Origin of the sequence: Sphingobium lactosutens (assembly GCF_013393185.1) — a bacterium.
Classification (GTDB): domain Bacteria; phylum Pseudomonadota; class Alphaproteobacteria; order Sphingomonadales; family Sphingomonadaceae; genus Sphingobium; species Sphingobium lactosutens_A.
In genome coordinates this window covers 115,999-172,732 of sequence record NZ_QJQX01000080.1, presented here as the reverse complement: position 1 = coordinate 172,732, position 56,734 = coordinate 115,999, and the positions used below count along the sequence as shown (strand labels likewise).

Genomic DNA, 56,734 nt, shown 5'->3' with positions numbered 1-56,734 from the left:
AAAAGACCCTATCGCTCTCCTACGCGACGCGGGTTTCAACGCCATCCGCCTGCGCATCTTCGTCGATCCGGCGAAAGGCTATTCGAAACGCGAACCCGACAAGGCTTGGGCGGGTCTCGACCAGACCATCAAACTCGGCCGCCGCATCCGCGAGGCGGGCCTCTATCTCGTCCTCAGCTTCCATTACAGCGACACCTGGGCCGACCCGGAGCATCAGGGCGTGCCCGCCGCCTGGGCCGGTTACGACCTGCCCCAACTGGCAAAAGCGGTCGAGGCCCACACCCATGACACGCTGGTCGCGATGCGCGCGGGCGGCGCGCCGGTCGACATGGCGGTGATCGGCAACGAAACCACCTTCGGCATCCTCTGGCCCCATGGCCGGGTGAAGCTTTCCACCTCGACCGGCAATCCTGTCACCGACGCCAACCATGCCAAGGTCGGCGAAGTCGGCGGCTTCGACAATTTCGCCAGCCTGCTGCGCGCGGGGATAGCGGGCGCGCGCCGCGCCGAACCCGCCATCGCCATCCAGCTGCACAATCATCTCGGCCGCCACTGGCCGATCGTGCGCGAATGGACCGACGCGCTCGTCGCCCGCAAGGTCGATTTCGACGTGATCGGCTTCTCCTGCTACCAGCAGCGCGCGCAGGGCGACTGGGAAACGACGTTCCGCGAGTTCGTGAAACGCTATCCCGACAAGGGGCTGCTGGTCGCCGAATATTCCAGCCGCAAACGCTATATCAACGACCTCGTCCACGCGCTGCCCGGCAAGCATGGCTGGGGCAGCTTCATCTGGGAACCCTTCCGCCACCAGGAGGCGATCTTCGACCTCGACGGGAAAAATGCGGGCGAAGGAGCTAAACCCGACCTGATTTCCCAGGGTCTCAACAGCGCCGAAGCCCCCGGCGGCCTCGCCACCGCACGGCCCGTACCCAAGCCCGAACCGACCGGCCCCATGGGTCATGGCGGCGACTATGTCGCCAACCCGCTGCTCGACCTCTACGGCCACATGGCGAAGGACTATAAATGAGACGCCGAGATTTCACCTTGGGCTTAGGCGCGCTGACCCTCGCCGCCTGCGCCACCGCCCGCACCCCGCGGCGCGACGATCCGCTGATCTTCGCCTATTTCACCACCGGCAAGAAAGGCGAGGCGGACGGCCTGAAACTCGCCGTCAGCGACGACGGTTTCGCCTTCCGCACGTTGGCGGGCGGACGCAGCCTGCTGATCCCGGAGGTCGGCGAGAAGAAGCTGCTGCGCGATCCCTTCCTCTTCCATGACGGGAAGCGCTATCATCTGCTCTGGACCACCGCCTGGGAAGGCGTGACCATCGGCCATGCCACCAGCGCCGACCTGATCCACTGGTCCGCGCAAAAGGCGATCCCGGTCATGCAGGACGTGCCCGGCACCCGCAATTGCTGGGCGCCCGAAGCGATCCGCGATCCGCGCACCGGCCGCACCGAGATTTTCTGGTCCAGCACCGTCACCGGCCGCTTCACCGAAACGGCGGGGACTTCGGAATCCGCCTATAATCACCGCCTCTGGCGATGCAGCACCGCCGATTTCGAGACTTTCTCGAAGCCAGAACCGCTCTACGACCCCGGCTTCAGCGTCATCGACGGCACCTTCGCCCACGGCCCGGACAAACAGCTCTACCTGATCGTCAAGGACGAAACAGTCGAACCGCCGCGCAAATGGCTTCAGGTTGCCAAGGCCGACAGCCCCACCGGTCCCTTCGGCCCGCTATCCAAACCCTTCTCCCCCGCCTGGGTCGAAGGGCCGATGACCGCTCAAGTGGGCGACGCGCTGATCTGCTATTATGACGTCTATAAGGAAGGCCGCTGGGGCGCGGCGATGACCCGCGACATGGTGACTTGGGAAGATGTCAGCGCGCGCCTCACTCTACCGACGGGCGCGCGCCACGGATCGTTATTGCGCGTTCCCCGCGCCCTGGTCAGCGCCATCGCCTGAAGACCAGCCCCCGCCCAGCGCGAGGAAGATCGCGATCTGGTCCTGCACCAGTTGCGCCCGCGCGGCAGCCGCAGAGGCCTCCGCACTCGCCAGACTGCGCTGCGCATCGAGCAGCGAGAGGAAGTCGCCCCGGCCAAAGCGGAACAGCTTGCCCGCCTGTCCGGCCGACACGCCCGCACTGTCGCGCGCCCGGTCGAGCGCGGCCGCCTGCTCGGCATTGCGGCGATAGGTTTCCAGCGCCGTTTCGGTCTGGCGCAGCGCCTCCAGCACCGATGCGTCGAAGCCGGCAAGGTCCGCCTTCACCTGCGCATCGGCCTGGGCGATCCGTGCACGCACCACCGGCCGGTTGGGGAAGCTCCAGCTGAGCAGCGGACCCAGGCTGAAGCCGAAGGCCGATCCCGATCCGAAATCCTTGAGCGGTCCGGCCAGGCCCACCGACCCGCCGATGCTGACCTGCGGATAGAGGTCGGCGGTCGCCACGCCCAGCCGCGCCGTATCGCCCGCGATTGTGCGTTCGGCCTGACGGATATCGGGCCGCCGCCGGATCAGCGCCGCGCCATCGCCGACCGGCAAGGGCTGGCCCAGCGTCGGTAGCGCGGCGCAACTTTCGATCTCGCGCGGATAATCGGCGGGCGCGCGGCCCAGCAGCGTCGCCAGCAGATAGAGCGCATTCTGCCGCTGCGCCGCAAAGCCGGGCAGCGCCGCCTCGCTCGAATCCACCGCCGCCTGCGCGCGGCTGACGTCGAAGGCAGTGCCGCGCCCACCCTTGGCCAGCCGCCGCGTCGCATCCAGCGTGTCGCGCTGCAACGCCACCACCTTGCGGTTGATGGTGAGGTTGTAATTGGCCGCGCACACCTGCGCATAGGCCTGCGCCGTCGCCGCGGCCACGCCGACGCGCACATAGTCGCGCGCCGCCGTCACCGCCTCGACATCGGCGCCGCTCGCTTCGATCGCGCGCCTGATCCGGCCGTTCAGGTCGAGCGAATAGGATGCCGCGAGCCCCAGATCATAGGATACCGAACCGGGCAGATGCTGCGACACGCCCGACGCGCGGGCGATCGTCTCGCCGCCGCTCACCGATGTCGTGATCTCCCGCCCCGCCTGTGCTTCCCGCAGCACCGCCTGCGCCTTTTCCAGATTGGCGTCGGCCGCGCGCAGGTCGGCATTGGCGGCCAGAGCCTGTTCCACCAGCGCATCGAGCTGCGGGTCGACATAGAGCCGCCACCAATGGTCGGGCAGCGCGCCTAACGAAAATTGCCCGCCCTGCGCCGAATGGAAGGCCCCGGTCGCCCCCGGCGTGGTCGCCGCCGACTGTTCTGGCGGGCGATAATCCGGCCCGGCGGTCGCGCAGGCGGCAAGGCTCAGCGCCAGCAGCGGCGCGCAGACGCGCTTAGCCATGACGGCAGTCCCCCGGCTTGGCGTCCTTCGCCGCCGGCTGCACCGTCACCGTCGCGGTCCGGCCGCTGATCAGGCGCAGTCCCGCCGGCACCTTTTCCAGCTTCACCCGAACCGGAATACGCTGGGCCAGCCGCACCCAGGAAAAGGTCGGCTCGACCGAAGGCAGCAGGTTGCCCGAATTGCTGCGGCTGTCGTCATTGATGCCATAAGCGATGCTTTCGACCCGGCCATGCACATCCTGCGCCTCGCCCATCAGCCGCACCGTCACCGGCGCGCCGATGCAGATCAGCGGCAGCTTGGTTTCCTCGAAATAGCCCTCGACCCGCAGGGAATCGCTGTCGATCAGCGCCATCGCCTGGCTGCCCGCGCCAACATAGTCGCCCGGATGCAGGTCGAGATTGGTGACGACGCCATTGACGGACGCCAGGATCTTCGTGCGCTTGAGGTTCAGCGCCGCCGCATCGCGCCCGCTATAGGCTTCGGCCAGCGCCGCCTGCGCGGTTTCGACCTTGGCCAGATTCTGCTCATGCGTTTCGGCCGCGACCAGATCGCCCAGCGCCGTGTCGCGCCGCGCCTCGCGCCGCGCCTGTCCCAGCGTCGCCTGCGCGCTGGCGATCCGGGCGTTCGCCTCCTCCAGCGCCATGGAGTAGCGCGGCGTATCGATGACGAAGAGCAGATCGCCCGCCTTCACCAGCTGATTGTCGCGCACCGCGACCGAGGTGACGAGGCCGCTGATGTCCGGCGTCACCCGCACCACATCGGCGCGCACGCGCCCGTCGCGGGTCCAGGGGCTGCCCTCATAATGATTCCACATCCAGATCGCGACGGCGGTTGCGGCGACGACAAGGGCGATGGTGGCGGCGCTGCGGATCAGCACAGTAGTGAGGCGGTTCATAGACGGATTCCAAGGGTGGGGACGAGGATGGCGAGCCCGCCGAGGATCAGCACGAAGATGCTGAGGTCGACGGCCGCGCGATAGGCGAGGAAGCGGTAGAGGCCGGCAGCGCCGATCAGCCGGGTCACGACCCAGGCGAGGATCAGCGCGACGAGCGCCAGCAGCAAAAGAGTGGGGATGAAAATACCGCCAAAGGCAATTTCTCCGGTCATGCGATGGCCCTCCGATAGCCTTCAGCGTCCGGGAACAGGTTGCGGCGCAGGCTGACGAGGCCCAGCACCGCCTCGCGGCGGATCGACAGGCGCGGATTGGCCGCCAGATCGTCGATCGCCGCATCGATGTCATTGAGCAGCGCAGGTTCGGCGGGCTGCGGCGCGTCGGGATCGAGCCGGCGATAATGGGCGCTGACCCCCTGCAACACAGTGGCGAGGCGCCCGCCCTCCTGCACCGGCAAGTCAAGCCGCAATTGCCGCAGCTCGCCGATCGCCACGCCCGTGCGCAGGTCGCGCAACGCGTCGTAGAGCGGCTTGCCGCTGTCCCGCCGCGTGGCGGCGAGGCGCGGGGCCAGCAGGGCGATGCGATCGAGCATCCGGTTGATCCAGCCGCGCACGTCCGGCGGCGACATCAATGTCGCACGATTGGCGATATCGGCCCAGCCCGCGCGGATCGTCCGGCGGATCGCCCGCTCGACCCCGGCCGACTGGAACAGTCCGGCCATGACGATCGCGAACCAGATGCCGACGATCTGCGCCACCGCGCCGTTGATGTAGGAGCCAAAGGCGCTGACATAATGATCCGACAGCAGCACCGGGCTGCCCAGGCCGAGCAGGGTCGGCAGCGCGATCCCCATCCAGCGGGGCGACGCCATCATCGCGCCCAGCAGCAGCAGCATCGGCGCATAGGCCAGCGCCAGCATCCCGAAACCGTCCAGCCGGGGCATGATGGCATAGCCATAGACGGCCCCCAGCGCCGATGCAGCGACGGTGCCGATCATGAAGCCCTTGAGCGGCGCCAGCGGATTATCGACGGCGGCGAACAGCGCCAGGAAGACGCCGGCCAGCATCACCGCGCTGCCGCCATCCTTCCACCCGCTGCCGATCCAAAGGGCGCAACCGATGGCGATCGTCATGAAGGCGGCGAAGGCGCCGCGCGCCGCGCCGGCATAGTCGCGGTGCAGTTCGCGGTTGCGGCGTCCCTCCAGCAGTTCGGCGACGCGTGGCGTCACGGCGGCACGACTGTGCGTCGCCATCTGGTCGGCCAGGTCGCGGCAATCGCGATGCGCCGCGACCAGCGCGGCAAGCCGGGCGTAAAGGCTGAGCCGCATCATGTCGCCCCAGCCCATGTCGGCGCGCGCCTCCGGCTCCAGCGCATGGCAGCGGTCGATCAGTTGTTGGGTCAGCACGGCGCGGGTCGCATTGTCGGGCGCAGGCGTGTCCAGCCACAGGCGGATATCGGCGATCAGCGCCTCGACCTGTGGCGGCGCCATGCCGTCATTGGCGGCCTTCAGTTCGGCCAACCTGTCCTCCACCGCCGCACCCAGCGGCAGCAGCATCGACAGTTGGTCCTGCAAGGCGCGCACGGTGCGCACGCGCGGCGCGAGACGGCTGATGTCGAAGGGCAGATGCGCCGACATCTGGTGCAGTTCGGTCACGTCCTGCGCCAGTCGGCGGCGTTCGGCGTCGAGGCCCGCCACCGGCTCTACCGCAATGGCGTCGCGCGACCAGCGCTCCGCATCGCGCAGGATCGCATCGACCCGGCCCAGCAGCACGCTGGTAATCGATCCGGGCAGGATGACGCCATGAACCAGGCTGCCCGACACTATGCCGATCAATATCTCCTGCACGCGCAGGGAGGCCACGGTGAAGATGGTCTGGGGCGTGTCGACGTCGGGAAAGACGATCAGGCAGGCGGTATAGCCCGCCAGCACGAACATGTAGGAGCGCGGCGTGCGGTCGAGCAGCGACACGAAGCAGCACAGGCCCAGCCATGACGCCATGGCGAGCGAGAGCAGTTCAGGCGAATTGACCAGCGGCGGCACGATCGCGACCGCGAACATGGCGCCGGCGAAAGTGCCGATGATGCGGAACAGCGCCTTGGAAATCACCGCCCCGGCCATGGGCTGGGCGACGATATAGCTGGTCAGGAACGCCCAATAGGGACGTTCCAGCCCGATGCTGAACGCCACGAACAGAGCCAGCATGGAAGCTGCCAGGCATTTCAGGGAAAAGAGCGCAGCGGGGACGCCGAACCGCTCGCTGGTGGCGCGCAATGTCACATCTGGCTCCGCCGTTCGGCGATGCGCCGCGCGAGTAGGTCAAGCAGTTCGGCCATGATCTCGATCGCCTCGTCCGGCACATCGCGCAACAGATCCACGCGCAGGATATCGAGCCGCTCTTCGATCTGTCCGACCAGCTCCTGTCCAGCCGGGGTCAGGGCGATGATGTTGGAGCGCTTGTCCTCGGGATGGGGCGTGCGTGCGATCAGCCCTGCCGCCTGCAACTGGTCGAGCGTGCGGACCAGCGAAGGCTGGCTGATGTCGAGCGATTCGGCCAGCTCCGCCTGGCGCACGTCGGCGCCGATGCGATCGATGTGGATCAGGCACCAGCCCGCGCTGTTGGACACGCCGAACTCCGCCAGCGCACTGTCGGCCAGTTGCCGCCAGCTCCGGGCGACCGGGGCCATTTTGTGCGCGAGGAGGCGCTTCGACTCTGTGATGGGCATATCCATTAGATAGCTAACTAATGGAAATTATCAATATTGCTGCTGATTGTCTATTTCGCTGTCTCGTTTGCAAAGAATGCAATCGGACCCGTTGCAAGGCCCGTCCGCTTCGAGCGGGTCGGGAAGCGGGCAAGCCACGCTCCCTTCCTTCTCGAAGCGAAGGATCGGGATCAGGCCCGCCGCGTGCCGGTAAAGGCCGACGCGCCGAACGCGCCCAGCTGCATCGTGCCGGTGATGGCGTCGCCCGCCACGTCGGCCTCGCATTCCAGCGTCATCGGCATGGGCATGGTCATTTCCATCTTCCACGTCAGCTTCGCGCCGTCGACCTTGCCGTCGACCACGTCCAGCGATCCCATCATGCCGGCAAAGGTGCCGTTGAAGCGATCGCCGCTGCTGATGACGGTGAACACGCCCTTCTGGTCGCCCATCGGGGTCTTCGCCACGCAATCATAGGCGCCATCCACTGCTGCCATGTCCATTCTCCTTTACGTTGGCGTCAATCAGCCAATGTGCCCATTTCCACCGGCAGACCCACCGCGTCAAGCTGCGGCCGCACCAGTTTCGCATCGCCCACCACGACCCAGATCAGCCGGTCGGGGTTGATCGCCTCGCGCGCGGCCTTGTCGAAGTCCGCCGCGGTCATGGCGCGGTAGACCTTGGGCAGCGTCTCATAATAATCGTCGGGCCGGCCGATCAGGGCGTTGCGCATCATTGCACTCAGCAGATCGGACGACGTCTCGAAACTGCCGGGCAGCGACAGGATCTGGCTATTGATGGTCTGGTTGCGCTCCGCCTCGGTCGTGCCCTTGGTGGTCAGATAGTCCTTAATGTCCTGCCGCGCGGCAACGATCGATTCCCCGGTCTTGTCGGTCTGGACCGGCGCATAGACCAACAGCGGGATGGTTTCCCGAACGCCGGGCAGCGCCGTGCCCGCGCCATAGGCCCAGCCCTTTGTCTCGCGCAGGTCCATGGTCAGGCGCGACGTGGTGCTGCCGCCCAGCACTTCATTGGCGGTCAGCAACGTCACCGGATTGTCGGTCCCCGCCTTGTTGGTCAGCAGGCCGCCCAGGATCAGCGATTGCGGGCTTTGCGGCTTGTCGATCAGGATGATCCGCGACGGGCGCATCATCCGGTCCATGCGGAACAGCTTGCCGCCCTTCGCCACGGTCGGCGCCTTCCAGTCGCCGAAACGCTTTTCCAGCAGTGGCAGCAGCTCGGCCAGCGTCGTGTCGCCCGCGACGAAGATGGTCGCATTGTCGGGTCGCAGCCATTTGTCGTGGAAGGCGGTCAGGTCCGCCCGCGTCACCGCCTTGACGCCACTTTCCGTGCCGGAACCGGTGAAGGGGATGCCATAGGGATGCGCCTGCCCATAGAGCAGCGGCGGCAGCATCCGCTGGGCGATCGCCATCGGCTCGGTCTTCTCGGCCTTGATCCGGGTCAGTACCTGCCCGCGCAGGCGCTCCACCTCGGCCGGTGCGAAGGCGGGGTTGCGGATTACGTCGGCCAGCAGGCCCAGCGACGCGTCGAGATTGGGCTTGAGCGCAAACAGGCCGACATTAGTGCGGTCCATGCTGTTGCTTGCGCTGATCGACGCGCCCAGCCGCTCCTGCTCCTCGGCGATCTGCACCGACGACCGCGTCGTCGTGCCTTCGTCCAGCAATGCGGTGGTGAGGCCCGCCGTACCCAGCTTCGCCCGGTCGTCGGCCGCGTTACCCGCGTCGAACGCGACCGAGACGCGCACGGTCGGCACCGCGGTACGCTGCGCGAACACGACCTTGATACCGTTCTTCAGCGTCGCATGCTCGACATCGGGGAAGTCCAGATCCTTGACCGGCTCGATCGGCGGCTCGGCGATCTTCGTCGGCGCCGGCGGCGTGGCCGCAGCAGGTGCAGCCGCTTGCGGATCACGGAAGAAGGCGGGCTTGTGACCCGCTCCGCCTGCCGTCGCGTTACCGGCCAGCGCATTGTCCGCCGCGCTCCGCTCGCCCGGCGCGACCGTCAGGCGCAGCACCGGCCGGCCCAGCCATTTGCGCGCCGTCGCCGCCACGCTCTGCGGCGTCGCGCTCGCATAGACGGCGAGATCCTTCTTATATTTGCCCGGATCGTCGGAATAGACTGCGCCCTCGGCCAGCGTCACTGCCTTGCCCGAAAAGCCGCCGACCTTCTCCAGGCCCGAAATCGTGCCCGACGCCTGCTGGGTCGCGGCGCGCAGCACTTCATCGGCGGTCGGTCCTTTGGCGAGATAATCGGCGAGCAGCTGGTCCAGCCGCTTGCCCACCGCCACCGGGTCAGCGCCCGGCTTCACGTCGACCGTGATCTCGGCCAGGCTCAGCTTCTCGAACGGCTGGATGCTGGCCTTGACGCTGACCGCCACCTTCTCGTCGCGCACCAGCGCATTGTCGAGCCGCGACGAGCCGAGACCGCCGAACACCGTCATGGCAAGGTCGAGCTGTTGCAGGTCAGCCGAATTGACCCCCGGCACCACCCAGTTGCGGTAGAGGCGGGTCGCGGCGACATTGTCGTGCATCGTGACCTCGGCATCCTTGGCCAGGGTCGGGACGGTCGCGTCCACATCCTTGGGCGCGGGACCGGCGGGAATGTTGCCGAACCATTTGCCGACCTTCGCCTTGGCGGTCGCGACGTCGATGTCGCCCGCCAGCACCAGCACGGCGTTGTTCGGGCCATAATGGGTCTTGAACCAGTTCTGGACGTCGGCCAGGCTCGCGCCATTGAGGTCCGCCATCGATCCGATGGTCGAGTGGCGATAGGGATGGCCTTCGGGCATCAGCGCGGCGAGCTGAGCATATTCGACCAGGCCATAAGGCTCATTCTCGCCCATGCGCTTTTCATTCTGCACGACGCCGCGCTGGGTATCGAGCTTGGTCTGCGTCACCGCGCCCAGCAGATGGCCCATGCGGTCGGATTCCAGGAACAGCGCCCGGTCGAGTGCGCCGGTCGGCACCGTCTCGAAATAATTGGTGCGGTCGAACCAGGTCGTGCCGTTCCAGTCGGTCGCGCCGATATCCTCCAGCCGCCCGAAGAAGGGACCATCGGCATTTTCGGAGCCGTAGAACATCAGATGTTCGAACAGATGGGCGAAACCGGTCTTGCCCGCAGGCTCGAAGCGCGAGCCGACATGATACCAGATCGACACCGCCACCACCGGCGCCTTGCGGTCGGTATGGACGATCACCCGCAGCCCGTTGGGCAGGCGAAATTCCTCATAGGGAATGTCGACCTTCGACACGAGGCTGGACAGCGGCGCGGGCGCCACCGCCGCCACGGCGCTCTGGGCCATGGCCTGGGTCGCCGGCATCAGGGCGAGCGCGGAGAGGCCGATCAGCAGGGGCAGCCGGCGGGACAGGGAGGAAAGGGTCATGAAAGGCCTCTGGCAGGAGCTACGGACCAAGCGGCGACGAACGCGCCACGATGGTCCGCACCATAGCGAGGCGTGATAGGCGTGCAATACGCAAAGGGTGGACAGACGTTTCGCGGGACGGCAATCCTGTCGCCATAATATCTGACCAGAAAGTCCCTTCCGCCATGAAACGCCTGGCCCTGCTGGCTGCCGCCTCCGCCCTCGTGATCCCTGCCGCCCTGTCGGCCCAGTCTTCCGCCGATCCCGTCTTCACGCCCGCCGCCATGCGCGCCCATGTCGAATTTCTCGCCGACGATCTGCTCAAGGGCCGCGATACCGGCAGCGAGGGGCATGAGATCGCCGCCCGTTATGTCGCCAGCCAGTTTGACGGCCTCGGCCTCAAGCCGGCCGGCGATCAGAATGGCTGGCTCCAGCGCATCACCTTCCAGAAGACCGAATTCGGCAAGACGCCCGCCACCCTGACCGTCACCGGCGCGGGCGGTGCAAAGAGCTTCGCCCATGCTGGTGACGTCATCGTCGGCATCAATGCCGCCGAGCCGCATCTGGACGTGACCGCGCCGCTGGTCTTCGTAGGCTATGGCCTCGAAAACAAGCGCCTCGGCCTCGACGATTATGCCGGCCTGGACGTGAAGGGGAAAATGGTCGTCACCCTGCGCGGCTATCCCAAGGGACTGCCGAGCGAGGAAGGCGCGCATCTGTCCGCGACCAAGGGCAAGGTCGCCGAAGCGCATGGCGCGATCGGCATGCTGTCGCTTGGCACCATCCAGTCGATGAAGGCCCGCCCCTGGGCGCGCATGGCGCAGTTCGCCGACGAACCCGATTTCACCTGGGTCTCGCCCGAAGGCGTCCCCTTCAACGCCGCACCGGGGCTGCGCGCTTCCGCCGCGCTCAACGATCCGGCGGCAGAAGCCGTGTTCGCCGGCGCGCCCACGACCATCACCGCGATCCGCAAGACCGCCGACAAGGCGGGCGGCAAGCCCAAGGGCTTCGCGCTCAAGACGAGCGTGACGATCAAGGCGGACACCGTCAGCGAGCGCGTCACCAGCCCCAATGTCGTCGCCATCCTGCCCGGCAGCGACCCGAAGCTGAAGGATGAGTATGTCGTCCTGTCCGCCCATCTCGACCATATCGGCATCAGCCCGGCGAAACCCGACGATCCGGCAGATAAGGACCGGATCAACAATGGCGCGCTGGACAATGGCGCGGGCATCGCGACCATGCTGGAAGTCGCGCGCGCCATGGCGCAATCCCCGGACAAGCCGCGCCGCTCGATCATCTTCCTCGCCTCCACGGCTGAGGAAAAGGGGCTGCTGGGCGCGGATTATTTCGCCCGTCACCCATCCGTTCCCGTCAAGCAGATCGTCGGCAATGTCGACCTCGACATGCCGCTGCTGCTCTATCCCTTCACCGACGTCGTCGCCTTCGGCGCGGACCATTCGACGCTGGGACCGATCGTCGCCAAGGCGGTCGCGCCGATGGGCGTGAAGCTGTCGCCCGACCCGATGCCGCAGGAAACGATTTTCGTCCGTTCCGACCATTATATGTTCGTCAAGCAGGGCGTGCCCGCCGTCTTCCTCGCCACCGGTTTCGCCAATGGCGGTGAGAAGGCGTGGGACGCGTTTCTGGGCGGCGCCTATCATCATCCCGGCGACGACATGATGCAGAAGATCGACTGGAGAGCGGGCGCGCGCTTTGCCGAGGCCAATTACCGCATTACCCGCGCCATGGCTGATGGCGACACCCCGCCTTTATGGTTCGCCAAGGATTTCTTCGGCGACCTGTTCGCGCCGGATGCCGCCAAGGCGCCCAAATAAGGAAATTGCGCATCGCCTCTTGTGTGGTTTTTGAGCAACACTACATCGCCGCTATCAATTTGAGTGGATGCACATGAACCTCGAAAAATTCACCGATCGCGCCAAGGGCTTCCTCCAGTCGGCGCAAACCGTGGCGATCCGCATGAGCCATCAGCGGATCAGCCCGGAACATCTGTTGAAGGCGCTGCTGGAAGATCAGCAGGGCATGGCGTCCGGCCTGATCAAGGCGGCGGGCGGCGACGCCGCCGTGGCGTTGCGCGAAACCGATGCGGCACTGGCAAAGGTGCCATCCGTATCGGGCAGCGGCGCGCAGCAGACGCCGGGCCTCGATAATGACGTCGTGCGCGTACTGGACAGCGCCGAGCAAGTCGCGGCCAAGGCGGGCGACAGCTTCGTCACGGTCGAGCGGCTTCTGCTGGCCCTCACCCTCGCCACCACCACGGCGGCGGGCAAGGCGTTGGCGGCGGCGGGCGTGAAGGCCGAGGCGCTCAACGCCGCGATCAACACTTTGCGCGGCGGCCGCACCGCCGACACCGCGGGCGCGGAGGATCGCTATGATGCGCTCAAGAAATTCGCCCGCGACCTGACCGAAGCGGCGCGTGCCGGCAAGCTCGACCCGGTCATCGGCCGCGACGAGGAAATCCGCCGCACCATCCAGATTCTCGCCCGCCGCACCAAGAATAATCCGGTGCTGATCGGCGAACCGGGCGTCGGCAAGACCGCCATCGCCGAAGGCCTGGCGCTGCGCATCGCCAATGGCGACGTGCCCGACACACTGAAGGACCGCACGCTGATGGCGCTCGACATGGGCAGCCTGATTGCGGGCGCGAAGTATCGCGGCGAGTTCGAGGAGCGGCTGAAGGGCGTGCTCGACGAAGTGAAGGGCGCAGACGGCCAGATCGTCCTCTTCATCGACGAGATGCACACGCTGATCGGCGCTGGCAAGTCCGAGGGCGCGATGGATGCGGGCAATCTGCTCAAGCCCGCGCTGGCGCGCGGCGAGCTGCATTGCATCGGCGCGACCACGCTCGACGAATATCGCAAATATGTGGAGAAGGATCCCGCGCTCCAGCGGCGATTCCAGCCGGTGTTCGTCGGCGAACCGACGGTGGAGGACACCATCTCCATCCTGCGCGGCATCAAGGAGAAATATGAGGCGCATCATGGCGTCCGTATCGCCGACGCCGCGATCGTCAGCGCCGCGACCCTCTCCAACCGCTACATCACCGACCGCTTCCTGCCCGACAAGGCCATCGACCTGATGGACGAGGCCGCGTCCCGCATCCGCATGGAAGTGGAGAGCAAGCCGGAAGAGATCGAGAATCTCGACCGCCGCATCATGCAGCTCCAGATCGAACGCGAGGCGCTGAGGAAGGAAAGCGACACTGCGTCGAAGGACAGGCTCGCCAATCTCGAAGCCGATCTCGCCAATCTGGAGGAGCAGTCCGCCGAACTCACCACCCGCTGGCAGGCGGAAAAGGACAAGATCGCGGGCGAAGCTAGGTTGAAGGAGCAACTGGACGCCGCGCGCATCCAGCTGGAACAGGCGCAGCGGTCAGGCGAATATGGCAAGGCGGGCGAATTGCAATATGGCACCATCCCCGCGCTCGAAAAGCAGTTGGAGGAAGCGCAGACCGCCTCGGCCGGCGCAATGCTGCGCGAGGAGGTAACGAGCGAGGATATTGCCTCGGTCGTCAGCCGCTGGACCGGCATCCCGGTCGACCGCATGCTGGAGGGCGAGCGTGAAAAGCTGCTCAACATGGAAAAAGTGCTGGGCCAGCGCGTCATTGGGCAGGCCGATGCGGTCAAGGCCGTGTCGACCGCCGTGCGCCGCAGCCGGGCGGGCCTACAGGATCCGAACCGGCCGCTCGGCAGCTTCCTTTTCCTCGGCCCCACAGGCGTCGGCAAGACCGAACTGACCAAGGCGCTGGCCGGCTTCCTGTTCGACGACGACTCAGCGATGGTGCGCATCGACATGAGCGAGTTCATGGAGAAGCATAGCGTCGCGCGGCTGATCGGCGCGCCTCCGGGCTATGTCGGCTATGAGGAAGGCGGCGTGCTGACCGAAGCCGTCCGCCGCCGCCCCTATCAGGTCGTGCTGTTCGACGAGGTCGAAAAGGCGCATGGCGACGTGTTCAACATCCTGCTCCAGGTGCTGGATGACGGCCGGCTGACCGATGGGCAGGGCCGCACGGTCGACTTCACCAACACGATCATCGTGCTGACATCGAATCTCGGCAGCCAATATATTGCCGGGCTTGGCGACGATGAACCGGTGGAGAAGGTCGAGGACCAGGTGATGGACGTGGTCCGCGCCCATTTCCGTCCGGAATTCCTCAACCGCCTGGACGAGGTGATCCTGTTCCACCGCCTGGGCGCGAACCATATGGCCCCGATCGTCGATATCCAGGTCGCGCGCATCGGCAAGCTGCTGAAGGATCGCAAGATCGCCCTCGATCTGACCGAAGGCGCGCGGGCCTGGCTCGGCCGGGTCGGCTATGATCCGGTCTATGGCGCGCGGCCGCTGAAGCGGGCGGTGCAGCGCTACATGCAGGATCCGCTGGCGGACCTGATCCTGCGCGGCGAAGTGCCCGACGGATCAACCGTCCGTGTCGAGGATGGCGACGGCGCGCTGAAGCTCAGCGTCGCGTGAACGAAAAGGCCCGCCGCAGGAAGTGGCGGGCCTTTTATGCTTGAGCAAAGCCGCCGATACTTCAACCGCTGGGATTCATCCCAGCCCGGCTGCGGGTGATCAGGTCGTCAGCGTCCCGATTCTGCTGTTCGCTGATGACGCGCCATTCCGCATTGGTCCTGCAGATGCGCTCCTTGCGCACCAGCGAACCGGTGACGTCGAGCCGCTTGCAGCGCACTGCATTGGGATCGTTGCGGTCCAGCTTTGGCTTGTCCTCCGCCAGCGCAGGCATGGCGATCATGAACAGGCTGGACGCGATTACTGCCTTCAAAGCACGCACTAGAAGTCTCCCAGAAAGGCGGCGGACGCGATGATCGCGATCCTGCCGTCGATCAGATGCTCGCCGGGACGTCCTTCGTCTTGCTGGCATCGGCCGTGGCATAGAATTGCTTCAATAATTGCTGCTCTTCAAGCGACAAATGCGGATTCCACACGTCGAAGATCAGCACCACGCGCAAATGCTCGCTTTCGTTCCAGGCCTCATGGTCTATCGTGTCGTCGAAGGCGAAGGCCTTGCCTTCTTCCCATGCCCTGGTCTCCCCGCCCACTCGGAAGAAACAACCTGGCGGCACGATCAGCGGCAGATGAATGATGGCGCGGGTGTTGGTGACGCCGGTATGCGCCGGGATATGGCTTCCGGGCTTGAGCAGCGAGAAGAAGGCCGACGGCGCGCGTCTGGGAATGTCGGCGCGCGGCAACGCCTCCAGGGCGGCCACCGTCTGTGGACAGGCAGCACAGACGGCCTCGTTCCGCGCGCCATATTCCCACAGGAAAGCCGCACCCCAATCGAGCGATCCGTCGAGCGCGGTCCACTTATTCTCCGGTGTTCCCGCATCCTGCCGCACATAGGGCCGGACGGAGGCCCCTTGCTTTTCCACCAGCGCCAGAAACTCTGCGCGGATCCCATCCGTCTGGGCCTCCAATTGCGCCATCCAGGGAAAATGCGCGCGATCGAAAAACTCGTCGGCCGGAAGGAAAGGATAATACAGTCCGGAACAGTGATTCTGATATACCGAGCGCCGCCCGAATTCATGGTCGAGACATGTCTGGAACCGCCGCCGGGCGAGTGCATCGGATGCCTCCAGCGTCTCCGCCACGCCCGCTTCGACAAAGGAGGCGAAGCGCGCATTATGGTCGCGGACGAACTGGCGCCCGGCATCCAATGTCGCAGCCAGCGCTGGCGGGATGTCCGTCATCCCGGCCGCCATCGCCAGCACCTTGCCCCAGCTGTCGGCGGCGGGCTGCGCTTCGTTGAGCCGCTGCTGCAACTGCGCCAGGCGCAACTGCGCCATGAAATTGCGCTGGTCGATCGCGATCGCCTGCGCCAGCGCGCCGCGCTCGCCTTCGGCATCGGCAAGGCCACGCTCGGCGGAGGCGACATTCATCCAGAGAGCTGCCTCGCCAGGATCGGCCTGCGTGGCTGCGTGGAAATGGGTGCGCGCGGTGGCAAAATCGCTGTGGTCGAGGGCAATCAGGCCGAGCAGGTTGAGTGCTTGCGGCTGCCCCGGCTGGCGACGCAACGCTTCGCCCAACGCCTGTTCGGCCTCCGCAACGCGGCCATGCCGCCGCGCCTCCACCGCCTGTTGCAACAACCGTCCGACATTCGCGTCCATATGCCCCCCGCCTTGACATGTCAGGCTATCAGACGCCGAAGCCGTGGCAAGTGGGTGAAATCGCGCCAGCTTGTACGGACAAGTCAGCCATGCGAAGGCTTGGCTCATGAGCGCCTCCTCCCTCCGCAATGCCATGGCCGATGCCGAATGGCTCGCCCATCGCTACGATCCGGGCCATGACGCCTTTCATATGCGCCATGTCCCGCGCGAACAGCATGGCACGATCCCGTTCCTGACGGATGAGCATCTGGAGCAGCAGGGGCAGCCGCTGGTCGTGCGCCGGACCGACGCCATGCCGCAGGCCGCCGCGCCGGGGGCGATCCATTTCATCTTCCATTCGGCCTATTGCTGCTCGACGCTGCTTGCCGCCGCCTTCGACCATCCTGGCGTGGCGATGGGTCTCAAGGAACCCGTGCTGCTCAATGACCTGATCGGCTGGCGACACCGCGGCGCGAAGGGGCCGGAGGTGGCGCGTGTGCTGGACGAAGGGATGCGCTTGCTGGCGCGGCCGTTCGCGCCCGGCGAGGCGGTGGTGATCAAGCCCTCCAACATCGTCAATCCGTTGATCCCCGGCATCATGGGGCTGCGGCCGCAGGCACGCGCGCTGCTGCTGCATGCACCGCTCGACATGTATCTCGCCTCGATCGCCCGCAAGGGCATGTGGGGACGATTGTGGGTCCGCGACCTGTTCCAGAAGCTGATGCTGGAAGGCATGCTGGCGCCGATCGGGATCGTCCCGGACCAGTATCTTGGCTTGACGGACATCCAGGTCGCCGCCGTCGGCTGGCTCGCGCAGCAGCGGCAGTTCGCGATGCTGGCCGACCAGCTTGGCGACAGGGTGGCTACACTCGACAGCGAGACATTGGTCGCCCGGCCGAAGGAAAGTCTGGCGAGGCTCGCGCGGCTGTTCGGGCTGGCGATGGACGAAGCGACGATCGAGAAGATCGTCGCCGGCCCCGTCTTCGCGTGCGATGCCAAGAGCGGCGCGGCATTTGCCGATGGCCAGCGGGCCAGCCAGGCCCGGCGCGATTTCGAAACCTTCAAGGACGAAGTGGAGAAGGTCGCGCATTGGACCCGCGTCCTCGCCACCAACGCCGCCATTCCGATGGCATTGCCCCGACCATTGCTGGATTGAGGCTGGCTCTCTCCGCTTTCCGCGCTGCTTGAAAAAGGGCCGGTGTTTCCACCGGCCCTTTCCTTTTACTTGCCTGTCAGGTCGATCAGAAGTTGAACTTGGCCGACACCGCATAACGACGACCGAGCGCGTCGTAGGTCGACGGATAGGTATTGCCGCTATTGAACGTGGTCGAACCAATGGTGTTGCCTACGATCGGCGGCTTCTTGTTCAGCAGGTTCTGGACCGTCAACGTCAAGGTGACATTGTCATTGGCGATGAACCGTCCGGTCAGATCGAAATAATCATAGGAGTCGATCTTGCCGAAATTGACTTCCTTACCGCCCAGAGCTGCAACCGGACCCGAATAGGCCGGACCCGAAGCGAACGGATCGCTAGTGTCAGCATCCAGCGGTTCCTGCTTCACGCCGTCGATATGACGCCACAGCAGCGAGATGTCGAACTGTTCGAAGCCCAGCGTGGTGCGCTGCGACCACTGGAACTTCGGCTGGATCGACGCGCAGTTGACGCTGTAATAGCCGACACATTCACGGAACACCGAACCCGGGATCGCCTGGAACTTGGCGTCGAGGGTATAGTTGCCGACGAAGCTGAGCGCCAGCTTCGCGAAACCGATGTCCTTCGAATAGTTCAGGCTGAGGTCCAGGCCGCGGGTGCGCAGCTTGCCCTGGTTGGTGGTCGGCAGAAACAGGCCGGGCGTATCGCTCGGATCACCGCTCAGCTGACCCGTGAGCGCGTTACGGACGATGACGGTGCAGGCATCGTTCGACGTGCTGGGATTATCGAAACAGGCATGGATGGCGTCGCCGGGGGTCGGCTCCGTAATCGCATTCTTGATATCGATGTTGTAATAATCCAGCGTAGCCGAGAAACCGCGCAACGCGGCCGGCTGCAGTACCACGCCCAGCGTCCAGCTGTTCGAGGTTTCCGGCTTCATTTCCGTGCTGCCGCCAAAGGTCGCATTGGCCTGGCCAGCGGTCGGCACGCCGATGGTACCGAGCAGACCTGCCGCCTGAGCGGCCGATGCACCACCAGCGACGATCTGAGCGATACAGACATCACGGATGGCCCCGGTCGGCGCCGGCGCAATCACATTGCCTTCGTCATCCAGCGAAGCGCAGGGATCGGTCGCTAGATTGGTCAGGTTCGTCGTACGCGGGTTGAACAGTTCGAAGATGTTGGGCGCACGAACGGCATGGGCATAGTTACCACGAACCTTGAAACCATCGACCGGTTCCCAGCTGCCGCCAGCCTTCCAGGTCGTGGTATTGAAGCCCGGCTTGCCCGGAGCGTCGATAGTGTAGCTCGAATAGCGCAGGCCGCCTTCGAACGTCAGACTCTGGAAGAAGGGCTTGTCCTGCACGAGAGGCACGACGAGTTCGCCATAGGCCTCATAAACGTCGTAACCGCCAGCGATGTTCGGGGCTGCACCGCCGGCGCCGCCCAGATCGCCCGACTGCGAGAGCAGATCCGACACCTGCGACGCCTTATATTTGCGATATTCGCCGCCGATCGCGAACGCGACCGGATCGGATGCCGACGGAATGGCAAAGCCGAGATCGCCCGAGATGGTGCCGCGAACCTGCGCCATCGACGTAACGGTCGACACCGTGGACGCCGTACGACCAGCCGTCAGGAAGTTGGTCATCGCATCCGTGAGCGAACCTTCCGGACCGAAGAAGTTGGCCGGGACGCAACCGTCCATCGTGCCGGGCAAGCAGGACGTGGTGTTGGTCGCATAGAGCGAATCGACCACGCGCGAATTGAAAGTGTAGCCGGTCTGCGACTGCACATTCTCGCTTTCGCCGTACGAACCGAAGACATCCCACGAGATGGTGTCGGTGATGCCGCCGCGGAAGCCAGCGCTATAGTCGAAATAGGTGGTCTTGAACTCGCTGATACGCGGGCCGACCTCGGTCGCGCGACGCGACAGCTGGGTGGTGACTTCACGATAGTTGGGATCGTTCGGGTCGGTTGCCGTCGCTGCAGCCGCGCACTCCGCCGCCGAGAAGCGCGGCGTGTAGCCGGCGCCCGGATTGGTGTCGAACTGGCAGAAGCCATTACGCAGCGCGTCGGTCAGGAAGGGGTTGCTGAGCGGAACGGTCACCGCCACGCCAAACGAACCGGACGGCGCAATGATGGTCTTGACCGAGTTCTTCGAGAAGACGCCGCGCGTATAGACCTCGACCGCGTCGCTGATCTCGTAACGCGCCTGGCCGAACATGTTGAAGCGTTCGAACGGCGTCTGGAAGATGTTGTAGGGGTTGAAGTTGAACGCGTCGAACGCGCTGGTGGGACGGAAGGCATTGCCGGCCGCATTGACCTGACGCGTGCCCTGCGTGACCGCACAGGCCGGCTGGCCAGTGCCGCCGCAGCCATCGGTGATGGTGTCGAGACCCAGCGAATTCACGCCCGAGAAGCGCGAGGGGACCGACGTACCCGAACCGCCCGAACCGCCGGTGAAGGAGTCGATCTGGTTGACGGAGAAGCTGCGTGCGCCCTGATATACCGGGTCGGCCTGCTGATAGCCGATGCTGAACACGGCATTGCCCTTGCCGTCGTCAAAATTGCCGCCGATGGTCACGTCCGCGCGGAAATAATTGCCGTCGCCATCTTCGGTCAGCTGGTTCGAGACCGTGCCTTCAACACCGGAGAAGTCCGACTTGGTCACGAAGTTCACGACGCCCGAGATCGCGTCGGCACCGTAGGTCGTCGAAGCGCCGCCGGTCAGCACGTCCACACGCTCGATCAGGGCGACAGGGACGTTGTTGAGGTCGAAACGGCCCCGCAGATCGGCCGGCGTCAGGCGCACGCCGTTCAGCAGAACGATGTTGCGGAAGCTGCCCAGGCCGCGAAGGTCGACGAACGAAGCGCCGCCATTGCCGTTGTTGACCGCCGAACCGATGCTGGGAACGACGCCCGGAATCTCGCGCAGAATTTCTTCTGCGGTATTATTCTGCTTCAGTTCGATCTGATCCGAGGTGGTCGCCGTGACGGGGGTCGAACGAACCAGGTTCGGATTGCGGATCAGCGAGCCGGTGACGATGATGGTATCGCCGGCTTCGGCCTCCGCACCCTGCGGCGCGTCCTGCGCGAACGCTGCGGTCGCGATCAGCGACGCGCTCAGGATCGCCGGAGCGGCGCTGGCACGCAGAAGTGCCCTTTTCGAAAATGTCTTCACTGTCCAGTCCCTTGCTCTGGAGTTTGGCAGGTTAGTGCCATTAGCTTTCGCATATGAAGGGAATGGTGCCCGACAGCGTCCCCCCACATGGATTGCGGGAACCTGCGCGGGGTTCATGGCGCTGTAAAGCAGGGGGAAAGCCGAAAAGCCGCTTTTGGGCAGCGCTGTATCATAAATGCAACAAGCCGCGAACACCGCTGTTTTACGAACGTGTTGCAAGATTGTTTCACGAATTTACAAACACCTGTAGCATTAATGCAAACATTCCGCGCAAAGAGGATGGATTGTGGCTCGCAAGGTGGGCGACCGGCGGGCAACGCTCATATTGACCTTGGTTCCGGCGGGTGCATGCTAAGGGCCTAGATGGCTTGGGCGAAGGAGACTGTGGAGATGAACGGCAAGAATGGCTGGTTGCTGATACTTCCCCTCTGCCTGACCACGGGGCAGGCCATGGCCGCTTCCAGGCAGCAGCCCAAGCCCGAAATCTTCACGAATCTGCTTCAGTGCCGCAGCATCGCCGATGACACCCAGCGCCTTGCCTGTTTCGACCAGCAGGTCGGAGCGATGGAAACGGCCTCGCAACGTGACGAGGTGGTCGTGCTGGACAAGAGCGAGCTCAACAAGACGCGCAAGACGCTGTTCGGCTTCGCCTTCCCCAAACTGCCCTTCCTGGGAGACGGCGACGACAAGGATGAGGCGAAGGAAGAGGAAGGCTTCAGCCATATCCAGGCAAAGATCGCCTCGCTGCGCGGCATCGGCTATGGCAAGTGGCAGATCACGCTCGAAGACGGCGCACAGTGGATGACGACCGAGGCCGTTAACGGGCGCGATCCCAAGGTCGGCCAGACGATCGAGATTCGCCGCGCCGCCATAGGCAGCTTCATGGGCAAGGTCGAGGGTGGCCGGGCCGTGCGGATGAAGCGGGTCAGCTGATCCGCGCTCCCTATTGCGGCATCGGCCCGGCGATCAGCAGCGGATCGATCCGCGCCGCATTCCATTTCATGCCCCAGTGAAGATGCGGGCCGGTCGCGCGACCGGTCGCGCCGATGGCGCCGATCTGCTGGCCCTGGCGGACATGGTCGCCCGGCTTCACATCGATCCGCGACAGGTGCAGGAAGGCGCTGTTGAGGCCATGGCCATGGTCGATCATCAGCAGGTGCCCTTCGAGCGTGAAGGGCTTGTCCGCAGCCGCAAGGATCACGACCCCGTCCGCCGGGGCAATCACCGGCGTCCCCGTTGCGCCGGCGATATCGACGCCGCCATGATAGGCGCCCGGCTGCCCCTGATAGATGCGCTGCGATCCGAACAGGCCGGAAATGCGGCCGGTGCGCGGCCAGATGAAATGCTGGCGCCAGCCCTGCGCGTCCGTCACCATCTTGCGGGCATTCTCGATCGCTTCCAGTTCGGGCAGGCGCAGCGCCATGAAGGCCTCGCTGTTCCTGGTCGGACGCATCGGTGCGTTGATGCGCTCGATCCGCCAGTCGCGGGGGGCGATCGCCAGTTGCCGCTCGATCGTTCGGCCATCGGCCAAACGCGCCGCCAGACGAGCGCTGGGTTTCGCGTCCCGGTCGAAAGCGATCAGGAAGCGGCCATCGGCATCGACCGGCACCAGCTGATCGTCGAGATACAGGGCAACCGTCCCCGTCGGCGCGGTTCCGGTAACGGCTCCGCCTTGAATCAGCGAACCATCCAGTCGTAGGTCAGCGGCTATCGCAGCCTGAACAGCAGGCGCCGCAGCACCGCCCGACGGCAGAAGCATCGAGCCCGCCAGAAGCGCTGCAACGGCAATCCGCCTCATCCGGCGCGCGCAGCCTTCAGTTCCGCCTGCGCCGAGGCTTCGGCGCTGGCATAGGGTTCCTGCCGCGCGATGCTCCAGTAGCGCAAATCCTCCAGCGCGATCCTCTGCCCGGTGACGGCGCACAGGACATGATCCCCGGCCTGCAGCACGCGAAAGCTGTAGGGCATATAATGGAGACGGGCGACGCGGTCGCGGTTGGACATCAACATGGTCAATCGGCCTTCTTGAGCGTTTTCCAAGCAGGTGGAATCACTTGCTGACTCGGAAAACGCGGTAAACAAAGGCTTAGAGCAGTCGAGCCGATGCAATCGGATCGCAATCTGCTCTAAGCACCGGCATCAGGAAAAAAGATCCTGCTGCTGCCCTTCCTCCGTCCCGCGCACTTTACGAATGGGACGGGCTGCAGCGGATATAGAGGCGATGGCCGGCTTCTCAAGCGGCGCCGACACATCTCCGACCGCGGCGTCGACCGTCCCGTCCTTGAAGTGCAGCGTCACCTGGCCCGCCGCCTGCGCCGCCACGACCGACTGCACCAGCTGGCCCGCCGCCATCACCCGCGCATAGCCGCGCTGCAAAGGCAGGTCGGGATTGAGCGAGGCGAAATGGCGCGATACCCGGTCGAAGGCGGTGGCCCGGTCGGACAGGGCGCGCGACAGATAGTCGGGCCGCAGCTTCAGCCGGTCGAGCCGCTCGCTGGCCCGCGTCACATGCTGGCGCAGCAGCGCCGGGCGCAACGCGCCGCCCGCCTGCCCCAGATGCGCGCGCGCATCGGCGAGGCGATGGCGCAGCCCGTTGACGAGGCCATCGGACAACTGGTCCAGCCGCTGCCGCTGCGGCGCGAGCAGCATATCGGGCGTCGGCATCAGCCGCGCCTGCATCTCCAGTCGTTCGCGCGCCTGCACCGCCCCCCGGCGCACCGCGCGCCCGGCCCGCAGGCCCATTTCGCTCAAGCCAGCGAGCAGTTCCGCGCGCACCGGCACCGCCATTTCGGCGGCGGCGGTGGGCGTCGGCGCACGACGGTCGGCGGCATAGTCGCACAGCGTCGTGTCGGTCTCATGCCCCACCGCCGAAATGATCGGGATGGTGCAGTCGGCGACGGCGCGGACGACGATTTCCTCGTTGAAGCTCCACAGATCCTCGATCGACCCGCCGCCGCGCGCGACGATCACCAGATCGGGCCGGGGCAGCGGGCCGCTGCCGTCCATCGCCGAAAAGCCGCGGACGGCGCGGGCCACCTGCTCGGCCGCGCCCTGCCCCTGCACCAGCACCGGCCAGAGCAGCACATTGGTCGGGCAGCGATCCTCAAGCCGATGGAGAATGTCGCGGATCACCGCGCCCGTGGGCGACGTCACGACGCCGATCGTGCGCGGCAGGAACGGCAGCGCCTTCTTGCGTTCGGGCGCGAACAGCCCTTCGCCCGCCAGCTTGGCCTTCAGCTTTTCCAGCAACGCCATCAGCGCGCCTTCGCCGGCCAGTTCCATCCGGTCGATCACGATCTGATATTTGGATCGCCCCGGATAGGTGGTCAGCTTGCCGGTGGCGATCACCTCCACGCCATCCTGCGGCTGGAAGGCGAGGCGCTGCGCCCCGCCCTTCCACATCACCCCGTCGATGACGGCATTGTCGTCTTTCAGCGCCAGATAGAGATGCCCCGACGCCGCCCGCTTGAAGCCCGAAATCTCGCCGCGCAGCCGGACATGGCCGAACCGGTCCTCGACCGTGCGCTTCAGCAATCCCGACAATTCGCTGACCGAAAGCGGCGGCGCGTTGTCGCCCGCGCGTTCCTCGGCTAACAGGCGGCCCGAACTGTCATAGGCATCAATTTCCGGGGACATGGGCGACATGAACATCCTTCTGCTTGGCGGCGGCGGCCGCGAACATGCGCTGGCGTGGAAGCTGGCGCAATCGCCGGCCCTCAAGACGCTGTACGCGGCGCCCGGCAATCCCGGCATAGCGCAGCACGCCACACTGGTCGACCTCGATCCGACCGATCATCGCGCGGTGCTGGATTTCTGCATCCGCCATTCGATCGGTCTGGTCGTGATCGGGCCGGAAGCGCCTCTGGTCGATGGCCTGGCCGACAATCTGCGCACGATGGGCGTCGCCGTCTTCGGTCCCAACAAGAAGCCGGCGCAGTTGGAAGGCTCCAAGGGCTTCACCAAGGATCTGTGCAAGCGCGCCGATATCCCCACCGCCGCCTATCTCCGCGTCACCAGCAAGGATGGCGCGATCGCCGCGCTCGACGACTTCACGCTGCCGGTGGTGATCAAGGCCGATGGCCTCGCGGCGGGCAAGGGCGTGATCATCGCCGAAACCCGTGAAGAGGCGCTGGAGGCGCTCGATTCCATGTTCTCCGGCGCGTTCGGGGCGGCGGGCGAGGAAGTGGTGCTGGAAGAATTCATGACCGGCGAGGAAGCGAGCTTCTTCGCCCTTACCGACGGCAGCGCGATCCTGCCCTTCGGATCGGCGCAGGATCATAAGCGGGTCGGCGACGGCGACACCGGTCCCAATACCGGCGGCATGGGTGCCTACAGCCCGGCCCGCGTGCTGACGCCCGAACTGGAGGCGGAGGTGCTGGAAAAGATCATCAAGCCGACCGTCGACACGCTGGCGGCCGAGGGGATTCCCTATTCGGGCGTGCTCTATGCGGGCCTGATGCTGACCGCCGAAGGGCCGAAGCTGATCGAATATAATGCGCGCTTCGGCGACCCCGAATGCCAGGTGCTGATGACCCGTTTCGACGGCGATCTGGTGGAGCTGCTGCTTGCCGTGGCGCAGGGCAAGCTGGCCGAGCAGGGACCGGTGACGCTGGCCGATCGCACCGCGCTCACCATCGTCATGGCCGCCAACAACTATCCCGGCACGCCTGAAAAGGGCGGCGCGATCACGGGAATCGAAGCGGCGGAGAAGGGCGGCGCGAAGGTCTTCCACGCCGGCACCGCCGACAAGAATGGCGCGCTGGTCGCCAGTGGCGGGCGCGTGCTGAACGTCACCGCGACGGGCGACACGGTGAGCGCGGCGCAGGCCGCCGCCTATGCCGCCGTCGATGCGATCGATTTCCCCACCGGCTTCTGCCGCCGGGACATCGGTTGGCGGGAGGTCGCGCGCGAAAAGGCGTGACGCTCTTGCCCCTCAAGCGTTAGCATCCTTAAATAGGCGCCGATACGCAAACAGGCACTCAAACAAGGGAGGTGATGCGCGATGCAGGAATTCTTCATGGACTATGGCCTGTGGCTGCTGGTGGGGCTGCTGGTGATCATCGGCCTGGTGTTCCTGCTGTCGGGTAAGAACAAGTCCGGCGCCGACGTGCCGATGGAGCCGATTGTTCCCCCTGCGCCGCAGCCCCTGGTCGATACCCCGCCGGAAACGCCGACTGTCGTGCAACCGCCGGTGGCGCCGGCCGTAGCCGATCCGATCGCGCCGTCGCCGGTACCAGTCGCAGTCGCCCCCGAACCGCAACCTGTCGTTGAACCGACGCCCGCTCCGGCACCCGCAACCGCTTCCGTGGCGCCCGCTTCGGAGATCGACGACCTGCTCAAGCTCAAGGGCGTCGGCCCCAAGCTCAAGACGCTGCTGATCGAACTGGGCGTCACCCGCTATGCCCAGATCGCCGCCTGGTCCGACGCCGACATCGCCACGATCGACGGCAAGCTCGGCAATTTCAAGGGGCGCCCGGTTCGCGATCAATGGATCGATCAGGCCAAATATCTGGCTGCGGGCGATGTCGCCGGCTTCGAAGCCAAATATGGGAAGCTGTGAGGCGCTAGACCGCCTGCGGCAAGGGACGGGCCACAGCCACGGGCGCGCGCCGCATCGGCGCGCTCCCCAGCAACTGTCCCAGCGCGGGGAAGCGGGCGCTCGCCCGGCCGGCCAGGAACAGGCCTGGTACTGACAGGGCCAGCATGGCCTCCGCCCCTGCGCCGTTCGCGACCAGCAATGCCATGACAAGCGGATGCCAGAGATAGAAGAACAGGCTGTCCCGCCCGATCGCATTGAGCGGCGCGACACGCAGCCGCAACGATGACAATGCCGGTAGCAGCGCGATCAACCCCAGGCACATCAGCAGGCGCGCCGCCATCAGTGTCAGCGGACTGACTCCCCGCGCCAGTCCGGACCACCAGCCCATACCCAGCGCGGCGACCAGCAGCGCCACCGCCAGATAGCGTTTCGGCATGCCGCGCTCGGCCATCAGCATGCCGAAGAAGAAATAGACCGGATAGCGCAGGAAGCGGTTATCCAATGCCAGCGCCCCGGCGCCGATCGCACCATGGTCCGGCCCGAATCCGGCCATGATCGCCAGGCTGACGGGCGCGCCGATGGTGAGCAGCAGGATCGGCTGCAACGGTATCAGCCGTGTCAGCATGACCAGGAAGAAGAGGACCGGCACATACCAGAGATGAAAGGGCGGCTGCAGCAACAGGTCGATCGCCGCGATCCATCCCATCGGCCATCCGCCCGTGAAGACATAGACCAGCATGGCGACGCCCCAGGGGATCAGCATCCGCCGGCCATAACGGCCGAATAATTGTTGTGTCGATGCGCTGCGCAGGGCGGTGACGTTGAGCAGATAGCCCGATATCCCGATCATGAGCGGCATACGGAAGCCCGCCCCGATCCACAGGATCGGATGCTGATGCTGCGTGATCTCCATGGCGTGGCCGATCATGACGAGCAGGATCAGCACGCCCTTCAGCAGATCCACTGACGGATTCTTGTCCACCCCCGACTCCTTGCCCCATCTTGGAAGATAGGAAGGCGGAACGAAGATCAACTTAACGCAATTGGTGAACAACTCATGACGGCGTAATCTTTTGGCAAGGCAGTCACAATAAGCTTATGGTATCGCAGCTTTTCGCGGAGAATGGATTGTCGAAGCTCGATACCCCCCTCGCCAAGATCGCCGTCCCCCTGCTCGTCTTCGGCGCTATTTTCGGTGGCTGGAAGGCAAGCCAATATTATCGGCAGGCGACGGCGACCCTGCCGGACGCCCAGCCATCCGACGGCGATTGCATGCTCTGGTTCGTCGGCAGCTCATCCATCCATCGCTGGACCAGCCTCGATCGGGACATGACACCGTGGAAGGTCCGCAACCGCGGAATCAACAGCGCAACGCTCAGCGACATCATTCCCCGCTTCGCCAATATCCGGCCGGCAAGGGAAGGTCGCCCGCAGGCGATCATCCTCTATGTCGGAGAAAATGACATCGCGGAAAGCGTACCGGTGCGCACCGTGGTCCGGCAGCTTGCGACCCTGCTCGACCTGCGCACCCATTTGCTGGGGGACGTGCCCGTGCTGCTGCTGTCGGCCAAACCCAGCCCCGGCCGGGCGAAATTTCTGCCCGACCAGCGGCTGTTCAATCTGGCTGCCCAGCGGCTCATCCCGCACGCGCAGCGGGTCTATTATGGCGACATCACCACTCCACTGCTGGTCAACGGCCGGATGGGCGACAATTACCAGCCGGACGGGGTCCATATGAACCCGCGGGGCTATCGGATCTGGGTCAAGGTCGTGCGCGCGCGGCTGAAGGACATGTTGCCGTCCGAAACCATCAATCGTTGCGCGCCCGGAAGTTAATCGCAGCCGAGAATCTCTTTGGCACGCGGGGTCAGTCGTTCCAGCGCGGCGGCATGGATACCGGGCGCGGAACAGAGCAGGCCGAAAGCCGTAGGCTGCGGCCGGTTGAAGAGCAGCGGATCGCCCAAGGCATCCGAGACGGATGCGCCCGCTTCGGTGCAGATCAATGCCGCCGCAGCGACGTCCCACTCATTGCCCCAGCGGACCGTGGCGACCAGATCGGCTTCGTCGGCCGCCACCATCGCCATGCGCAACGCGATGCTGTTGGGCTTTTCCACCACCGTCAGATCGCGATCGACACGCGGCAGCTGGTCGGCCGGGACGCGTGCGCCGGGCAGTTCCGTGCGCGATCCCGCGCGCAGAGTGACGCCGTTGCGGGTCGCTCCTCGCCCCGCCTGCGCGATCCACAATTCGTTGCGTGCGGGCGCGGCCAATATGCCGAGCCTGACCGCGCCATCCTCGACCAGCGCCACCGATACCGACCAGCCGGGCCGGCCGCGCAGATAGTCGCGCGTGCCGTCGATCGGATCGACCACCCAGACGCGCGAGACCCCCAAACGATGCACCGTGTCAGCCGTCTCCTCCGACAGCCAACCGGCTTCGGGATCGATCGTCGCCAGCCGCTGGCGGAGCATGGCGTCGACCGCCAGGTCCGCCTCGCACACCGGATGACCGGGCACCTTCTCCCACTGGCGCACGCGGGTGTCGCCATTGGCCCAGAGGGTCAGCGCATGATCGGCCGCGTCCGCCACGGCGGACACGACCGCGCGTAAATGGGGATCAGCCTCCGGCAACGGTCATCCCGTCGATGCGCAGCGTCGGCACGTTCATGGCGTAGCGGAACTGGAGGTCGTTGGCCGGCACCAGCGCCCGGAACATGTCCTTGAGATTGCCGGCGATGGTGATTTCCGACACGGCATGGGCCACCGCACCATTTTCGATCAGGAAGCCGGCCGCCCCCCGGCTGTAATCGCCAGTGACGCCGTTGACGCCCATGCCGATCAGTTCGGTGACGTAGAGGCCGCGCTTGACGTCCGCCATCAGATCGCCGGGCGACACGCTGCCCGCTTCCATATGGACATTGGTCACGCTGGCCCCCGGCGCACCCGCGCCGCCGCGGCTGGCATGGCCGGTGGGTTCGAGGCCCAGCTGCCGCGCCGAGGCGCTGTCCATCAACCAGCCTGTCAGCACGCCCTTGTCGATCAGCGCGCGCCGCTCGACCGGCAGCCCCTCGCCGTCGAAGGGGCGCGAGCGCAGGCCGCGCTGCAGCAGCGGATCGTCGATGATCGTAACGCCGGAATCGAAGATCGCCTGGCCCAGCATGTCGAGCAGGAAGCTCGACCGACGGGCGATCGCCGGACCGACCATGCCGCCGATCAGATGGCCCATCATGCTGGAGCCGATGCGCGGATCGAAGATCACCGGCATGATGCCGCTTTCGACCTTCACCGGATTGAGCCGGGCGACCGCGCGCTGGCCGGCGCGGATGCCGATCGCCTCGGCATCGTCCAGATCTTCCAGATGGCGGACGCTGTGGCTGGCATGGTCGCGCTGCATGTCCGCGCCCGCGCCGGCCAGCACGCTGGCCCAGGTCGAATGGCTGGTTCCGGCATAGGCGCCGGCAAAGCCATGGCTGGTCGCGAGCGCAACCTGGCTGCGGCCGCTCGCCGCGCCGCCACCCTCGCTGTTGGTGATGCCCGGCACGCCGCGCGCGGCTTCCTCGGCGATCAGCGCGCGTTCGCGCAGGGCGGCCGGTTCCGGCTCTTCCTCGTCGGTGAGGTCAAGCGAGGGCGGACGCTTCCTGAGCAGCCGATCCTCCGGCGCGAGGCCCGCATAGGGATCTTCCGGCGCCTCGCGCGCCATGGCGATGCAGCGTTCGACCAGAGTCTCCAGCGTCGCCGGATTCATGTCCGACGCGGAAATGCTGGCGGAACGCTGGCCGACGAAGACCCGCAGGCCGATTTCCTCGCCCTCGGACCGCTCGACATCCTCCAGCGCGCCCAGACGCACCGACACATTGGTCGACGCGTTGCAGGCATAGATGGCGTCGGCCGCATCCGCACCTGCCTGGCGCGCTGCGCTCACCAGATCCTGCGCGCGCGACTGGGCTTCTTCTAGGCTGAGCATGGAGCGGAGATAGTCCTTGAATATAAGAAAGGAAGGGACATGGCCTTACGCGCTTGCTTCGGCTGGAACAACCGTCGCGAGCCAGCGGTCGAGCAGATGCCAGGCGACAGCCATGGGCGGCGGCGCGAGGAAGGGCGCGTCGGGATCGCCCGCCAGCGCCGCTCGAACGCCATCGGCATCGCACCAGAAGGCATCCTCTATCTCGGTCGGATCGAGCGTCAGCGCATCATCCTGCGCCTGCGCGACACAGGCGATCATGAGCGAGGAAGGAAAGGGCCAGGGCTGGCTCATGACATAGCGCACATCATGGACGCGGACGCCCGCTTCCTCATACAACTCGCGCGCCACCGCCTCCTCGATCGTCTCGCCCGGCTCGATGAAGCCGGCCAGCGCCGAATAGCGGCCGGGCGGCCAGCTATGCTGACGACCCAGCAGCACGCGACCCTGATGCTCCGCCAGCATGATAGCGACCGGATCGGTGCGCGGGAAATGCTCGGCGGCGCAATCGCTGCATTTGCGCGCCCAGCCCGCCTTGACCGGCTCAGTGCTGGCTCCGCACACCGAGCAGAAACGATGGCGTGCATGCCAGTGGACCAGACTGCGCGCGGTGCCGTAAAGCGCGACCTCCTCGGCCGGAATCAGATCAGCGATGGCGCGGCTGCGCGGCGTCGGCACCAGATTGGGGCCAAGATCGACGACCAGTCGGGCGAAGATCGGCCGTTCCTGCGTGTCGATGCCGAGCAGCACATGATCCTCGACCAGGGCGTCGCGTGCCAGCGACTCCAGCACCAGATGCCCGTCCGCCTCGACCGGCTCCAGCCCGTCCAGCACCAGCAGTCGCGCAGCGGGATTGGCGAATGTCTCCACCAACAGTAGCGGACTGGTGCGGATATGGTCGACCCGGTCGAGCGTGCCGCCGACGAAACCCGGCGGCGTTCCCGTGCGCATCTCAGTCCCGTGCATCCTTGTCCTTCCTCACTGCTTCGGCCGCGCGGGCGAACAGGGTCGGCAACCCCGCCTCGCCGATCCGCGCGATCGGCCACCATTCGCCCTCGCCTTCCGGCGTCACGTCCTGCCCCACATGGGTATGGTGCATCGTCAGCGCCAGCGAGAAATGGGTAAAGACATGCGCCACCGGCTCATCGACCGTCGTCCAGAGCGCGGCAACAGGCGGCGTGGCGTCGGGCGTAGCGCTCCAATCGGAACTGGGCAGCGCCCGCATGCCGCCCAGCAATCCCTTGTCGGGACGGCGGATCAGCCAGACATGGCCGTCGCGCTCGATCCACCAGCCGTGGCCAAGCCGATGCGACTTCGCCTTCTTCGCCGCCTTGACCGGGAAGGCAGCGGGATCGGCGGTCAGGACCGCGGCGCAACCCTGCCGCAAGGGGCAGATGCCGCAGGCGGGATTGCGCGACGTGCATATGGTCGCGCCCAGATCCATCATCGCCTGGGCGAAGTCGCCGGCGCGCGCTTCGGGCGTGATCCGGTCGGCCATGGCGCGGATCTCTGTCCGGGCGGCCGGCAGCGGCGTGTCGATCGCGAAGAGCCGCGCCACCACCCGCTCGACATTGGCGTCGACCACCACCGCCCGCCGGCCGAAGGCGATGGCGGCGACGGCAGCGGCGGTATAGGCGCCTACCCCCGGCAGCGCGCGCAGCCCATCCTCGGTATCGGGGAAGCGCCCGTCATGATCGCGCACCACCGCCCGCGCGCAGGCGAGCAGATTGCGGGCACGGGCATAGTAACCCAGCCCCGCCCAGGCGGCCATCAGGTCGGCATCCTCGCTCGCCGCCAGATGTTCGACGCTTGGCCAGCGCTCGGTGAATTTCGCGAAATAGGGGCCGACCGCCGCCACGGTCGTCTGCTGCAACATGACTTCCGACAGCCAGACCCGATAGGGATCGGCCGCATTGGCCCCCGGCGGCGAGCGCCATGGCAGGCGGCGCGCATGGACGTCATAATGGGCCAGCAGATCGCTCGCGATTTTTCTGTCTCTACCCTCGACGCGCATGGCGGCCCTATGCCATTAAGTGGGCCATGACGGAACGCCCGGTCCCCCCGAAATATAAGAGTCGCAAGGCCTCTGCCGAAGAACGGCCACGCATCGGCGCACCGCGCCGGATTTCCGACCTGATGCCGGACATCGGCCGCGCCGCCTTCCGCAAGTTCGGCTTCGTCCAGTCGAGCATCGTGACGCGCTGGGCGGAAATCGTCGGCCCGCATTATGCCGGCATTTCCGCACCCGAATCGATCCGCTTCCCGGTGGGGCAGAAGGCCGGCGGCACGCTCCAGCTGACGGTGATGAGCGGCCATGCGCCGATGGTCCAGCATGTGCTGCCCGACATCATCGAACGGGTGAACCGCTTCTTCGGCTATGCCGCCGTCGCCAAGGTGGCGATGCGCCAGGGCGAGATATCGCCCGCCACCGCCGAGCGCCGCCCGCCGCCCCGTAACCTGAAGCCGATTCCGGTCGAGCTGGGCGATTCGCTGCGCGATATTGGCGACCCGGAATTGCGCGCCGTGCTCGAATCGCTGGCGCAGGGTCTTGCCAACAGCAATGGCCTGCCGAAAATAAACTGATTAGGCTGTCGTTCAGCCAGCTTCACCTACGGACCTGCCCCATGAAAAAATCGCTGCTGTCGCTCGCCCTGCTCGCTATTCCCGCTGCCCTGGTCGCGGCGCCTGCCGTCAACTGGGTAAACCGCGTGGTCCTGTCGCCGATCGGTGGCCATTATATGGGCAATCCGGCCGCATCGACCAAGCTGGTCGAATATGTGAGCTACACCTGTTCGCACTGCGCCCATTTCGTCGGCGAGGCGAGCGCCCCGCTCAAGACCCAATATGTGAAGGGCGGCAAGGTCAGCGTCGAGGTGCGCAATGCCGTGCGCGACAAATATGACCTGACCGCCGCCCTGCTCGCGCGCTGCGGCGGTCCCGCCCGCTTCATGGGCAATCATGAGGCGCTGTTCGCCAACCAGACCGCCTGGATGGAACAGCTCGAAACCTATGATCGCGACGCCACCAAGCCGACCGACCAGATTCCCGCGATGAAGGATATCGGGCAGAAGACCGGCCTTTATGCGCTGATGAACAAGCGCGGCTTCTCCAACGCGCAGCTCGACGCCTGCGTCGCCAATCCGCAGTCGATGAAGCAGATACTGGCGATGACCGACGAAGCGTGGAACAAGGTGAAGATCACCGGCACGCCGGCATTCGTGGTCAACGGCACGAAGGTCGAGGGATCGACCTGGGCGATCCTGCAGGCCGCATTGCCCCCTGCCGCCCGCTGATCTAAACCCGCATCCATATAGTATATCATCGGAGCCTTGCCCGTCGTGAAAGCCCTTTCCGGTATTGCCCTCATCGCCCTCAGCCTGACCCTCGCCGCCTGCGGCAAGAATGAGGAAGGCGCCAAGCCGACCGGCGAGCCGATCGCCGCCGTCGCCGCGCCCGCCGGCACCAGCTGGTCGGAAACCATCGACGAAACGCCCGAGGGCTATTTTGTGATGGGCAACCCCAATGCGAAGCTGAAACTGGTGGAATATGGGTCCTACACCTGCAGCCACTGCAAGGATTTCTCGGCCGAGGCGTCGGAGGAGATCAAGAAGATCGTCGACACCGGCAAGATGAGCTTCGAATTCCGCACCTTCCTGCGCGATCCGATCGACCTGACCACCGCCCTGCTCGCGCGCTGCGGTGGCAAGGATGTCTACTATCCGCTGTCGGAACAGTTTTTCGCCAACCAGTCGGCGATGTTCGAGAAGGTGCAGGGCCAGGAAGCCGCCTTCAAGACCGTCGAACAGCTTCCGCCGGCCCAGCGCCCCGCCGCGATCGCACAGGTTGCCGGCCTGATCGAATATGCCCAGCAGCGCGGCGTTTCGGCGGATCAGGCCAAGCAGTGCCTGGCCGACACGAAGATGGCGGAAAAGCTGGCCAAGGGCGTCGAGGCAGCGACCAGCCAGTATCAGATTCAGGGTACGCCCAGCTTCCTGATCAACGGCGTGCTGGTCGACAATGTCGCCAACTGGGCCTCGCTCCAGCCCAAGCTCAAGGACGCAGGGATCTGATTGGCGCGCGGGGGGCGGATAGAGGCGCTTACGCATAGGGAAACCGGGGCGGCCTGCCGTCCCGGCCTGCTCCCGTGCAGATAAAGCGGCTCAAGCTCTCCGGCTTCAAGAGCTTCGTCGACGCGACGGAGCTGCGGATCGAGCCGGGCCTGACCGGCATCGTCGGTCCCAATGGCTGCGGCAAATCCAACCTGCTGGAGGCCATTCGCTGGGTCATGGGCGAATCCAGCGCCAAGTCCATGCGCGGCGGCGGCATGGAGGATGTGATCTTTGCCGGCACCGCTACGCGCCCGCAGCGCGATTTCGCCGAAGTATCGCTGCTCACCGTCCAGGAGCAGGGCGAATTGTTCAGCGCGGTCGATATCGGCGCCGACGGCGAACTGGAAGTCACCCGCCGGATCGAGCGCGGCGCGGGCAGCGCCTATCGCGCGAACGGCCGGGACGTGCGCGCCAAGGATGTCGCGCTGATCTTCGCCGATGCCGCCACCGGCCCGCACAGCCCTGCGCTGGTCAGCCAGGGCCGGATCGCCGCCGTCATCGCCGCGCGCCCGCAGGAACGCCGCGCCATGCTGGAAGAGGCGGCGGGGATCGCCGGCCTCCATGTCCGGCGCAAGGATGCCGAGCAGAAGCTGCGCGCCGCCGAAACCAACCTCGCCCGGCTGGACGAGATATTGGCGGACATGGACATGCGCGCCAATGCCCTGCGCCGGCAGGCCAAGGCGGCGGAACGCTATATCCGCCTGTCCGAACAGATCCGCATTGCCGAGGGCCGCACCCTCTTCGCCCGCTGGCGCGAGGCCAATGCCAGCGCCGAAGCCGCCCGTGCCGAGGCGAAGCAAGCCGATGCCGCCGTCGCCGCCGCGCAGGAGGGGCAGCTTGCCGCCGCAGCCCATGCCCAGGCGGCCGTTGCAGCGCTGGCGGACCGACGCGCCGCCGCGCAGGCCGCCCGCGACGCCGCCAATGAAGCGGGTCATCGCCTCGCCGCCCTGCGCACCGAGCGGGAATCGGTCGTCCGTCGCCTCGCCGACCTCAGCCAGCAGGCCGGGCGGCTGGAGGAGGATCGCGCGCGCGAAGGCACGCTGGCCAATGACGCGGCGGATGCGATCGCGCGCCTGACCGCCGAGACGGGCACGCTCAAGGCGCGGATCGCCGAGACGGAGAAGCTGCGCCCCGATTTCGCCGCCCGCATCGCCACCGCCGAGGCGGGCGCGCGCGATGCCGAACTGGATCTGGCCAGGGCGATGGCCAGGCAGGCGGCCGAGCAGGCCGAACTGCGCGTCGCCGAGGCCGCGCTGACCGCCGCGCGCAGCCATCTCGACCGGGCCGCGCGGGAGGTGGCGCGCCTGACCGCCGAAGCCGCCGCCCTGCCCGACGCCACCCCGCTGGAAGCGCAGCGCGCAACGGCCCTGGCCGATCAGGACAAGGCGAAGGCGGATCGCGATGCCGCCGAAGCCGCGATCCAGTCCGCCGACACCGATCGCCAGTCCGCCGCCGAGGCCCGCGCCGCCGGCGAGGCCGCACTTGCCGCCGCCCGCGCCGCACTCGCCGCGCTCGACAGCGAGGCCGCCGCGCTCAAGCGCGCGGTGGACAGCGGCACCGGCAACAAGGCCCGCGCGCTCGACCGGCTGAAGGCTGCGCCGGGCTATGAACGCGCGCTCGCGGCGGCTCTGGGCGACGATCTGGAAGCGCCGGTCGGCGCCGAGGGCAAGCGCCGCTGGGCGGGGGCCGAGGCTTTGCCGGCCGATCCACCCTTGCCCGCCGGAACGACCGCGCTCGCCGGCCATGTGACCGCTCCGCCCGAACTGGCCCGCCGCCTGGCGCAGATCGGCGTCACGGAGCATGACGAGGGCCAGCCGCTCGCCGTGGGCCAGCGGCTCGTCACCCTCGACGGACAGCTACGCCGCTGGGATGGCTATGTCGCGGCCGAAGGCGGCGCGGCAGCGGCCGAACGGCTGATCCGCGTCAACCGGCTGGAGGCGATCGCCGCAACGCGCCCCGCCGCGCAGGCCGAGGTCGATACCGCGGCTGCCGCGCAGGATGAAGCCAGGGCGCGCGAACGGGCGGCCGCGCAGGCGCTGGCCACCGGTCGCACCGCTTTGTCGCAGGCCGACCAGCGCCTGCGCACCGCGCTCCGCGCCGCCGATGAAGCGACGACGGCGCTCGAACGGCTGGCGGGCCGGCGCGAGGCGATCGAGGAAAGGCTGGCCGCAGCCCGGCAGGACCGGGATGGGGCGCAGGCCGAGCATCGAACCGCCGAATCCGCGCGCGCCGCCATGCCCGATGGCGCGGAAACGCGCGCGCAGGTCGCGACGCTCGTCCAGGCGAGCGAGAAGGCGCGCGCCGCCGTCAGCCAGCTTCAAGCCGATCAGGCCATGGCCGATCGCGCGCTGGCCAGCGACCGCGAGCGGCAGGGCGCTGCCGATGCCGAGATCAAGGGCTGGCGCAACCGCGCAGGCGAGGCGGCCAAGCGGATCGCCGCCATGGTCACACGCGGCGAGGATATCGCGACCGAGCGCGCGACGATCGAGGCGCAGCCCGACAGCCTCGCTAGGGCGATTGCCGACCTCAGCGATCGGGGCAGCGCGCTCACCGATGCCGCCGATCAGGCCCGCCGCGCCGAACAGGAAACGGAAGCCGCGCTGCGCACCGCCGAATCCCGTTCCGCGGGGGCCGGCGAAACGCTCGCCGCCGCTCGAGAATCCCGCGCCACCGCCGTCGCCCGTGCCGAAGCCGCCGACGAACGCCGGATCGAAACCAACCGGCTGTCGGGCGAGCGCTTCGAATGCCCGCCCCCCGTGCTGCCCGAAAAGCTGGGCTTTTCGAGCGCCGACGTGCGGCTGGCCCAGACCGAACAGGCCGAGCATGACCGTTTCGTCGCCGACCGTGAGCGGATCGGCCCGGTCAACCTTGTCGCCGCGCAGGAACTGGACGAGCTGGAAGCCACCCAGGCGACCAGCCGCTCCGAAAGCGCGGAACTGACGCAGGCTATCAACCAACTGCGCGGCTCGATCGGCAGCCTCAACCGCGAAGGCAGGCAGAGATTGCTTGCCGCGTTCGAGGCGGTTGACGGCCATTTCCGCCGCCTCTTCACGACCCTGTTCAATGGCGGGCAGGCGCATCTGGAACTGATCGACAGCGACGATCCGCTGGAGGCGGGCCTCGAAATCATGGCTCAGCCGCCCGGCAAGAAGCTGGCCGCACTCACCCTGTTGTCTGGCGGCGAACAGGCGCTGACCGCCGTTGCGCTGATCTTCGGTTTGTTCCTGACCAATCCCGCGCCGATCTGCGTGCTGGACGAAGTCGACGCGCCGCTCGACGACGCTAATGTCGAGCGTTTCTGCGACCTGCTCGACGCGATGGTGGCGCAGACCAACACCCGCTACCTGATCGTCACCCACAATGCCGTCAGCATGGCGCGCATGCACCGGCTGTTCGGCGTCACCATGGTCGAGCGCGGCGTCAGCCGGCTGGTGTCGGTCAATCTCCACAGCGCGGAGGCGTTGCTGGCTGCGGAATAGGATTTGTGGCGCTTAACTTCGCACATTTCCCGCTAATTGAGACAGGATGTTACGCGTGGGCGATCCTATCGGAAAGTCCGGCCTTCATCATAAGACCGCGCGCGCCGATAGGACAGCACTATCACCCCCGCCCGAACCAGCCCTTCATCCGGCGGAACAGGCCGCGTTCGCTGACCGGCTCGAACATCTCTTCCGGGCCTTCTGGGTCCAGCACCTCATGGTCGGCGATCCACTGCTGCACGTCATTCAGGTCCGGCGTGACATAGGGGCGCAGCGTCCGCCCCGGCTTCTGCCGCAATTCCTCGATCGCCGCGATCAGGCCGCGCTCGCCGATCACCGCTGATACCCGCTCGGCCGGCAGATCGAGATGCTCGGCGACCAGGTCGTCGCGAATCCTGAGGATCGTCGCCTGCCGACCTTCATTGCCCGGCAGCGCGGTGTCGATGCAGACATCGCATTCGGTGTCGAGCCGCATCGAGCGGTTGTTCATGTTGGAGGAGCCGACCCGAATCAGCCGGTCGTCCACGATCAATATCTTGGCATGGACATAGATGGGCACGCCGCGATTGGTGAAGGGATGATAGATGCGGAAGCGACCATGGGTGTCGCGCGCCTTCAATGTCTCGAACAGGCGAGCGCGGGCGGTGTCCATCGCCTGCTGCTCCAGCCAGCCATCGGCCTGTTCGGGATTGACGATGACGATTTCCGGGCCATCGGCCTCGTCCAGCCGCTTGGCGATCGCCTCGGCGATGCGGCGGGAGGCGAAATATTGGCTTTCGGCATAGAGGCTATGCTTCGCCGCCGCGATCTGGTGCAGATAGAGCTGCTCGATCTCGGTCAGTTCGTCCTGATCGTCCATCTTGGGCGCGGTGCGGGCGATGGCGACGTCGACGCCTTCGAACTGCACCGGCAGCTTGTCGGGCCAGCAATCGGTGACGCCCTCGATAGGGTCCAGCGGATCGCCGCCGGCGCCGACCCAGCGATTGCGGGCATGGTCGCCAAGCGCCGCCGCAATCGGCCCGCTGAGCGCCGTGGTCGCATCGTGCCAGGGACCATAAGCCGACCCGTCGGGATGATGCCGTCCCGGCTCCTCGTCGCGATGATGGCGCGTGTCCCAGCGGTCGCCGGTCATGTCGATGCCGCCGCAGAAGGCGAAGCAATCGTCGATCACCACGATCTTCTGGTGGTGCGAGGCGGCGGGCGGATGATGGCTGTCCAGCTTCACGGTGATGCGCGGATGCGCCATCCAGCGCAGCGTCGTCACCAGATGCGACGGCCGCGTCATCGACTTCATCGCGCCGACATCCCAGCGCAGCAGGAAGATTTCCAGCTCCGGATTCTGCTCCACCAACCAGGAGATGAAATCGCCGATGACGACAGGCGCGCCATCTTTCGCCTCATCCTCGCGGATCAGGCTGATCGCCGGGTCGAAATCCCAGCCGATCAGCATGATGCGGCGCTTCGCCTTCATCATCGCCGCGCGGGCCTGACGGAAATAGGCGTCGGCGTCGATGATGACGCTGGCCTTCTCGGCGCGCGCGATGCGCCAGCAATCTTGGCCCGGTTGCGGCGTCATATGGTGGCACTCCCCACGACCAGACATGCCAGAAACATCAGCAGCCCGGAAAAGCGATTTGAACGGAATTTACGCAGCGGATCGACCCCATCTTCTTTCAATGTCGCCACCTGCCACAGCAGGTGCATCACCATCGGCAACAGGGCCATAAGCGCCAGCGCCTGCGGCCGGACCTGCCAGATCGCGCCTGCCCAGAGACCAAGCGCCAGCAGATAGCAGAGCGTTACCCCGCCCCGCACATGCTTGCCCATTGACAGCGCGCTCGACCCGATGCCGATCAGCGCATCATCCTCGCGATCCTGAAGCGCATAAATGGTGTCATAGCCCACCACCCAGAAGAGGGTGCCGGCATAGAGGAGCAGGCCCGGCAGCGTCAGCGCGCCGACGACCTCGCTCCACCCCACCAGCGCCGCCCAGGAAAAGACGAGGCCGAGCCAGACCTGCGGCCAGCCGGTAATCCGCTTCATGAAGGGATAGGCCGCGACCAGCGCCAGACTGCCCAGCGCCACGACCTGCGCATAGAGGTGCAGCTGGAGCAGCACGATCAGGCCGACGAGGCACAGGGCCAGCAACCAGCCCCAGGCTATCTTCACCGACATCGCCCCGCTCGCCAGCGGCCGAGTCGCGGTGCGCGCCACCTTCCGGTCGAGATCGCGGTCGACGATATCGTTGAACACGCAGCCCGAGCCGCGCATCGCGATGCTGCCCAGCAGCAGCCAGGCGATCAGCGGCCAGCGCGCATATCCCCCGCCCGCCAGAGCGACCGCCCATGCCCCCGGCCAGAACAGCAGCCACCAGCCGATCGGCCGGTCGAATCGCGCCAGTTGCGCCAGCGTGCGGGGCGTGTCCGGCAACCTTGCGAGCAGGCCGCGCGCTTCGCTGTCGGGGACGATCCCTTGATTGGATGGCGTCTGATTCACTACGACTCCATTCGCCCTTATGCTTGTCTAGGGGCCATGCTTCTCTTTAGGGAAGAACATGTATCCGGCAAGACACGAGATGAGATGACCGCAACCCCCGCCTGGCCGCCACAAAGCGCCCCGCGCCTCCATGTCGAAACCCAGCTGGGCGAAGGCGTAGCCGTGCCGGTGGACGGCAATCCGGCCCATTATCTGATCAGCGTCATGCGGGTGAAGCCGGACGATATCGTGCTGCTGTTCGACGGGCGTTCAGGCGAATGGGCGGCGCGCGCCCGCGATATCCGCAAGCGCGATCTGGTGCTGGAGTGCATCAGCCAGACCAAAGCGCCCGAAATTGTGCCCGATTTCTGGCTCTGCTGCGCGCCGATCAAGAAGGGGCGGATCGACCTGATCGCGGAAAAGGCGTGCGAACTGGGCGTCGCACGACTCCTGCCGGTGCTTACCCGCCGAGCGGTGGTGGACAAGCTCAATCTCGACCGGCTCCACGCCCATCTGGTGGAGGCGGCAGAGCAATGCGGCCGCACCGCGTTGCCCGGCCTCACCGAGATGACGAAGCTGGACGCGCTACTCAAAAGCTGGCCCACCGATCGCCATCTCTTCTTCGCCGACGAAAGCGGCGGGGCGCCGCTGGAGCAAAGCCTGCGCACCCATCCCGGCCCGGCCGCCTTCCTGGTCGGGCCGGAGGGCGGTTTCGATCCCGCCGAGCGCGAGGCGATCCGCGCCACGCCGGGCACGGTGCCGGTGTCGCTCGGCCCGCGCATCCTGCGCGCGGAGACGGCCGCCATCGCTGCTACCGCGGCCTGGATGGCCATCAATGGTGACTGGTCCTGAAGCATCGCGCGAAATGCCTGTCCCGAACTGGTCGAGGGATGGGAACCGGTTTTCGCATCAGTAATGCGGCAACCAGTAAAGTTTCATTCCGCTATGTTATTGCGCGGACGATAGGCGCAACTTATCTGTCGGCCGCGCGCTCTTGTTTGACGCGCATGGGGGAAGCAGTAAGGCGGGGCATGAGCACCAGAACCGACACCGGGGGAATTGATCCCGTCATCGAGAGTCGCGACCAGTTGATCGCGGCCTTTTCCAAGGGTGAAAAGCCCAAGGATCGCTGGCGCATCGGCACCGAGCATGAGAAATTCGTCTACAGTCGCAAGGATCATCACGCCCCTTCCTATGAGGAAATGGGCGGCATCCACACGCTGCTGATCGGCCTGACCCGTTATGGCTGGAGTCCGGTGTTCGAGGGCGAGAATATCATCGCCCTGTCCGGCAGCGACGGCACCATCAGTCTGGAGCCGGCCGGCCAGCTCGAACTCAGCGGCGCCCCGCTCGAAAATCTGCATCAGACCTGCGCCGAAACCGGCCGCCATCTGGAGCAGGTGAAATATGTCGGCGACATGCTGGGCCTGGGCTTCCTCGGCCTTGGCATGTGGCCTGACAAGAGCCGCGTAGAATTGCCGATCATGCCCAAGGGCCGTTATGACATCATGCTGCGACACATGCCGCGCGTGGGGTCGATGGGTCTCGACATGATGCTGCGGACCTGCACCATCCAGACCAATCTGGACTATGGCAGCGAAGCCGACATGGCGCAGAAGTTCCGTGTGTCGCTGGCGCTCCAGCCGCTTGCCACCGCACTCTTCGCCAATTCGCCCTTCACCGATGGCAAGCCCAACGGCTTCCTCTCCTATCGCAGCCATATCTGGTCGGACACCGATCCGCACCGCACCGGCATGCTGCCCTTCGTGTTCGAGGACGGCTTCGGGTACGAGCGCTATGCCGACTACGCCCTCGATGTGCCGATGTATTTCGTTTACCGCGACGGCAAATATATCGATGCGGCGGGCCATAGTTTCCGCGACTTCCTCGCCGGCAAGCTCGCCGTCCTGCCCGGCGAAAAGCCGACCGAGAAGGATTGGGAGGATCATCTCTCCACCGCCTTCCCCGAAGTGCGGATGAAGAGCTTCCTCGAAATGCGCGGCGCCGATGGCGGTCCGTGGAACCGCATCTGCGCGTTGCCGGCCTTGTGGGTCGGCCTGCTCTACGACCAGGGCGCGCTCGATGCGGCGTGGGACGTGGTCAAGGACTGGAGCATGGAGGAACGGCAGATATTGCGCGATTCCGTGCCGAAGCTGGGTCTGGACGCGCCGATCGGCGGCGGGCGCAAGCTGCGCGACATTGCCGGGCAAGTGGTGGACATCGCCCGATCGGGTCTGGCCGCGCGCGCACGACTTAACGCCTCGGGCGACAATGAGACGGGCTATCTCTCGGCGCTCGACGAAGTGATCGCGTCGGGCAAGACCCATGCCGAACGGCTGCTCGACCGCTATCATGGCGAATGGCAGGGCGATCTCAGCCGCATCTACGCGGAAGAGAGTTTCTAGAATGATTTCAAGCCAGATGGAATCATCTGGTGACTCGGAAATCACGGAAAACAAAAGAAAAGGTAGCGCCATTCCGGTTCCGTCAAAACCGGAATGGCGCTAGGTGTGTAGTCCCGGACTGTAATGGTGCATCATTGATCCTGACACGTCAGGAAGAAGATGCCCTATGGCAAATATTCTTCATGGCAGCGCCCGCAAGACGCCGCGTCTGCGCGCCGAGTTCCGAGCGTCGCAAGAAAGCACCAGAGCCTTGCCGTCGCCACGGAGTAAACCTCAAGACAATGGTCGGGGCAAAAATAGGATGACGACCGACGCACCGATGGCCCCAAGAGCACCGCGCTGACCCGCCGCTCGTTGGGTTTCAGCCGTCCTGCCAGATTGGCGAACCAGACGTGGAACAGGGTGTGGCGGGCAGCGGAAAGCTGCTTCTGGCCGACCATGCGGAACGCGGCGATGCTCCGGCATGTCCGTTTTGGCGCGCAGCTGGAACAGGTGGCGCGCCTGCTCCGTCTCGGCAAGCCCGGCGTCGAGCCGGTCCGCCAGACTGGCCTTGCCCGAACCGGTTACAACAGCCAATCGTTCCACCCGATAGTGGCCTGCGCATGCTTGTCGATCGGCGCCTGACGCCGCCTCGCCCGGACAAAGGGCCGTCTGCGGCACATTCCATCGATCGATCGGGAAACGCCGCATCGAACGGGCGATCCCGGCCTTTGTAGTGCGCTTGTTGCAACATTGTAACACTCCGACATAAAATCGGCGGGCGTCGCCCTGACGATCTTTACAGCGTGTCCGGCAAGGGGCACGCATCCGGCTTCCGCGTGGCCGTCAACGGTGGGTCGGGAGGGTACCGTTCACCTCCGCTACGGATGAACGCGAACCGGGGCGCAAGTCCCGGCGTTACAAGCAAGGGACTTGAAACTTGAACAACAATCGGAAGATGAGCGCGCTGCGTTGCGGCGTGGCCTCCATGATCCTTGGCGTTGCAGCATCTGCCGCCGTCCCCGCCCTCGCCCAGGAGGCACAGGGATCGGACGCTGATGCCGGCGCCGAGACGATCGTCGTCACCGGATCGCGCATCGCCCGCCCCGACCTCAGCGCGTCAGTGCCCATTGCGGTCGTCTCGCAGGAAAAGATCGCGCAGACCGGCGCCGCCAACATTCAGGACGTGCTCGCCGAACTGCCCGCCGTCGGCCAGAATATCAGCCGCACCTCGTCCAACTTCTCGACCACCGGCAACGGTCAGGCGACCGTCAACCTGCGCAACCTCGGTTCGTCGCGCACCCTGGTGCTCGTCAACGGCCGCCGTTTCGTCGCGGGCCTGCCCGGCACCTCGATCGTCGACCTCAACACCATCCCGACCGACCTCATCAAGGAAGTCCAGGTCGTGACCGGCGGCGCGTCGGCCGTCTATGGTTCGGAAGCGATTGCGGGCGTCGTGAACTTCATCCTCGACGATGAATTCCAGGGCCTGCGCTTCCATGGCCAGAACACGCTGAGCAGCCGCGGCGACGCCGGCCGCTATCTGGCGACCGTGACCGGCGGCACCGCCTTCGCGGACGGCCGCGGCCATATCGTCGTCAACGGCAGTTACGACAAGGACAACGGCCTGCGTTCGCGTAGCCGCAGCTTCTCGGCCAACGACATGCCGAACCGCAGCTCCTTCGCGGCCCAGGGTCTCTTCAGCCCCAACGGTTCCTTCGCGCCGGGCGCCAACACCTTCACCTTCGACCAGGCGAACAATCTGAAAAATTATCAGAGCGCCAACATCGACGGCTATAACCGCAACAACGACCGTTATCTCGGTCTGCCGGTCGAGCGCTATCTGGCGTCGGGCCTGGCCAAGTACGAGATTTCGGATGACGTCGAACTGTTCGGCGAATTCGAATATGCCAAGAGCAAGTCGCGCTCCAGCCTGGAGCCGCAGGCAGTCGCCGACACCGACCTGACCAATGCCGATGGCACGCCCTATGCCGGCATTCCGATCACCAACCCATTCATTCCGCAGCAGATCCGCGATGCGATGGTCGCCGCCGGCGTCACCGCCCTGCCGTTCCGCCGCCGTTCGAACGATATTTTCGATCGCAGCAACCGCAACGATCGCGAAACCTGGCGCGTGGTGGGCGGCGCCCGTGGCACGCTCGCGGAAAAGTTCAAGTGGGAACTCTATTACACCCACGGCGAAATGAAGGACAAGACCTCGTCCGGCACCATCCTTGGCCCGAACTATGTCAACGCCCTGAACGCTGTCGCCGGTCCCAACGGCCCGGTCTGCTCGATCAATGTCGACGCCGATCCGACCAACAATGATCCCGCCTGCGCGCCCATCAACATCTTCGGCTTCAACACGGTTTCGGCCGCAGCCGCCGACTATGTCACCAATGGCGGCCAGCGGTCGACTTATGACGCCCGCGTGAAGCAGGACGTCTTCTCGGCCACCATTTCGGGCGACCTGTTCGAACTGCCCGGCGGCGCGCTCAGCTTCGCGACCGGTTTCGAATATCGCCGCGAATCCAGCTCGGAGAATTTCGACGAAGCCACCAACAATGGCGACACGCTGGGCAACATGCTGTCGGACACGCGCGGCAAATATAATGTGAAGGAAGCCTTCCTCGAAGTCGTCGCCCCGATCCTGTCGGAGCGTCCCTTCTTCCATTATCTGGGCTTGGAAGGCGCTGTGCGCTACGCTGACTATTCGACCGTCGGCGGCGTGTGGAGCTGGAAGGCCGGCGGCGAATGGGCGCCCGTGCGCGACATCCGCTTCCGCGGCATCTATTCGGAAGCCACCCGCGCGCCGAGCATCAGCGAACTCTATTCGGCGCAGAGCGAAACCTTCCCGGCCGTCATCGATCCGTGCGACCAGGCGCAGGGTGCCGGCGATTCCTGGAATGGGGTCAAGGCGTCCATTCCGGCGGCCTGCCTCAACAACCCTGCCATCGCGGCAGCGGCTGCCGGCGCCGGTTTCGTCTATTCCACCGCGCAGATCCAGAACATCAACGGCTTCGTTGGCGGCAACCCGAACCTGCAGGAAGAAACCGCCAAGACGCTGACCCTGGGCGCGGTGCTGACGCCCCGCTTCATCCCGAACCTCAGCGTCACGGTCGATTACTACCGGATCAAGGTGCAGAACGCGATCGGCATCATCGGCCAGCAGACGTCGCTTGACGAATGCCTCACCGGCGGTGGCGAGGATCTGTTCTGCAACAACATCACGCGCGACGCCAATGGCCGCGTGACCCAGGTCGATGCGTTCAACCTCAACACCGGTTCCTTCCTGGTGTCGGGCATCGATACGCAGATCCGCTACAGCATGAACATCGGCGAGACCGGCAAGCTGGACCTGAGCGGCTACTGGACTCATCTGCTCAAGCAGCAGCAGACCTCCTTCCCCGGCGGTCCGACCCAGAAGGAAGTGGGCCAGCTCGACTGCTATAGCTGCGGTCGCCTGGGCACCGGTTTCCGCGACAAATTCAATGTCTCGGCCACCTTCTCGCTGGAGAATGTCTCGCTCAACTGGCGCGTCAATTACATGAGCAATGTCAAGGACGACCTGACCAAGCCTGCTCCGATCAGCACCGGCGCCTTCTGGTATCATGATGCCCAGTTGCGCATCGGCCTCGACAAGAAGAAGACCTACGAGCTGTATTTCGGCGTCGACAATGTCTTCGACAAGAAGCCGCCGATCTTCGGCGACACCAATGTCGTGACCTTCCCCGGCACCCAGACGTCGGCGAACACCTACGACCTCTATGGCCGCATGCTCTATGCGGGCGTGGACTTCCGCTTCTGACGGTTGCTGCCCCGGTTCCGACCGGGGCCGCCGCTTGCAGGAAAAAAGGGGCGCTCCATCCGGGCGCCCCTTTTTCATGCCACCGGTCCGATCAGCCGAGTATGTCGGTCATCACCCGCCGCCAGTTGCCGCCCATGATCCGGTCGATCTCGCGCCCACGGAACCGCGCCTTTTCGAGCGCCGCGGCGATGCTGTCCATACGATGGATATCATTGAGCGCCGGGATGACGACATGGTGCGGATCCTGCGCGAAGCCGGGGATGCCGAGCTTGTCCATGGCCCGCCACCATTCCAGATATTCCTTCACGCCCTCCGCATTGTCGTTGTTCAGCTTCACCAGATTTTCCTGCCCGTCGATCGGGAAATCATTGGAGATGCCGACGGCCTCTATCCCGCCGATGTTGATGACGTGGCGCAACTGCGCGACCAGATGATCGGTGGTTGGCACCGCATCGCGGGTCAGCCAGAAACTCATCATGAAGATGCCCATCATGCCGCCCTTGTCGGCGATCGCGCGGATGACGGTGTCGGATGCACAGCGGGGATGGTCGACGATCGCCTTGCACGCGCCATGCGACAGCAGGATCGGCGTCTTGCTGCGCCGGGCCGCTTCAAGCATAGTCGGCTCCGAACCGTGCGACACGTCCGGGACGATGCGCAGGCGGTTCATCTCCGCCAGTCCCTCGACACCCAGCGGCGTCAGGCCGCTCCAGTGCGGCTCGATCGCGCCGCCGGCGAACAGATTATCGTTGTGATGGGTGAATTGCAGCACGCGCAGCCCCCGCGCATGAAAATCGGCGAGGCGCGACAGATCGGTGCCCACCGGCTCGCAGGACTGGAATTGCAGGAAGACGGCACAGCCCGGTCTTTTACCGATGTCCGATCCCTTGAGCGCCACATAGGCCGCCCTGCTGTCGGCCAGACGTACCCTGACGCGATCGAGGGCGGCGCTGCATTTGGCGTAGGTGCGCAGATAGCGCGGCGTGCCATCGGCGTCGCGCACCTCCTCGATCTCGGAAATGTCGCAGATGATGCCATCCAGATGGGCGACGGACAATTGCTCCAGATCGTCCGGAAGGAAGCTCAGGCCATCCATGAAAAAGGGTTTTGCAGCCGCAGCCGACGCTATCGATGGCCCCGCCGCCGCCATGAAGGCGCCTCCCGACAGCAGCGCGAGTGCATGACGACGGGACAGAGGCTGGGACATGAAACTTCCTTGAAATGCTGAGTATTCGACGCCTTACAACATTCTGTCCGTCCACCAAGAATATGCGTGCCGCAAAACCGATGGCAGATTCTCGTTCATGCTCGATCGCGCTTCATTGCGACCGCCGCAGCCCAAGCCGCGACCATGTCCACTTGTGCGATTGTTTGCATACCCCGAAAATCCGAACGCCGGCATGGCCGGTCGTCGAAAAGTCGGCTCAAAGACCGGGGAACCCGCTGCACCCATTTGATTGCCGAACTTGCCGCAATGCCAAAGCGCACTGCCGTCCCGTGGCAGGACATGCCCTCATCAGGCACCCTAAGATCATTCGCCATGATCGCTCGCCTCCAATCCCGGCAAGCATCTTGAACCAGAGACTCCCCTCATTAGGAATCCCATGATTCAAACACATGTCGTCCCGCTCTAACCCTTACTCGGCCGGCTGCGCCACCGCGTCCGTCTCGCGCTTCCGCCCGGTCAACCAGGCGAACAGGCGCGGGACAGGGGCGTTGCGCTCCATCCACTCGCTATAGGCGCGATAGTCCGGGTCGGCCGACAGATGCCGCTCCTCGGTCTTTGCGCGCCAATAATAGACGGCATTGGTCAGCGCCAGCATCGCGCAGTTGCGCACCATGTCGGTCAGCGAGCCGCTGACTGACAGGAAGGGCAACGCCGAAAACCACCAGAAGAGATTCTTGGACAAATAGGCCGGGTGCCGCGTCCAGCGATAGGGACCGTGGGTCAATATGCCGCGATGGGTGAGGTTGGAAAAGCGCAGGCCGAACGCCACCGTCGCCCAGGCATAGAGGGCGGTCAGCAGCACCAGCCAGCCGCCCAACAGCCATTGCAACGCAGTCGACCCTTGGGTCCAGACATCCCATTCCGCGCCGCCGGCATGATAGTCGAGCGGCCCGCCGCCGCCCATCAGCACGAAGGGCGGATAGCAGATCAACGCCGCGAGCCAGCCGCCCAGATAGGGGTTGGCGGTGCGGATATGCGAATCCAGCGGTTTGAAGGTCAGGATATAGCCGACCGTCGCGAGGCAGACGTCGATCATGAACATGACCGCGATCAGGAATCCGGCCAGCGCCACCGGGTGAGCGAAGGCGTCGGCGATCCGCCAGTTGACCACATTGGCGAAATTACCCGGCACGATCGATATCATGAAGGCGAGGAAGAAGCCCTTCACCGCCCAGGCGCGGGCATGATGCGCGACCTGGACCATGTCCGGCTGCCCCGCCACGCCGCCGATCACCCACTGACCGAAACTGTAGGATGCGTCCCTCGGCTCCACCAGCCGCCGGTCGATCCAGAGGATATAGGGGATGGACGCGACCAGCAGCCAGGGCGCGGCGTTCATGAACAGGTCCATCGAGAAGCGATAATTGCCGCTCCAGTACCAGCGCGCGATGCAATAGAAGATGGCGATGGCGAGCCAGGTCGCCCATAGCCCGGCGATCTTGACGATGCTGATGTCCAGCACCTCGCGCAGGGGGCGCGGCGTCCTTTGCCAGTCGATCCCGGTGGACGCGTTGCGATGCACCTTGTCGACGACCAGCGACCACAGCACCATCGGCAGGCCGCAGGCGACCACGGCCGCCAGCCCGGCATTGGGTCCGTTCATGCCATAATGGCGCGCGACCAGCGTCCAGAGGGCAAGCCCGAACAGGCCGGCAATGCCGACGCCATGGCTGACGGCGGAGGTGGGACAGGGATCGGCCTTGCTCATCGTCATCAGCCTTTAGCAAAAATAGGTAATCAAGCCGTGAAAGCAGGAGAGGATCAGGGTCGGCGATTCGTCGCAAATGCGATGATGAGGGATGAACCGAAATGATTTCAGATCGTTATGCAGACCGAGCGGGCAAGATAAGAGGAAAGATCCATGTCCATCGCCGTGCAGTTTCCCGATGGCAGCGTCCGCGACATTCCCGGGCAATTGCGACAGATCGATGACGACTCTCTCCCGAACCATCCACTCCGGTTCGAACAGGTGCCGCTCAACTGCGATTCCCGCTGGCTTTATTATCGCAGCGGCAAGGGCTGGTTCGCCCGGCCCCGGCACGGCCATCTCGCCGCCTTCCGCCCCGCAGTCGACGAATGGTGGCGCTCGATCGACGCCATGGCCGACAGCGAGGAAACCAAGCCCGGCCGCTGGGAATCAGCCGCCTGATCCGCCCAGCACATTGATGGTGAAGGCCAGGATGCCGAGGTTGAACAGGAAGGCCGCAAGGCACTGGAACAGCACCGTCCGGCGCATCCCGGTCGCCGTCACCGACACATCCGACGTCTGGAAGGTCATGCCCAGGGTGAAGGCGAAATAGAGGAAATCCCAATAGGCCGGCTCGTCCGTGTCGGGAAAATCCAGCCCGCTCCGATCCTTCCCGTCCTTACCGGGCAGGTAGAAGATATGGGCATAATGCATCGCGTAGACGAGGTTGGAAAAGAGCCAGGCGATCAGCAGGGTCGCCAGCAACAAGGCGATGCTGATGCCATCCGGCCCGCCATGCTGGCTGATCGCCACCCCCACCGCGACCAAAATCACCAGGCTGACGATCCCGGTCAGCAACAGCATCAGTCCGCGATTGGCGTCATTTGCGAGCGCCTTGCGCCGCATCGATGCCGCATCGGCATCGATCAACGGCACCACCGAGATCATGAAGGCCAGAGCGGCAATGTCGAACCCCGACATCACCGCCTCATGCCAGGGCAGCAGGATCGCCAGCGGCGCGATCACCGCCAACAGGGCCAGGAACATCCCATAACGCCATGGGAAAAGGGATGACGCGCTCATGTGCGCATCAAAGGCGCAAAGCGCTGTGCTGACAAGCGCTTCCGCTCAGACGCGCGGTCATGCCGTCATTTGCCAGGCGGCGTTCGATAGGGGATGAAATCGCCCAGCGCGCAGGCGCCCGACGTCATGCCGGTCTGCAAATTGGCGGTCGTCGTGAAATCGCCCCGGCACAGTTGCGACCCAAAGCTGCGCACGATCATCGTGTCGCCATAGGTCAGGCCGTTGCAACTGCCGATCAGCTCATTCTTGTAGACCAGCTTCTTGCTGACCCGATAGAGCAGCACATTGTTGCTGATTACCGTCAGGTTGGTCTGCGGCTCGCGATTGATGCAACTCGTCTTCTCGCCGGGCACCTTGCCGGCCAGCGCCTTGTCAAGTTCGGCAGCCTGCTTGTCCGTCAGCGGTCGCGGCTCATAGCTGCCGGTGCAGCCCGCCAGCAGCAAGGGCGCCATCCAGATCCACGCGCGCATCGCGATTCTCCATATCGTATCGATTTGAAGACGGCATCATAAGGCAAAAGCCGTCAGGCCGCATCCTTCGCAGCGCGCCGGGCGGCCAGCTCGGCAACGTTGCGCGCGCGCATGAAGATATTGGTGTCCCGCTCCGCACCGATACTGGTCGGCACCGTCGCCTCGCCCTTCGCCCGCGCAGCCTCGACGGCCACCACGCGCGCCGCCAGCGCTGCATTGTCCGGCTCCACCGTCAGCGCGAAACGGCCGTTGGAAAGCGTATATTCATGCGCGCAATAGACGGTCGTGTCGGCGGGCAAGGCCGCCAGCCTCGCCATATTGTCGAACATCTGCGCCGCCGTCCCCTCGAACAGCCGGCCGCAGCCCATGGCGAAGAGCGTGTCGCCGACGAAGACGATTCGATCCTCCGCCAGATGATAGGCGATATGCCCCGCCGTATGCGCGGGCACCGCCATCACCGTCGCGACATGGTCGCCGATGCGGACCTGGTCGCCCTCGCCCACCGTCCGGTCGAGCGTGCCGATCTTCTCCGCCTCCGCCGCAGGCCCGGTGATGATGCAGCCGCCCCATGCCTGTGCTGCCGCCTTGATCGCCGCATTGCCGCCGACATGATCGCCATGCCAGTGGGTGTTCCAGATCTGACCGATGGTCCAGCCCCGCACGCGGGCGGCGTCCAGCACCGGGTCCGCCACCGCGGGGTCGACCGCCACCGTCTCGCCGCTCGCATCGTCGTGCAGCAGCCAGACATAATTGTCGTTGAGGACGGGGATGCGGACAACCTCCAGCATGGCGCTTACCAGTGGCCGATATTGGGCATCGACGCCCAGGGTTCGGCCGGCTCCAGCCGCCCGTCCTGCAACAGCTCGATCGAGATATTGTCGGGGGTGCGGATGAAGGCCATGTGCCCGTCACGCGGCGGCCGGTTGATCGTCACGCCCGCGTCCATCAGCGTCTGGCAGGTATCGTAGATATTATCGACCCGATAGGCGATATGGCCAAAATTGCGTCCCTCGCCATAGACTTCCGCCGGCGTGCCATCCTCAGCCGGCCAGTTGTAGGTCAGTTCGACCTGTGCATCCTCGTCGCCCGGCGCGGCCAGATAGACGAGGGTGAATCGGCCCTGCTCGCTGGTGATGCGCTTCACCTCCTCAAGGCCGAGCAGCTCGAAAAAGCCCTTGGTCCTGTCGACATCGGCGACGCGGATCATGGTGTGCAGATATTTGGGCATGTCGTCTCCATTCGTCGCCATAAAGCAACGGTTCATCTCATGGATGGCAGATATGCCTTATAGATAAGGTCGCATGGCACCGGACGGAAGAGGGAAGCAGCATGGCACTGGATATGCGGGACAAGGTATTTCTGGGCAGCGCCGCGCTGCTCGCCATCGGCATGGTGGCCGGGGGCTATCTTCTGGGCGACGGCCTGACGCGCGCCAAGGCGGCCGATCGCTCGGTCACGGTGCGCGGCCTTGCCGAGAAGGACGTGACGGCCGACCTTGCCACCTGGTCGATCAGCTATTCGGCAACCGGCTTCGACCTGCCGACCGTGCGCACCGAAATCGACAACAACACCAGGGAATTGCAGGCCTATTTCAAGAGTCTGGGCTTCAAGCCCGAGGAACTGAAGCCGGTCGGCGCAGGCGTGAATCAATGGCTGAACAACGGTGTCAACACGATCACCATCACCCAGCGGATGCTGTTGCGCACCACCGATATCGCCCGCGCGCAAAAGGCGGTCGCCCAGCAGTTCGACCTCGTCCGGCGCGGCGTGACGCTACAGGAAGGGTCGGGCATGCGCTACAGCTTCACCAAATTGAATGACGTCAAGCCGCCGATGGTCGCCGCCGCCACCAGGGACGCGCGCGCCGCCGCCGAACAATTCGCCAAGGATTCGGGCGCAGGCGTCGGCGGCATCAAGAGCGCGACCCAGGGCTATTTCTCGATCGACGCCCGCGATGGCGAAGGCGGCGGCGACGGGGGCAGCGATACGCCCTACAAGAAGGTCCGCGTCGTCACGACCGTCGACTTCTACCTGAAATAGACGGACTGGACCGGCTCAACATTTGCCGCGGCGGCGCTCCTTGCGTGAACAGTCGCTCTTGTCGCCGATGATCGCGCCCGCCGTACCGCCGATGATCGCGCCCTCGGTGGTGCCAAGGCCGGTCGCACTGCCGACCACCGCACCACCCGCGCCGCCGATCAGGCCGCCACGCGTCGCTCCGCGCGAGCAACCGCTCGTGGCAGCAGCGCCGATCACGAGCAGGCCGATCGCGAACGCGCCCTTGATTCGATTGTCCATGTCGCTGTCTCCTTTGCCAGGCCCGCCGCACAGAAGCGAACCGGCCGGCTGCCGAGGAGTTCCGTGACGAAATCTTGCCAGAGCATTCTGAAGTCGGCTGGAACAGCCGACGGCTCGCGGAATGCGGTCATCAAAAGACGATAGAAGCGTGAACGATACAATCCCATCGTCCACCGCTCCAGGTCAGCCCGTCGGCTTGTCGCCTGACTTCCCTGTCGGCAGCCGCGTCAGATTGTCCGCCGCCGCCTTGCCTGCTGGCGCATCCGGCGCCAGCCTGACCGCACGCTGCCAGGCCGATCGCGCTACATCCTCATGATCGGTGAGGATGGCGACATTGCCCTCTTCCAGCGCGACCGACGCGTCATCGGGCGACAATTGCACAGCCCGGGCGATATGCGCCTGCGCCAGGCTCAATTCGCCCGATCGCCGCGCCAGCGTCGCCGACAGCAGCCAGCCGAGCGGATCCTTCGGCGCCTGCGCCAGCGCGACGTCCAGCGAATCGCGCGCGCCGTCCGTGTCGCCCAGCGCCACCAGCGCCCGCGCCCGGTCGAGATGCACCTCGCCCTTCTCCATCCCGTCGGGCAGACCGCGCGCCAGCGCCGCGTCGAAATCGGTGCGCGCCTTGGCCGCATCGCCGCTCGCCAGCGCGGCATTGCCCGCCTGCGCCCACAGCCGCGCGCTCTGCGCCATTTCGCCGCCGCGCTCGGCCTCCTCCGCCGCCTGCTCGAAGGCGACAATCGCCGGCGTCCATCGCTCGGCACGGGCATAGGCGAAGCCCATGCAATGGCGCGCGTAGAAGCTGCCCCCCTCGATCCGCCATTTCTGCGCGAAGGCGACCCCGGCATCGGGCGATTCGATCGCTTGGTCGAGGCAGGCCTGAAAGGGGGCGGCGAATTTGGCGGGCACGGGAATCCGGCCATCCTCCCGCGCCGGGGTGCTACCGGCCGCCGGCGGGGTGGCCGCAGCCGCCGCGGCCGCCCTTTCCTCCTGCTTCTGCTTGCGGCTGCGATTCATCACCGCCTCGATCTCGGGATCATAGGCCTGAAGCAGGAGCGGCAGGAAAAAGGGCATCACAATATGTCCAGCAGGCTGGCGACGGTGCGGATCAGCAGAGCGATGTCGCCGTCGCGGGAAAGGCGATGGTCGCCATCCTTAACCAGCAGCGTCTGCACATCGGATGAACGCAGGCGCGCCGCGCTCCTGATCGCAATCTCCCACGGCACGTCGGCATCGGCCTGCCCGTGGAGCAGCCGTACCGGACAGTCGATCGCGATCTCCGTCTCCAGCAGCCGCAGCGCCTGTCCCGATTCCCAGAATCCCAGCGTCGTCACATAGGGCTGGTCGCCATAGGGCGTCGGTTCCTCGATCCGCCCCTCGGTCCGCAGCAGCGCCTTGTCCGCGTCGGTAAAGCCCCACTCCGTGAAATCCGGTGCGGCAGCGATGCCGACCACGCCCGCCACCCGATCGGGCCGCGCCAGCGCTACCAACAAGGCCAGCCAGCCGCCCATCGACGATCCGACCAGCACCACAGCCCCCTCGATCAGCGTATCGAGGAACAGCAGCACATCGTCGCGCCAGCTCGCCAGCGTGCCATCGGCAAAACGCCCCTCGCTCGCGCCATTGCCGACATAGTCGAGCCGCAGCATCGCCCGTCCCTGCGCCTGCGCCCAGCCATGCAACGCCACCGCCTTCCCACCTTCCATGTCGGACATGTAGCCCGGCAGGAAGATCAGCGTCGGCCCGGTCCCTTCGCTATGGCGATAGGCCAGGCGCAAGCCGTCAGGGCGGGTGAGGAAGGCGGGCGGCGCGGGATCGGCGATGGTCATGGGCGTTTTCATATCCTGGACAAGACGGCGTCGCCTGCCCTTAAACCGGCTTTTTTGCGAAACCCAAAAAATAATGCGGGCCGTGCGTTGACAGCTTCGGGGGCCACCGTTAGAGGCGCCCTCCTACCCCGTGCCCAGATGGCGGAATTGGTAGACGCACCAGCTTCAGGTGCTGGCGATCGCAAGGTCGTGGAGGTTCGAGTCCTCTTCTGGGCACCATTTTTTGGCAGAGGCCAAAAACACACTCCCCCTACAGACAATGCGTTGACAGCTTCGGGGCCACCCGCTAGAGGCGCCCTCCTACCCCGTGCCCAGATGGCGGAATTGGTAGACGCACCAGCTTCAGGTGCTGGCGATCGCAAGGTCGTGGAGGTTCGAGTCCTCTTCTGGGCACCATGTTTCTGGCAGGGCCAAGAACTCTAAAAAGCGGCTGGCGACAGCCGCTTTTTTGTTGCCCGACGCCGGTGCTGACGCGTCGTGACCGGCGCCCGCGATCGGGCATCGTTTGCAATCGCCATCTTTTCGGAAACCGGCAGTCGCCAGAGCTGCAAATGCCACGATCCTCCGCCCGAAGGCGAAGGCGTTTTCTCATCATCGGAAAAGAAAAGTGGCGGAGACGGAGGGATTCGAACCCTCGGTAGCCCCTTAAGGCTACGACGGTTTAGCAAACCGCTGGTTTCAGCCACTCACCCACGTCTCCGCACGGATTTGCCCTTCTCTTGTGGAGAGGAGCAGTGGCTGGGCGCGGCTATAGCGAGGGCTTTGCGGCATGGCAACGGTCCTCAGTGCGGATTTTTTACGCTATGCGGCGATTATCGGATTCGATCCGGCGTGGAATGGACTCGGGTCGCCGTTCGTTCATTGTCGTTTCAGCTTCGAAGCCGATAATCTGGACTATGGTTTCAAGAGCGGGCTTCCGGGGAGTATCGGGCATGATCGGCATCAATGGGCGCAATGGCGTCCGCATCGCGCGCGCAGCCGCACTGGTCGCCGCGCTGGCGGGCATGGCGCTATCGCCGGTCGTCGCCTCGGCGCAGGTACGCACCATCGATCCCAATACGGCGATCGACGCCGACCTCGCTCCGCCGCCGCCCGCCAACAGCGCGCCGACCGATCCGGGCGTGGATACCAGCGTCAGCCCAAACAGCGGCACCAGCTATAATCCGCCGCCTCCCGTCACCGCACCGCCTTCCAGCGGCACTACGGCAACCGGCGCGCCAGTGACGGCCGATTCGCCGCCCTCCACGATTGCGCCGGGGGATTCCTATCAGCAGGATGATCTGATCGGCGCGGCCGAAGGCGTGTTTGGCAAGGGCGCGGAAGGTCTGGCCGGCATCATCGAGAAGATCCTGAAGGATCAGGGCCGCCCCAACGCCTATATCGCCGGTCGCGAGGCGTCGGGCGCTTTCGTCGTCGGGCTGCGTTATGGCTCCGGCACGCTCAACCACAAGATTGAGGGCAAGCGCGAGGTCTACTGGACCGGCCCGTCGATCGGCTTCGACGTCGGCGGCAACGCGTCCAACACTTTCGTGCTGGTCTATAATCTCTACGATACGCAGGATCTCTACCACCGCTTCCCAGCGGCGGAGGGCACC

At 65.5% G+C, this 56,734-nt stretch carries 49 protein-coding genes and 3 tRNA genes (2 of these 52 running past the window's edge); 22 read left to right on the top strand and 30 right to left on the bottom strand.

Annotated elements, in window-relative coordinates; genetic code table 11:
- Both DM806_RS23615 and DM806_RS23610 read left to right on the top strand, forming a co-directional pair.
- A protein-coding gene (locus DM806_RS23615; RefSeq protein ID WP_179045598.1) for a glycosyl hydrolase 53 family protein crosses the window boundary here: on the top strand, window positions 1-1,027 show its 3' portion. It extends 182 nt beyond the left edge of the window; the window shows 1,027 of its 1,209 coding nt (coding positions 183-1,209); its start codon lies beyond the left edge, outside the window; the stop codon is at window positions 1,025-1,027.
- Complete coding sequence (locus DM806_RS23610) at window positions 1,024-1,968, top strand: glycoside hydrolase family 43 protein (protein ID WP_179045597.1); 945 nt, start codon at window positions 1,024-1,026, stop codon at window positions 1,966-1,968. The genes DM806_RS23615 and DM806_RS23610 overlap by 4 nt, the downstream gene beginning before the upstream one ends.
- On the opposite strand, the gene DM806_RS23605 is transcribed toward DM806_RS23610, so the two are convergent.
- The 7 genes from DM806_RS23605 to DM806_RS23575 form a co-directional block, all read right to left on the bottom strand.
- A complete protein-coding gene (locus DM806_RS23605) occupies window positions 1,927-3,366 on the bottom strand; it encodes an efflux transporter outer membrane subunit (RefSeq protein ID WP_179045596.1) in 1,440 nt (479 codons plus the stop codon). The genes DM806_RS23610 and DM806_RS23605 overlap by 42 nt on opposite strands.
- On the bottom strand, window positions 3,359-4,261 hold the full coding sequence (locus DM806_RS23600) for an efflux RND transporter periplasmic adaptor subunit (protein WP_179045595.1): 903 nt from the start codon (window positions 4,259-4,261) through the stop codon (window positions 3,359-3,361). Before DM806_RS23600 ends, DM806_RS23605 begins: the two co-directional genes overlap by 8 nt.
- Entirely contained in the window at window positions 4,258-4,473 is a 216-nt protein-coding gene (locus DM806_RS23595) for a DUF1656 domain-containing protein (protein WP_179045594.1), read from the bottom strand. The genes DM806_RS23600 and DM806_RS23595 overlap by 4 nt, the downstream gene beginning before the upstream one ends.
- A complete protein-coding gene (locus tag DM806_RS23590) occupies window positions 4,470-6,530 on the bottom strand; it encodes an FUSC family protein (protein WP_179045610.1) in 2,061 nt (686 codons plus the stop codon). Before DM806_RS23590 ends, DM806_RS23595 begins: the two co-directional genes overlap by 4 nt.
- A 2-nt stretch (window positions 6,531-6,532) precedes the next feature.
- The gene (locus tag DM806_RS23585) at window positions 6,533-6,982 is read right to left on the bottom strand and encodes a MarR family winged helix-turn-helix transcriptional regulator (protein ID WP_179045593.1); all 450 of its coding nucleotides are present in this window, start codon (window positions 6,980-6,982) and stop codon (window positions 6,533-6,535) included.
- 170 nt (window positions 6,983-7,152) lie between these two features.
- Window positions 7,153-7,455, bottom strand: coding sequence for a hypothetical protein (locus DM806_RS23580; RefSeq protein ID WP_179045592.1), 303 nt, complete (start codon window positions 7,453-7,455; stop codon window positions 7,153-7,155).
- Window positions 7,456-7,478: 23 nt separating this feature from the next.
- Entirely contained in the window at window positions 7,479-10,361 is a 2,883-nt protein-coding gene (locus DM806_RS23575; RefSeq protein ID WP_179045591.1) for a M16 family metallopeptidase, read from the bottom strand.
- Window positions 10,362-10,525: 164 nt separating this feature from the next.
- Here DM806_RS23575 and DM806_RS23570 point away from each other — a divergent pair, with 164 nt between their 5' ends.
- Window positions 10,526-12,175: a M28 family metallopeptidase gene (locus DM806_RS23570; protein WP_179045590.1), complete on the top strand. Its 1,650-nt coding sequence runs from the start codon at window positions 10,526-10,528 to the stop codon at window positions 12,173-12,175.
- Between the two features lie 73 nt (window positions 12,176-12,248).
- On the top strand, window positions 12,249-14,828 hold the full coding sequence (gene clpB, locus DM806_RS23565; RefSeq protein WP_179045589.1) for an ATP-dependent chaperone ClpB: 2,580 nt from the start codon (window positions 12,249-12,251) through the stop codon (window positions 14,826-14,828).
- 61 nt (window positions 14,829-14,889) lie between these two features.
- On the opposite strand, the gene DM806_RS23560 is transcribed toward clpB, so the two are convergent.
- Together DM806_RS23560 and DM806_RS23555 are read right to left on the bottom strand one after the other, a co-directional pair.
- Window positions 14,890-15,108, bottom strand: coding sequence for a hypothetical protein (locus DM806_RS23560; RefSeq protein ID WP_179045609.1), 219 nt, complete (start codon window positions 15,106-15,108; stop codon window positions 14,890-14,892).
- A gap of 91 nt (window positions 15,109-15,199) precedes the next feature.
- Window positions 15,200-16,480 (bottom strand): aspartyl/asparaginyl beta-hydroxylase domain-containing protein, encoded by a 1,281-nt coding sequence (locus DM806_RS23555; protein WP_179045588.1) that lies wholly within the window; start codon window positions 16,478-16,480, stop codon window positions 15,200-15,202.
- Window positions 16,481-16,586: 106 nt separating this feature from the next.
- Between DM806_RS23555 and DM806_RS23550 the strand changes: the two genes are divergently transcribed.
- Window positions 16,587-17,615: a hypothetical protein gene (locus DM806_RS23550; RefSeq protein ID WP_179045587.1), complete on the top strand. Its 1,029-nt coding sequence runs from the start codon at window positions 16,587-16,589 to the stop codon at window positions 17,613-17,615.
- A gap of 85 nt (window positions 17,616-17,700) precedes the next feature.
- On the opposite strand, the gene DM806_RS23545 is transcribed toward DM806_RS23550, so the two are convergent.
- Entirely contained in the window at window positions 17,701-20,796 is a 3,096-nt protein-coding gene (locus tag DM806_RS23545; protein ID WP_179045586.1) for a TonB-dependent receptor domain-containing protein, read from the bottom strand.
- Window positions 20,797-21,186: 390 nt separating this feature from the next.
- Between DM806_RS23545 and DM806_RS23540 the strand changes: the two genes are divergently transcribed.
- A complete protein-coding gene (locus DM806_RS23540) occupies window positions 21,187-21,729 on the top strand; it encodes a hypothetical protein (protein ID WP_179045585.1) in 543 nt (180 codons plus the stop codon).
- 10 nt (window positions 21,730-21,739) lie between these two features.
- On the opposite strand, the gene DM806_RS23535 is transcribed toward DM806_RS23540, so the two are convergent.
- The 3 genes from DM806_RS23535 to xseA form a co-directional block, all read right to left on the bottom strand.
- A complete protein-coding gene (locus tag DM806_RS23535; RefSeq protein WP_256869453.1) occupies window positions 21,740-22,555 on the bottom strand; it encodes a M23 family metallopeptidase in 816 nt (271 codons plus the stop codon).
- Window positions 22,556-22,590: 35 nt separating this feature from the next.
- Window positions 22,591-22,803: a DUF2093 domain-containing protein gene (locus DM806_RS23530; protein WP_179045583.1), complete on the bottom strand. Its 213-nt coding sequence runs from the start codon at window positions 22,801-22,803 to the stop codon at window positions 22,591-22,593.
- A gap of 129 nt (window positions 22,804-22,932) precedes the next feature.
- Window positions 22,933-24,429 (bottom strand): exodeoxyribonuclease VII large subunit, encoded by a 1,497-nt coding sequence (gene xseA / locus DM806_RS23525; RefSeq protein WP_179045608.1) that lies wholly within the window; start codon window positions 24,427-24,429, stop codon window positions 22,933-22,935.
- Window positions 24,430-24,436: 7 nt separating this feature from the next.
- Here xseA and purD point away from each other — a divergent pair, with 7 nt between their 5' ends.
- Both purD and DM806_RS23515 read left to right on the top strand, forming a co-directional pair.
- Complete coding sequence (gene purD, locus DM806_RS23520) at window positions 24,437-25,714, top strand: phosphoribosylamine--glycine ligase (protein WP_179045582.1); 1,278 nt, start codon at window positions 24,437-24,439, stop codon at window positions 25,712-25,714.
- A gap of 81 nt (window positions 25,715-25,795) precedes the next feature.
- Window positions 25,796-26,353 carry a hypothetical protein gene (locus DM806_RS23515; protein WP_179045581.1) on the top strand — a complete coding sequence of 186 codons (558 nt, stop codon included), beginning with the start codon at window positions 25,796-25,798 and terminating at the stop codon, window positions 26,351-26,353.
- Window positions 26,354-26,357: 4 nt separating this feature from the next.
- On the opposite strand, the gene DM806_RS23510 is transcribed toward DM806_RS23515, so the two are convergent.
- Window positions 26,358-27,314, bottom strand: coding sequence for an acyltransferase family protein (locus DM806_RS23510; protein ID WP_179045580.1), 957 nt, complete (start codon window positions 27,312-27,314; stop codon window positions 26,358-26,360).
- Window positions 27,315-27,460: 146 nt separating this feature from the next.
- Here DM806_RS23510 and DM806_RS23505 point away from each other — a divergent pair, with 146 nt between their 5' ends.
- Window positions 27,461-28,168 carry a GDSL-type esterase/lipase family protein gene (locus DM806_RS23505; RefSeq protein WP_256869452.1) on the top strand — a complete coding sequence of 236 codons (708 nt, stop codon included), beginning with the start codon at window positions 27,461-27,463 and terminating at the stop codon, window positions 28,166-28,168.
- Here the strand turns inward: DM806_RS23505 and DM806_RS23500 are convergent.
- The 4 genes from DM806_RS23500 to DM806_RS23485 are packed head-to-tail and all read right to left on the bottom strand — an operon-like array spanning window position 28,165 to window position 32,306.
- Entirely contained in the window at window positions 28,165-28,962 is a 798-nt protein-coding gene (locus tag DM806_RS23500) for an inositol monophosphatase family protein (RefSeq protein ID WP_179045578.1), read from the bottom strand. The two genes, DM806_RS23505 and DM806_RS23500, sit on opposite strands and share 4 nt — an antisense overlap.
- Entirely contained in the window at window positions 28,949-30,295 is a 1,347-nt protein-coding gene (locus DM806_RS23495) for a TldD/PmbA family protein (RefSeq protein WP_179045577.1), read from the bottom strand. The genes DM806_RS23500 and DM806_RS23495 overlap by 14 nt, the downstream gene beginning before the upstream one ends.
- A gap of 45 nt (window positions 30,296-30,340) precedes the next feature.
- On the bottom strand, window positions 30,341-31,258 hold the full coding sequence (nudC, locus tag DM806_RS23490) for an NAD(+) diphosphatase (protein ID WP_179045576.1): 918 nt from the start codon (window positions 31,256-31,258) through the stop codon (window positions 30,341-30,343).
- Window positions 31,245-32,306, bottom strand: coding sequence for an A/G-specific adenine glycosylase (locus DM806_RS23485; protein WP_179045575.1), 1,062 nt, complete (start codon window positions 32,304-32,306; stop codon window positions 31,245-31,247). The genes nudC and DM806_RS23485 overlap by 14 nt, the downstream gene beginning before the upstream one ends.
- Window positions 32,307-32,332: 26 nt before the next feature.
- Between DM806_RS23485 and DM806_RS23480 the strand changes: the two genes are divergently transcribed.
- The 4 genes from DM806_RS23480 (at window position 32,333) to DM806_RS23465 (ending at window position 37,880) form a co-directional block, all read left to right on the top strand.
- Window positions 32,333-32,875 (top strand): DUF721 domain-containing protein, encoded by a 543-nt coding sequence (locus DM806_RS23480; RefSeq protein WP_179045574.1) that lies wholly within the window; start codon window positions 32,333-32,335, stop codon window positions 32,873-32,875.
- A gap of 41 nt (window positions 32,876-32,916) precedes the next feature.
- Window positions 32,917-33,585, top strand: coding sequence for a thioredoxin domain-containing protein (locus tag DM806_RS23475; RefSeq protein ID WP_179045573.1), 669 nt, complete (start codon window positions 32,917-32,919; stop codon window positions 33,583-33,585).
- A gap of 45 nt (window positions 33,586-33,630) precedes the next feature.
- The gene (locus tag DM806_RS23470) at window positions 33,631-34,362 is read left to right on the top strand and encodes a thioredoxin domain-containing protein (protein ID WP_179045572.1); all 732 of its coding nucleotides are present in this window, start codon (window positions 33,631-33,633) and stop codon (window positions 34,360-34,362) included.
- 74 nt (window positions 34,363-34,436) lie between these two features.
- On the top strand, window positions 34,437-37,880 hold the full coding sequence (locus tag DM806_RS23465) for a chromosome segregation SMC family protein (RefSeq protein WP_179045571.1): 3,444 nt from the start codon (window positions 34,437-34,439) through the stop codon (window positions 37,878-37,880).
- A 121-nt stretch (window positions 37,881-38,001) separates the two neighbouring features.
- Here the strand turns inward: DM806_RS23465 and DM806_RS23460 are convergent, their stop codons facing one another.
- Window positions 38,002-39,456 (bottom strand): phospholipase D-like domain-containing protein, encoded by a 1,455-nt coding sequence (locus tag DM806_RS23460; protein ID WP_179045570.1) that lies wholly within the window; start codon window positions 39,454-39,456, stop codon window positions 38,002-38,004.
- Window positions 39,453-40,376, bottom strand: a complete 924-nt coding sequence (ubiA, locus tag DM806_RS23455) for a 4-hydroxybenzoate octaprenyltransferase (protein ID WP_179045569.1) — start codon at window positions 40,374-40,376, stop codon at window positions 39,453-39,455. The genes DM806_RS23460 and ubiA overlap by 4 nt, the downstream gene beginning before the upstream one ends.
- Before the next feature lie 84 nt (window positions 40,377-40,460).
- On the opposite strand from ubiA, the gene DM806_RS23450 reads away from it, so the two are divergent.
- From DM806_RS23450 to DM806_RS23435, 4 genes are all read left to right on the top strand, one after another.
- Entirely contained in the window at window positions 40,461-41,207 is a 747-nt protein-coding gene (locus DM806_RS23450) for a 16S rRNA (uracil(1498)-N(3))-methyltransferase (protein WP_179045568.1), read from the top strand.
- Between the two features lie 179 nt (window positions 41,208-41,386).
- On the top strand, window positions 41,387-42,760 hold the full coding sequence (locus DM806_RS23445) for a glutamate--cysteine ligase (protein WP_179045567.1): 1,374 nt from the start codon (window positions 41,387-41,389) through the stop codon (window positions 42,758-42,760).
- 453 nt (window positions 42,761-43,213) lie between these two features.
- The gene (locus tag DM806_RS23440) at window positions 43,214-43,384 is read left to right on the top strand and encodes a hypothetical protein (protein WP_179045566.1); all 171 of its coding nucleotides are present in this window, start codon (window positions 43,214-43,216) and stop codon (window positions 43,382-43,384) included.
- Window positions 43,385-43,679: 295 nt separating this feature from the next.
- Window positions 43,680-46,547 carry a TonB-dependent receptor domain-containing protein gene (locus DM806_RS23435; RefSeq protein ID WP_256869451.1) on the top strand — a complete coding sequence of 956 codons (2,868 nt, stop codon included), beginning with the start codon at window positions 43,680-43,682 and terminating at the stop codon, window positions 46,545-46,547.
- A gap of 91 nt (window positions 46,548-46,638) precedes the next feature.
- Here DM806_RS23435 and DM806_RS23430 read toward each other — a convergent pair whose 3' ends face one another.
- Entirely contained in the window at window positions 46,639-47,754 is a 1,116-nt protein-coding gene (locus DM806_RS23430; protein ID WP_179045565.1) for a membrane dipeptidase, read from the bottom strand.
- Window positions 47,755-48,184: 430 nt separating this feature from the next.
- The gene (locus DM806_RS23425; RefSeq protein WP_256869450.1) at window positions 48,185-49,483 is read right to left on the bottom strand and encodes a methyltransferase family protein; all 1,299 of its coding nucleotides are present in this window, start codon (window positions 49,481-49,483) and stop codon (window positions 48,185-48,187) included.
- A 153-nt stretch (window positions 49,484-49,636) separates the two neighbouring features.
- Between DM806_RS23425 and DM806_RS23420 the strand changes: the two genes are divergently transcribed.
- Complete coding sequence (locus tag DM806_RS23420) at window positions 49,637-49,924, top strand: hypothetical protein (protein WP_179045563.1); 288 nt, start codon at window positions 49,637-49,639, stop codon at window positions 49,922-49,924.
- Here DM806_RS23420 and DM806_RS23415 read toward each other — a convergent pair.
- The 4 genes from DM806_RS23415 to DM806_RS23400 form a co-directional block, all read right to left on the bottom strand.
- Complete coding sequence (locus DM806_RS23415) at window positions 49,913-50,545, bottom strand: DUF1345 domain-containing protein (protein ID WP_179045562.1); 633 nt, start codon at window positions 50,543-50,545, stop codon at window positions 49,913-49,915. The two genes, DM806_RS23420 and DM806_RS23415, sit on opposite strands and share 12 nt — an antisense overlap.
- Window positions 50,546-50,610: 65 nt before the next feature.
- Window positions 50,611-51,015 carry a hypothetical protein gene (locus DM806_RS23410; protein WP_179045561.1) on the bottom strand — a complete coding sequence of 135 codons (405 nt, stop codon included), beginning with the start codon at window positions 51,013-51,015 and terminating at the stop codon, window positions 50,611-50,613.
- A 53-nt stretch (window positions 51,016-51,068) separates the two neighbouring features.
- Window positions 51,069-51,803 (bottom strand): hydroxyacylglutathione hydrolase, encoded by a 735-nt coding sequence (gene gloB / locus DM806_RS23405; RefSeq protein WP_179045560.1) that lies wholly within the window; start codon window positions 51,801-51,803, stop codon window positions 51,069-51,071.
- A 5-nt stretch (window positions 51,804-51,808) separates the two neighbouring features.
- Entirely contained in the window at window positions 51,809-52,243 is a 435-nt protein-coding gene (locus tag DM806_RS23400; protein WP_179045559.1) for a VOC family protein, read from the bottom strand.
- Between the two features lie 101 nt (window positions 52,244-52,344).
- Here DM806_RS23400 and DM806_RS23395 point away from each other — a divergent pair, with 101 nt between their 5' ends.
- On the top strand, window positions 52,345-53,055 hold the full coding sequence (locus DM806_RS23395; RefSeq protein WP_179045558.1) for an SIMPL domain-containing protein: 711 nt from the start codon (window positions 52,345-52,347) through the stop codon (window positions 53,053-53,055).
- Window positions 53,056-53,070: 15 nt separating this feature from the next.
- Here the strand turns inward: DM806_RS23395 and DM806_RS23390 are convergent, their stop codons facing one another.
- The 3 genes from DM806_RS23390 to DM806_RS23380 form a co-directional block, all read right to left on the bottom strand.
- On the bottom strand, window positions 53,071-53,313 hold the full coding sequence (locus tag DM806_RS23390) for a hypothetical protein (protein WP_179045557.1): 243 nt from the start codon (window positions 53,311-53,313) through the stop codon (window positions 53,071-53,073).
- Window positions 53,314-53,496: 183 nt separating this feature from the next.
- Window positions 53,497-54,384: a tetratricopeptide repeat protein gene (locus DM806_RS23385; protein WP_179045556.1), complete on the bottom strand. Its 888-nt coding sequence runs from the start codon at window positions 54,382-54,384 to the stop codon at window positions 53,497-53,499.
- The gene (locus tag DM806_RS23380) at window positions 54,384-55,139 is read right to left on the bottom strand and encodes an alpha/beta fold hydrolase (RefSeq protein WP_179045555.1); all 756 of its coding nucleotides are present in this window, start codon (window positions 55,137-55,139) and stop codon (window positions 54,384-54,386) included. The genes DM806_RS23385 and DM806_RS23380 overlap by 1 nt, the downstream gene beginning before the upstream one ends.
- A gap of 132 nt (window positions 55,140-55,271) precedes the next feature.
- Between DM806_RS23380 and DM806_RS23375 the strand changes: the two genes are divergently transcribed.
- Both DM806_RS23375 and DM806_RS23370 read left to right on the top strand, forming a co-directional pair.
- Window positions 55,272-55,358 (top strand) — tRNA-Leu (locus DM806_RS23375).
- Between the two features lie 90 nt (window positions 55,359-55,448).
- A tRNA-Leu gene (locus tag DM806_RS23370) sits at window positions 55,449-55,535 on the top strand.
- 212 nt (window positions 55,536-55,747) lie between these two features.
- On the opposite strand, the gene DM806_RS23365 is transcribed toward DM806_RS23370, so the two are convergent.
- A tRNA-Ser gene (locus tag DM806_RS23365) sits at window positions 55,748-55,839 on the bottom strand.
- A 232-nt stretch (window positions 55,840-56,071) separates the two neighbouring features.
- On the opposite strand from DM806_RS23365, the gene DM806_RS23360 reads away from it, so the two are divergent.
- Window positions 56,072-56,734, top strand: partial view of a DUF1134 domain-containing protein gene (locus DM806_RS23360; RefSeq protein ID WP_179045554.1) — the 5' portion only. 147 nt of this gene lie beyond the right edge of the window; only the first 663 of its 810 coding nucleotides appear in the window; the start codon lies at window positions 56,072-56,074; the stop codon falls past the right edge of the window.

Excerpts from the sequence above, each read along its gene's own strand:
- DM806_RS23610 (WP_179045597.1), top strand. The coding sequence starts at position 1,024 with ATGAGACGCCGAGATTTCACCTTGGGCTTAGGCGCGCTGACCCTCGCC.
- DM806_RS23605 (WP_179045596.1), bottom strand. The coding sequence starts at position 3,366 with ATGGCTAAGCGCGTCTGCGCGCCGCTGCTGGCGCTGAGCCTTGCCGCC.
- DM806_RS23600 (WP_179045595.1), bottom strand. The coding sequence starts at position 4,261 with ATGAACCGCCTCACTACTGTGCTGATCCGCAGCGCCGCCACCATCGCC.
- DM806_RS23595 (WP_179045594.1), bottom strand. The coding sequence starts at position 4,473 with ATGACCGGAGAAATTGCCTTTGGCGGTATTTTCATCCCCACTCTTTTG.
- DM806_RS23585 (WP_179045593.1), bottom strand. The coding sequence starts at position 6,982 with ATGCCCATCACAGAGTCGAAGCGCCTCCTCGCGCACAAAATGGCCCCG.
- DM806_RS23580 (WP_179045592.1), bottom strand. The coding sequence starts at position 7,455 with ATGGCAGCAGTGGATGGCGCCTATGATTGCGTGGCGAAGACCCCGATG.
- DM806_RS23575 (WP_179045591.1), bottom strand. The coding sequence starts at position 10,361 with ATGACCCTTTCCTCCCTGTCCCGCCGGCTGCCCCTGCTGATCGGCCTC.
- DM806_RS23570 (WP_179045590.1), top strand. The coding sequence starts at position 10,526 with ATGAAACGCCTGGCCCTGCTGGCTGCCGCCTCCGCCCTCGTGATCCCT.
- clpB (WP_179045589.1), top strand. The coding sequence starts at position 12,249 with ATGAACCTCGAAAAATTCACCGATCGCGCCAAGGGCTTCCTCCAGTCG.
- DM806_RS23560 (WP_179045609.1), bottom strand. The coding sequence starts at position 15,108 with ATGATCGCCATGCCTGCGCTGGCGGAGGACAAGCCAAAGCTGGACCGC.
- DM806_RS23555 (WP_179045588.1), bottom strand. The coding sequence starts at position 16,480 with ATGGACGCGAATGTCGGACGGTTGTTGCAACAGGCGGTGGAGGCGCGG.
- DM806_RS23550 (WP_179045587.1), top strand. The coding sequence starts at position 16,587 with ATGAGCGCCTCCTCCCTCCGCAATGCCATGGCCGATGCCGAATGGCTC.
- DM806_RS23540 (WP_179045585.1), top strand. The coding sequence starts at position 21,187 with ATGAACGGCAAGAATGGCTGGTTGCTGATACTTCCCCTCTGCCTGACC.
- DM806_RS23535 (WP_256869453.1), bottom strand. The coding sequence starts at position 22,555 with ATGCTTCTGCCGTCGGGCGGTGCTGCGGCGCCTGCTGTTCAGGCTGCG.
- DM806_RS23530 (WP_179045583.1), bottom strand. The coding sequence starts at position 22,803 with ATGTTGATGTCCAACCGCGACCGCGTCGCCCGTCTCCATTATATGCCC.
- xseA (WP_179045608.1), bottom strand. The coding sequence starts at position 24,429 with ATGTCCCCGGAAATTGATGCCTATGACAGTTCGGGCCGCCTGTTAGCC.
- purD (WP_179045582.1), top strand. The coding sequence starts at position 24,437 with ATGAACATCCTTCTGCTTGGCGGCGGCGGCCGCGAACATGCGCTGGCG.
- DM806_RS23515 (WP_179045581.1), top strand. The coding sequence starts at position 25,796 with ATGCAGGAATTCTTCATGGACTATGGCCTGTGGCTGCTGGTGGGGCTG.
- DM806_RS23495 (WP_179045577.1), bottom strand. The coding sequence starts at position 30,295 with ATGCTCAGCCTAGAAGAAGCCCAGTCGCGCGCGCAGGATCTGGTGAGC.
- nudC (WP_179045576.1), bottom strand. The coding sequence starts at position 31,258 with ATGCACGGGACTGAGATGCGCACGGGAACGCCGCCGGGTTTCGTCGGC.
- DM806_RS23485 (WP_179045575.1), bottom strand. The coding sequence starts at position 32,306 with ATGCGCGTCGAGGGTAGAGACAGAAAAATCGCGAGCGATCTGCTGGCC.
- DM806_RS23480 (WP_179045574.1), top strand. The coding sequence starts at position 32,333 with ATGACGGAACGCCCGGTCCCCCCGAAATATAAGAGTCGCAAGGCCTCT.
- DM806_RS23475 (WP_179045573.1), top strand. The coding sequence starts at position 32,917 with ATGAAAAAATCGCTGCTGTCGCTCGCCCTGCTCGCTATTCCCGCTGCC.
- DM806_RS23460 (WP_179045570.1), bottom strand. The coding sequence starts at position 39,456 with ATGACGCCGCAACCGGGCCAAGATTGCTGGCGCATCGCGCGCGCCGAG.
- DM806_RS23450 (WP_179045568.1), top strand. The coding sequence starts at position 40,461 with ATGACCGCAACCCCCGCCTGGCCGCCACAAAGCGCCCCGCGCCTCCAT.
- DM806_RS23445 (WP_179045567.1), top strand. The coding sequence starts at position 41,387 with ATGAGCACCAGAACCGACACCGGGGGAATTGATCCCGTCATCGAGAGT.
- DM806_RS23440 (WP_179045566.1), top strand. The coding sequence starts at position 43,214 with ATGCTCCGGCATGTCCGTTTTGGCGCGCAGCTGGAACAGGTGGCGCGC.
- DM806_RS23430 (WP_179045565.1), bottom strand. The coding sequence starts at position 47,754 with ATGTCCCAGCCTCTGTCCCGTCGTCATGCACTCGCGCTGCTGTCGGGA.
- DM806_RS23425 (WP_256869450.1), bottom strand. The coding sequence starts at position 49,483 with ATGAGCAAGGCCGATCCCTGTCCCACCTCCGCCGTCAGCCATGGCGTC.
- DM806_RS23420 (WP_179045563.1), top strand. The coding sequence starts at position 49,637 with ATGTCCATCGCCGTGCAGTTTCCCGATGGCAGCGTCCGCGACATTCCC.
- DM806_RS23415 (WP_179045562.1), bottom strand. The coding sequence starts at position 50,545 with ATGAGCGCGTCATCCCTTTTCCCATGGCGTTATGGGATGTTCCTGGCC.
- DM806_RS23410 (WP_179045561.1), bottom strand. The coding sequence starts at position 51,015 with ATGCGCGCGTGGATCTGGATGGCGCCCTTGCTGCTGGCGGGCTGCACC.
- gloB (WP_179045560.1), bottom strand. The coding sequence starts at position 51,803 with ATGCTGGAGGTTGTCCGCATCCCCGTCCTCAACGACAATTATGTCTGG.
- DM806_RS23400 (WP_179045559.1), bottom strand. The coding sequence starts at position 52,243 with ATGCCCAAATATCTGCACACCATGATCCGCGTCGCCGATGTCGACAGG.
- DM806_RS23395 (WP_179045558.1), top strand. The coding sequence starts at position 52,345 with ATGGCACTGGATATGCGGGACAAGGTATTTCTGGGCAGCGCCGCGCTG.
- DM806_RS23390 (WP_179045557.1), bottom strand. The coding sequence starts at position 53,313 with ATGGACAATCGAATCAAGGGCGCGTTCGCGATCGGCCTGCTCGTGATC.
- DM806_RS23385 (WP_179045556.1), bottom strand. The coding sequence starts at position 54,384 with ATGCCCTTTTTCCTGCCGCTCCTGCTTCAGGCCTATGATCCCGAGATC.
- DM806_RS23380 (WP_179045555.1), bottom strand. The coding sequence starts at position 55,139 with ATGACCATCGCCGATCCCGCGCCGCCCGCCTTCCTCACCCGCCCTGAC.